Origin of the sequence: Corallococcus sp. AB032C (assembly GCF_003668935.1) — a bacterium.
Taxonomy (GTDB): Bacteria; Myxococcota; Myxococcia; order Myxococcales; family Myxococcaceae; genus Corallococcus; species Corallococcus exiguus.
This window is the reverse complement of the sequence record NZ_RAWP01000028.1, coordinates 1-55,807: the sequence shown is the minus strand read 5'-3', so window position 1 is coordinate 55,807 and position 55,807 is coordinate 1. Positions and strand designations below refer to the sequence as shown.

The following is a 55,807-nucleotide window of genomic DNA, read 5'->3' as shown; positions in this document are numbered from 1 at the left end:
CCACTCTCGGGCGATACGCATCGCGACAATTCACCCGGTCGTTCGTCCAACCCACACGGTGAAGCCTGTCATCGCGGACACAATGCCTCGCTGAAGGTGTTCGCGGGGCCGCGGGATGTCCTGTGCAGGACTAGGTTCCCAGCGGTGCGTCCCCTTGCCCTTCTTCCCAGACCCGGACGTGCGCGCCGGGCGGTGCTCCTGTGCGCGGGAGTGCTCACGGGCGGAGTGTTCGGGCTGGCCTGGTGGGTGGACCGCTTTGGCCGTCACGAGCGTGTGACGGACGCGGACGTGCTGGTGGTGCTGGGCGCGCGGGTGTTGCCGGACGGTGTGCCGTCCGGCGCGCTGGTGGCGCGCATGGAGCACGCGGTGGCGCTGTACCGCCGGGGCGTGGCGCCGTGGCTGCTGTTGTCCGGAGGCGTGGGCGCCCATCCGCCGTCCGAGGCGCGGGTGATGCGCGAGCTGGCGGTGGCGGCGGGCGTGCCCGCGTCCGCGTGCGTGCTGGAGGAGGACAGCCACTCCACGGAAGCCAACGCGCGGTTCAGCACGCGCGTGCTGCGCGAGCGGGGTGCGCGCCGGGTGGTGGTGGTCTCCGACCCGTATCACCTGCTGCGCGCGAGGCAGTGCTTCCGGCGCGAGGGCCTGGAGGTGGCCACGAGCCCCGCCCCCATCGCCGGGCGGATGCGCGCGTGGGACCGGGCGTACTGGACGGTGCGGGAGGCGTTCGCGCTGCTCCTGCACCCGCGCCTCTTGTGGGCGCGGGCGCCGGGCGGGCGCTGAGGCCTTCAGGTCCCCGACGCGGTGTCCGGCGTGGGCGCGGGCGCGGGTGCGTCCATCTTGCTGAGCACCTTCTCCAGGACGCGGAAGAGGGCCTGGCGGTCGTCAGGGTCGAGCATGCCCATCACCACGCCCATCGCGCGGTGCATGGAGCGGTCGAGCTTGGCGAAGGTCTGCTTGCCCTTGTCGGTGAGGCGGCAGCGCACGATGCGCCGGTCGGTGTCCCCGCGTTCGCGGACGAGGTGGCCTTCGCGCTCCAGGCGGTCCACGACGCCCGTGACGGTCTTTTCGGTGACGCCCAGTCGCTTGGCCAGCTCGCCCATGGTGAGCGAGTCGTCCAGGCCCAGCCACAGCAGGGCATGCACCTGGGGCGGCGTGAACTGGAGCTGCTCGCAGGTGCTGGCGATGGGATCACGGAGTGAACGGCGACGGCCCAGCGAGAACATCAACTCCTGCATCCGGTCGACGTCCTTCGAGAGCGCTTCATCCTCTTTATGGATATTCCGTGACACAGAGTATTCATTAGCGGCGGGGTGCCTGCGGGTCAACTTGTAGGCTCAAGACTGCGTCCGGCGCGGGGCCGGGGGTGGGAGGAGCGGACGATGCGGCGTGCGTGGTGGGGGTTGCTGCTGGTGTGGGTGACGGTGTCGTCGGCGCGGGCGGAGGAGGTGCTGGTGTTCGCGGCGGCGAGCACGACGGACGCGCTCGAGGCGCTGGCGCCCGCGTTCCAGCAGGCGTCGGGGCACCGGGTGCGGTTCGCCTTCGGGGCGTCCAGCGACCTGGCACGTCAGGTGGTCGCGGGGGCCCCAGCGGATGCGTTCCTCTCCGCCGACGAGGCCAAGATGGACGGCGTCGACCGGGCAGGGCTCGTGCAGGCGGGCTCGCGGGTGGACCTGCTGTCCAACCGGCTGGTGGTGGTGGTGCCGGTGAAGTCGTCGGTGAAGGTCGCCGGACCGGCGGACCTGAAGGGGCTCAAGCGGGTGGTGCTGGCGGAGCCGGCGGCGGTGCCGGCGGGCGTGTACGCGAAGGCGTGGCTGACGAAGGCGGGCGTGTGGGCGGACGTGGCGCCGCGCGTGGTGCCTGTGGTGGATGTACGGGCCGCGCTGGCGGCGGTGGAGGCGGGGAGGGCGGACGCGGGCGTGGTGTACGCGACGGACGCGGCGGGCTCGAAGAAGGTCCGGGTGGTGTTCACGGTGCCTGAGGGAGATGCGCCGCGCATCGTGTATCCGGCGGCGGCGCTGACGCAGGGCAAGGCGCCGGAAGGCGGGCTCGCGTTCGTGCGCTTCCTCCAGACGGAAGGAGCGCGGAAGGAGTTCCGCAGGCTGGGCTTCCTGGACGCGAGCGCGGCGAAGGCCGCGCCGGACGCGGGAGTGACGGGCACGGCGCCGGATGCAGGTGGGCTCCAGAACGGCCCGTCCGGGACTCGCGGCGGGATGCCGGATGCGAGCAAGGGGCACTCCTCGCCGTGATGGACGAGGGACTGACAGGGCTGGTGCTATTCACGGTGGTGGTGGCGGCCCTGTCCACGGTGCTCATCCTGGTGCCGGGCGTGGCGGCGGCGTACGCGCTCGCGCGCTGGAAGGGCCCGGGGCGCGGCGTGGTGGAGACGCTGCTGGCCCTGCCGCTGGTGCTGCCTCCGACGGCGGTGGGACTGGTGCTGCTGGAGTTGCTCGCGCGGGACTCGGTGCTGGGACGGATGCTGGATGCGCTGGGCGTGGAGGTGGTGTTCACGCCAAAGGCGGTGGTGCTGGCCAGCGCCGTGATGGCGTTCCCGCTGCTGGTGCGCTCCGCGCGCGCGGGCTTCGAGGAGGTGGATCCGCGGCTGGTGGCCGTGGCGCGCACGTTGGGGGACACGCGCACGCGCGCCTTCTTCCGGGTGACGTTGCCGCTGGCATGGCGCGGAGTGCTCACCGGCGCGCTGCTCGCGTTCTCAAGGGCGCTGGGAGAATTCGGCGCGACGGTGCTGGTGGCGGGCAACATCCCGGGAAGCACGCAGACGTTGTCCCTCGCCATCTTCCAGCGCACGCAGGTGGGGCAGGACGCGGAGGCGCTGAGGCTCGCGGGCGTCTCCGTGGTGCTCGCGTTCGGAGCCATGTACGTGACGGAGTTCGTAACGCGGCGGCGCGGGGCCCGGGGGCTCGCGTGAGTCACGGACCTGCACGGTCGGCGATGCACGCCATCCGGTCCTGTGGATCCAGGCCAGCGGCTTCGAGAAACCGCGTGCCCGCGAAGGATGGACGGGTCGTCACGTGGGCAGGGGGCGAGCGCCCGTGATGGAGCTGTCCCTGCGTTTGCCCCTGGCGCGCTTCACGCTGGAGGTCGAAGCGCGCTTCACGTCCGCGTCGGTGGCGGTGCTGGGGCGCTCGGGCTCCGGGAAGACGTCCCTGCTGGAGGTGCTCGCGGGCTTGCGACGGGGAGCCACGGGAAGCGTCGTGGTCGATGACAGCGTGCTCCTCGACACAGCCGCGCGTGTGGACGTGCCGCCTGAAGCGCGCCGCATGGGCTACGTGCCGCAGGACGCATTGCTCTTCCCTCACCTCAACGCCGGACAGAACGTGCGCTTCGGTGTGCGGACCGGACGGTCGTCACGCGTGGACGAAGCCGTGCACCTGTTGGAACTGGAGCCGCTGCTGCACCGCTATCCGGTGACGCTGTCCGGAGGAGAGAAGCAGCGGGTGGCCCTGGCACGGGCGCTGGCCACGGACCCGGCGCTGCTGCTGCTGGATGAACCCCTGGCCGCGCTGGACGTGGCGTTGAAGGAGCGCGTGCTGCCATATCTGCTCCGCGTGCGCGACGAAGCCCGGGTCCCCCTGCTCTACGTCACGCATCAGCTTGGCGAAGCCAGGGCCCTGGCCCGCGAGGCGCTGCTGTTGGACGGTGGCGCGGTGAAAGCCGTGGGCCCCGCGGACACGGTGCTGGGCACGGTGGCGCGAGGCCTGCTCACCGGTGAGCCCGAGGAGAACATCCTCGAAGGCACACTGGAACATCCCGAGTCCGGAGGCACGCGGCTGCGCGTCACGGAAGGACTGTCCCTCTGGGTACCGGACGCTCCGGAGCTGCCCCACGGCACCCGTGCTGCCTATGCCGTGCCCGCCGAGGACATCCTCTTGTCCACCGGACCGTTGACCGGAGTCTCCGCGCGCAACGTTCTCGAAGGCACGGTGACGAAGTTGGAGGACGCGGGGGCAGGAGAGTGCGCGACCCACGTGGACGTTACGGGCGTGCACTGGGTGGTCCGTCTCACGCATGCCGCCGTGCGAGAACTCCACATCGCACCGGGCCTGCGCGTGTACCTCGCGGTGAAGTCCTCCGCCTGCCGTCGCCTGGCGGGCCGGGCTCCCTGAACAGTGGGCCACCGGCTCGTTGAAGAGTCCAGAGACCCGAAAGGCCTCCGCCAGGATACGTGTCCCGTGGAGCCCGACGTGTAGCCGAACCCATGCAATCGCGCTGACAGCAAGGCGGAGCCACCGACAGAGGCCGCCCGCCGGGCGCGTTGCCTCAAAACCTGTCCGACAGTCGGACAGGTTTGGGAGGCAAGAGGCCCGAACCCTCGAACGTGTCCGACTGTCGGACTGGTTTGCACCGCTCGGGGCCGGAGGGCGTGCCCTCCCAGCAGGCGACGCGGACGGTCTGCATCACGCGTCCATGTCAGACCCCTGTGGTTGGATGGCGATGCTGGAACGAGGAGAGGGGATGGGGATGGGACGGGGCGGGCTCGTGGCTGATGTGGAGGCGCGAATCGAGCGCGATATCGCGTTGGGGCGGTTGCACCCGAGCGGGCAATTCGCTTCCGAAGCGGAGCTGGCACGTCGCTATGAGGTGTGCCGGGGTACCATCCGTGAGGCGCTGCGGCGGCTGGCGGCGCGGGGCCTGGTGGTGCAGCGCCCCGGGCGCAAGACGCGCGCGGTGGCGCTGGATGAGTCGCTGACGCTGGAGAACCTGGGCCTGGCGCTGCATGACGCGCGCTCGCCGGAAGCCCGGTGGCTCCTGGAGGGCTACTTCAGCCTCAAGCGGCAGGTCCTGGTGGAACTCCTGGTCGACTGCTGCGCGAGAGCCTCCGAGTTGGACCTGAACCGGCTGACGGACCTCTGCTTCAAGTTACAGGACGTGGCGCGCTGGGAGTCGGGGGCCTGGTGCGCGCAGGTGGAGTTCGAGTTGCTGCGACTGGCGGCCCGGGTGGCGGAGCGTCCCGGACATGTGCTCCTCGTTCAGTCCTTGCAGCGGGCCTTCCTGGGCGGCGCGGCCCAGCTGCTGCCCCTCTTGGGCGGAGATGCGCTGCGCCAGTGGGCCTGGTGCGCGATGGGAGCCCTGCACGAGCGCGACGTACGAACGCTTCAGCACGAACTGCCGGCGCTGATGAAGGCTTGCGACGAGCGCGTGCTGAATGCCTTCGCGTCCGTCATCCAGGAGCCGGCCTCTTCCGAAGCCGCGTGCTCTCAAGAACCCCTACACAGTGCTCCCGCATCAGCCCCCGCGCCGTGCGGCGCGCTGCAGACACGGCCTGACGTGGAGGAGTGGGGCCCAGGCCACCCCATGCCAGCCTTGGAGATGACCGGGGCACTGCTGTCTCCAACCGTCCCAGAGCTCGTTCCCAACGAGCTCGAGGGTGATGGCACGGAGGCGGATGCGCAGGCAGCGGCCTCGGGAGGCCTGTCCGACTGTCGGACAGGTTCGAGTGCCTCGGCTCCGGAAGAGGGATTCCAGCCTGCGGCTCCACACGACGAATCCCGCGGACAGCCCTGTGTGACGATGCGCAAGGAGGGCGGACCCATTTGTGACACCGAGGGCCGCCTGGGCCGGTGGGTTGCGCGACTCTGGCGCTTCATCGTCCAGGCCGGGACCCCCTGCTTCGTGAGCGGCGCACCGGGGTGCTGGGGGCGTTGACGAACGGCTGGCTCAGTCCCCGCGCGCTTCCGCTTCGAACCGCCGGTGGGAGGACTCCATCCGCTCCAGCGCATCCAGGAGGCTGCGCTCGATGTCCTCGCGCTGGGCCTGCACCAGGTCTTCCGGAAACCCCATGCGCTCCAGCAGGTTCAGCTGCATGTAGAACTCCTCGCACTGCCGGTGGCCACTCTTGCCATCCAGGTACTCGCCTGCCCGCAGGAGGAAGTCGCCCCAGGAGATGGACCCGTCACGGTGGCGAAGGAACAGGCTCGCCAGGTGGTCCGCGTCCTCGACGTCCCGCTCCTCGACGGTGGCCAGCTGCGCAATGCCCGGCATGTCGAGGAGCAACCCGTGCGCCCTGTCGGTCCCGGGCACTGTGCACAGCTCCAGCAACCAGAGTGGCGGCTCATCCAACTTCATCACCCACGCATCCGCCCAGGCGATGAGCTGCTTGAGCCCGACGAGCCCCGTCCTCACCATCACCGCGATCCGCGCGACGGCGACCGGGTCGAACGGGGTGCCATCCCTCACCGCTTCGCTCCCGTCTTCTTCGCCCCGCTGCGTCCCGCCGGCTTCGCGTGGTAGCCCTCCACGCGCATGCCCAGTTCATGGACCACGGACATCGCCGTGTCCTGCGGGATGCGCGTGTCCTTCAGCTTGTTGCGCGCGGGGTCCAGCACCAGGCCCGTGGCCCCGGAGAAGTCCGTCCGGGTCAGCGTGCAGCCGCGGAAGTTGCTGCCGGTGAGGTCCGCGCCGGTGAAGTCCGCGTCCGTCAGGTCCATGTCGAAGAAGTTCGCCTCCCGCGCCACGCAGCGCACGAAGGACGTCTGGCGCAGGCTCAGCCCCACGAACGAGCTGTAGGGCATGGCGCACTCCTCGAAGTTCGCCTCCGGGTTCGCCGCCACGCCCGTCCAGTCGATGCCCATCAGCTTCGAGCCCTCGAAGCGCACGTCCCGCAACCGGATGGCGTTGAAGTTCGCGCGCGTCAGGTTGCAGCCCTGGAACACGCACGCCTCCAGCAGCGACTCCTTCCACCGGCTCTCCTGCAGCTCGCAGTTCACGAAGGTGCACCGGTAGAACTCCTTGTCACCCAGGTCGACGTGCTGGAGGTCCAACCCTTCGAACGTCTCCTTCTCGAACGAGTCCTCCTGCTGGAGTCGCTTCACCACCGCGCTGTCGTCCTGGGCCATGGCGGCCTTATACCGGCCCGCCGTCACGCGTGCGCGGTGTGCAGCGTCCGCTCCTCCGCTCCCCCCAACGCGAAGGCCCCGGCGGCCGTGACAGCGCACCGGGCCCTCCACGGCCTTCACGCTACTTGGCCACCAGCACCAGCACGCCGCGGCCGCACACGCCGTAGCTCGTGGCCTCGCCGCCAATCAGCTGCGCGCTGCCCGGGTTGAGCACCACCTGGTTCGCGCCCTCGGCCCACGAGCAGGTGTCCGTCACGCGGTACCACTGCTTGCCCGTGCCCGGCCACGGCAGCAGGAAGTTCACGTTGGCGGACCAGCCGTTGTACGCGACGTAGATGGCGTTCACCGCCGTCTCACCGAACTCCGTCGCGTCGATGCGGTAGGCCAGCGCATGCTGGGTCGCGTCGTTGAAGTACGCCGCGTCCGGCACGAAGCCGTCCGGCTTGAACCAGCGGTGCTGCTCCATCACGTTCGAGTTGTTGTCGTTCGTCTTGTAGAACTCCGCCGGGCGCAGCGCGGGGTGCGCCTTGCGGAACGCGATGAGGTTCTGGGTGAACGTGCGGAAGTTGGACTGGTCCGTGCTCCACGCGTAGTCCAGCCAGTTCTTGTTCGAGTCCAGGTTGTACACGTTGTTGTTGCAGTACTGCGTGCGCAGGAACTCGTCGCCGCCCGTCAGCATGGGCACGCCCGCGCTCAGCATCAGGAACGCCAGTCCGTTGCGCGCCGCCTGCCGCTGGAGCACCGCGCTGCCGCCCTGGTCCCAGCTGTGGTTGCTGTCCTCGCCACCGTCGGACGGGCCGTAGGGCCACGCTTGGGTGTTGTTCTTGCTGTTGCACGAGTACAGGTCCTTCAGGGTGAGGCCGTCGTGGGCCACCATGAAGTTCACGGACGCCGCCGGCTTGCGGCCGTCATCCGAGTACAGGTCCGACGAGCCCGCGAAGCGAGTGGCCAGCTGCGACGGCGTCACGCTCTCCACGCCCATCTGGTTCTGGTCCTTGCGGAAGGTGTCGCGGAACGCGCCGTTCCACTCCCGCCACTTCGCCGGGAAGTTGCCCACCTGGTACGAGTTGCCACCAATGGCCCACGGCTCCGCGATGAAGTCCGTGCCCGCGCCGCCCGCCTCCGGACGCGGGTCCAGCTGCGTGGTGATTTGATTGAGCGCCGTGTTCGCGTTGTCGCGGTTGAACTCGTAGCCGCTGTGCGTGTCCGTCTCGTGCTCGTAGATGTTGCCCAGCACCGATGCCAGGTCGAACCGGAAGCCGTCCACGCCCAGCGTGTCCTTCCAGTACGACAGCGAATGCAGGATGACGTTGCGAGCCGTGGGATTGAACGTGTTGAAGTTGCCGCCCACGCCCGTGTTGTCCCAGTTGAACTGCATGTCCTTCGTCAGGCTGTAGTACGTGGGGTTGTCCAGGCCCCGGTACGACATGACGTTGTACGTGCTGGGGTTGCCGCTGATCCACCCGCCGCCTTCGCCGGTGTGGTTGTAGACCACGTCCACCAGCACCTTGATGCCGGCGTCGTGGAACGCCTTCACCATGGTCTTGAACTCGCGCGTGGGGCCGCCCGGCGTCTGGTCGCACGCGTAGCGGCGGTCCGGCGCGAAGTAGCTGAGATTCATGTAACCCCAGTAGTTGTCGCCCGCGGTGCTCGCGACCGCGTCGTTGTTGCCGTTGTCCGTCTCGTGCAGCGGCAGGAACTCCACCGCCGTCACGCCCAGCGCCGCCAACTGCGCGGCCTTCTGGCCCGCCGTCTTGTAGGTGCCCAGGCAGGCGGCATCCAGCCCGGAGCCGGTGTCCTGCTTCGTCAGGCCGCGCAGGTGCACCTCATAGACGACGTCGTCCTTGAAGGCGCGCGTGGGCTTGGTGCCGGTGGCCGTGGTGTCCGGTGCGAGCACGATGCCCTTGGGCGCGAACGGACCGCTGTCCTTGTAGCGGTGCAACGGACCGGACGCGAACACCGTGGCGTCCGCGTTGCTGGGGTTCACCGGGTCGTGCGACAGCTCCAGCGCGTACGGGTCCCACAGGAGCTTGTTCGGGTTGAAGCGGTTGCCCGCGGAGTCCACGTCCGCGACGAAGCCCAACGCGCTGTTGGTCGTCGTGTTCCAGGTGGAGACGTACGTCCAGTTGGGGCCCCACGCGCGGTAGCCGTAATAGACGGTGCCGGTGACGCCGTAGCTGTTCTTCAGCGTGGCGACGGAGACGGACTTGGACCAGACCTTGGTCGTCGCGTTCTGCGTCATCACGTACGTCGCGGCCGGACTCGCGCCCTGGGCCGTCTTGTAGATCCACAGCTCGATGCGCGTGGCGCGCGACGAGTAGATGTTGAAGTTGATGTTGGCCTGCGTGGCGTCGTACTTCGCGCCCAGCGTCCAGGTGAGCAGCTCCTGCTCGCGCTGCGCGGTGTCCTCCACGGCGGGCGCGGCGGGGGCGGGGACTTCGGCGGGTGTTTCCGGGGAGGCGCAGGAGACCAGCGCCGAGGCGAAGCCCACGGCGACAAGGGGATGCCACCGCGTGAGCCAGGGGCTCCGGCGGTGACGACGGGGAGGGGTCATCATGGATGTGGCTCCAGACGCGGCAAGCGAGGGTCACGACCGCTGCAAGGCCACCGGGCCCGCGACTACCCGGGGCCCGTCCGGTTCACCACCCCACCGAAGGTGAAGTCAACCGCACGTCCCCCCACCCGTGCCCCCCGGCACACCCGAGTGCTACGTAGGATATGACCCGGCGCGTCAAGGCTGTGACATCCCTGTTTCATAAGGGATGTCACACGCCAGGGAATCCGCTCAGGGCGCGGGGACGCAGGTCTTGCTGGCCCCACACACCAGGTCGAGGGCGCAGTCCTCGTTGCCCACGCACTTCGTGCCCTGGGGGCAGTCGTAGCCGCTGCCGCCGTTCATCCCGCTCACCTTGAAGTTGTTGTTGGCGACCTTCTCCGTCATCGCCTGGTTGCCGATGGAGCCCTTCAGCTTGTGGGTGACGTTCACGGTGATGGAGTTGGTGACGACCGACGCCTCGATTTCGAACGGCTCCTCCACCGCGTTGATGGCGTCCCGGATGACCAGGGCAATCTGCGTCGCGGGAGTGCCGTTCGCCACGGCCACCCGCTGATTGGCGGCGTTCTTGAGCTTGTTGTCGCGGTCGATCTCGAAGGTGACCGGCGTGTTGATGCCATCGCTGAGGGTGAACGTCTCCTCGTCGACCAGGTTCGCGCTGGTCGTCGCCGTGATGGTGCCCGTCGCCGCCTGGAGCGTCTGCACCTTGCAGTTGGCGCTGCAGGAGCCGCAGGTGAGGGTGTTGCCGTCGTCGCAGGCCTCGTTGGTCGCGTCCTTCACGCCGTCGCCGCAGACGTTGCCCTCGAGCGAGAGGACCGTCTGGCAGTCGTTGCTGCACCGCTTGCAGCTCGCCGTGCCGTACTGGCAGGAGGACTCCGTGTCGGTGTTGCCGTCGTCGCAGGCCTCGTGAGCCGGGTCCAGCACGCCGTCGCCGCAGACGTTGCCCGTGACGGAGACCAGTTCCTTGCAGTCGCCGCGGCACACCTTGCAGTTCGCCTGACCGTAGGGGCACGAGGACTCCGTCTGCGTGTTGCCGTCGTCGCAGACCTCGTTCGAGGCGCTGGGGTCCTGCTTGCCGTCGCCGCAGACGTTGCCCTGGAGCGTCAGGAGCGTCTGGCAGTCGTTGCTGCACCGCTGGCAGTTGGCCACGCCGTAGGGGCAGAAGGTCTCCGTCTGCGTGTTGCCGTCGTCACAGACCTCGTGGGCCAGGTCCGCCACGCCGTCGCCGCAGACGTTTCCCTTCACCGCCAGCACCTGCTTGCAGTCGCCGCTGCATGTCTGGCAGTTGGCCACGCCGTAGGGGCAGGAGGTCTCCGTCTGCGTGTTGCCGTCGTCGCAGGCCTCGTTCGTGGCGTCCTTCACGTTGTCGCCGCAGACGTTGCCCTGGAGCGAGAGGGCCTGCTGGCAGTCACCGCTGCACTTCTGGCAGCTCGCCTGGCCGTAGTCGCACGCGACCTCCGTCTTGGTGTTGCCGTCGTCGCAGGCCTCGTGGTCCGGGTCCTTCGCGTTGTCGCCGCAGATGTTTCCCGTGCGCGACAGGCTCTCCTTGCAGTCGAAGCGGCACACCTTGCAGGTGGCGGTGCCGTAGGGGCAGGCGTCCTCGGTCTCGGTGTTGCCGTCGTCACAGGCCTCGTTCGTGGCGTCCTTCACGTTGTCGCCGCAGACGTTGCCCTGGAGATTGAGCGCCGTCTTGCAGTCGCCGCTGCACGCCTGGCAGGTGGCGGTGCCGTAGTCGCACGCGGTCTCCGTGCGGGTGTTGCCGTCGTCGCAGGACTCCGGGCGGTCCGGCCCGTTGACGTTGACCACGCTGTCGCCGCAGATGTTCGGCTTGCAGGTGCCCAGGCAGTCGTCGTCGTCGCGCGTGTTGCCGTCGTCGCACTGCTCCTTCGCCGCCGTGTTGGTGACGCCGTCGCCGCAGGCCACGGGGGTGCAGTCCACGTCGCAGATGGCGGAGTTCGGCCCGTCGTCGCACTGCTCACCCGCGGCGGTGTTGAGGTACCGGTCGCCGCAGGCCGCGGGCGTGCAGTCCGCGTTGCACGTGCGGGAGTTGCCCGCCGTGTCGCACAGTTCGCCGCGCGTGATGTTGGTGAAGCCGTCGCCGCAGAAGGCGATGGTGCAGTCCGCGTCACAGGCGGGGCTGTTGACGGGGCCGGGGTTGTCGCACTGCTCGCCGGAGGACGTGTTCACCACGCCGTCGCCGCAGGCGCGCAGCGTGCAGTTGGCGTTGCAATAGGCGGACTCGCCCTTGTCGTCGCACGCCTCGCCCGCGGTCCGGTTGACGATGCCGTCACCGCAGACGCGCACGGTGCAGTTGAGGTTGCAGGTGGCGGACTCGCCCTTGTCGTCGCACTGCTCCTCGCCGTCGCGGACGCCGTTGCCGCAGCCTTCCGCGGACCGGCAGTCCGCGCTGCAACCGTCCTCGCTGACGTTGTTGCCGTCGTCGCAGATTTCACCCTTGATGACGTCGAGGACGCCGTTGCCGCACGTCTCGTTGGACTTGCAGTCGGAGCTGCACCCGTCGCCGTTGATGTTGTTGCCGTCGTCGCACTTCTCACCCTTGGCGACGTCCACGTAGCCGTTGCCGCAGCTCTCCTGGGAGCGGCAGTCCTCGCTGCACCCGTCGCCGCTGACAGTGTTGCCGTCGTCGCACTTCTCACCCTTCGTGGGGTCGGTGTAGCCGTTGCCGCACGTCTCGTTGGACAGGCAGTCCGCGCTGCAGCCGTCGCCGCTGGCGTTGTTGCCGTCGTCGCACTTCTCGCCCACGGCCGTGTCCGTGACGCCGTTGCCGCACAGTTCGTTGGACTTGCAGTCCGCGCTGCAGCCGTCGCCGTCCCGGGTGTTGCCGTCGTCGCACTTCTCCTTCGTGACCTGGTCCACGACGCCGTTGCCGCATGTCTCGGTGGACTTGCAGTCGCGGCTACAGCCGTCGCCATCCACGATGTTGCCGTCGTCACACTGCTCGTGGTCCTGGACGACGCCGTCGCCACATTCCGTGGAGATGCAGGTGGCCTGGTTCGCGGCGCACTTCAGGCCGTCCGGACACACCAGCCCGGCGGGGCAGTCCACCGTGGTGGCCTGGAAGCAGGAGGAGAGCAGCAGGAGCGGCGCGGCCAGGAGAAGCAGGGCGCGCGCCATGGAAGAGGGGGAGACGCGTGTCATGCGAGGACCTTTAGAAACGGAACGTGGCCACGGCACCGCCCGAACCCGCGCCGAGGAGCGGCGTGACCTGCACGGTCGCCGCCTCCTGGCCCGGTTCGATGCGGTACGGCTTGGGTTGATTGAGGACGGCGAGCACCGCGCCGGTGACGATGACGGCTCCGCCCACGGCGTACCCGGCGATGGCGCCGGTCTGCATCAGGTTGCCCTGCGAGCGCTCGTCGGCGACGGCGGCGGGCGGTACGCAGCCCCCGCATTCGGTGATGCCGGACTCGAAGGCTCGGAAGTGGTCGCGGGACTGGAGGTGCAGGAAGGTGCTGCCTCCCGCCACGGCCACGCCCGCGCCCATCACCAGCCAGGGCATCGCGGCGGACCAGCGGCGCTTGTAGCGGATGAGATCGTCGGACGTGAAGAGCTTCAAATCCAGCGCCGTCGTCTCACCGGGCAGCAGCGTGCGGCTCTGGTCGCTGGGCACGAAGCCCGCCATCGTCGCGGAGATGCTGTGCGCGCCGGGGCGCACCAGCCCCTCGTAGCGGCCGGGGGCCACGAACAGCGTCTGGCCGTCCATGGTCACCGTGGCGCCGGGCGTGGCGCAGGTGATGTCCACTCGCGCCAGCTGCTTCTCCACCAGCGTCTTGTAGTTGCGGGCGTACTCGTACTTCTCCTTCTCCAGCGGCGCCGGTCCGAAGCGCAGCGCCGCCACCAGGTGCTCGTGCACCTCCACCGGCTGGTCCAGGTTCATCAGCGCCAGCGCGAGGTTGTAGTGGATGGCCGGATGGTCCCAGCGCGCCAGCGCCTGGCGGTACTTCTCCACCGCCTGCACGAAGATGGACTCCTTCAAGAGCACGTTGCCTTCGCCGAACAGCGCGAGCGACGTGTCCTGGTCCGTCTTGGAGATGCCCTTCGCCCAGGGGCGCTCATCCGCGCCGGGCTGCGAGCCCTCCAGCGTGCTGCTGGCCTGCTCCTGCTGGGACTCCACGGCCTTCGGCGTGGGCGGCGGGGGCATGGGAAGGGACTCGGAGAGGGGCGCGTCCGAGGGGGCCGGCGTGGCCTCGGCGGCGGTGGGCTTGCGCCGCCGCTTCGAGGAACCCGTGCCGGACACCTTCGCCGTGCCGGAGGTCTTGCCCGTGGCCTTCTTCTGGGTGTTCGCCGTCTTCGGCGCCCCCGCCTTCTTCGTGCCCCGGGACGTCTTCGTGGTGCCTGTCCGTGGCGCCGGCTCCTGCGCCAGCGCGGGCACTGACTCCAGCGCCAGCAGCACCGACAACACGAACGCGGACCTGCTCATCACCCTGTTCAAGATGCTTCTCACTTCAGGACCTCGATGACCGGACTGCCGAGCTGGGATTGCAGACGGGAGACGCGCTCCTTCTCCCGCTTGAGCAACGTGGAGAGTTCTTCCGCCGCGCGGAGGGCGTCCTCGCGGGCGTCGCGCGCGGAGTCCGCGCTCTCCTCGGCGCGCTTCTTGGCGAACCGGGCGCGCAGCTGCGCTTCCTGGGCCCGCTTCAGCGCGGACACCAGTTCGTCGTTCTTGCTGAGCAGCTCCTGGTTGGTCAGCGCCACCTGCTCGTTGGCCGACTCCGCCGCCTGCTGCGCCTTCTGGCGCTCCAGTTCCTTGGCCTGCACTTCGGCCAGCCGCTGCTTGGCCTCGACTTCCGCGCTGCGGGCCGTGGACTCGGCGGCGCGCGCGATGATCTCCGCCGCCTGGGCCCCCTGGGCCTGCTTCTCGGCCTCCTGCTGCGCGTTGCGGATGACGACGAGCGCCACCACCGCCGCGATGACCAGGAGCCCCAGGAACGTCACGCTGCCGATGAGCAGCACCTGCTTCAGCCGGCGCCCCTTCTTCGCCTGCGCGAACACCGCCGTGAGGAAGTCCTGCTGCAACTGGGGCAGCTCTCCCCGGTAACGCCGCTGGAAGCGCTGGGCCTCTTCCACCAGCTCACCGCGCCACAGCAGGTGCGCGTCGAAGTTCTTGCCCTGCCACTGCCGGGCCGCGTTGCGCAGCTGCTCCAGGAACGCGGAGTCCTCCTGGCCCTCGTCCAGCCAGCGCCGCAGCGTGGGCCAGCTGTGCAGGAGCGACTCGTGGACGATTTCGACCGTGGCGCCCGTGGCGCCGCCGCCGGTCTGCACCACCAGCAGGCGCGCCTGCACCAGGTGGTCGATGAGGCGCTGCATCTCCCCCGTGTCCTTCGTCAGCTCGCGCAGCTCGTCCAGGGACACGATGGCGCGCGTGCGCTCCGGGGTGACGAGCCGCAGGAAGAGCGCGCGCACCAGCGTGCGCTCCTGCGTGGACAGGCTCTCCAGCACGCTGTCCGCGTGGCTGGCCAGCGCGCCAGCGATGCCGCCCATGGCCTGGTAGGCGCTCTCCGTGAGCAGCCGGTTGGTGACGTCGCGCGCCTCCCACAATTGGGTGGCCGCGAACTGCAACAGGGGCAGCGCGCCCTGGGATGCGTCCAGGTGCTCCAGCATGCTGGACACCATGGCGGGGCTCTCGAACTGGTAGCCCGCGCGCTCCGCGGGCTGCACCAACGCGTCCTTCAGGCCTTCGCGGGCGGGCGCGGTGAGGAAGAAGAGCCCCTGGCTGAGCTCCGCCATGAAGCGCTCGTCTTCCGGCACGCGGTCCAGGAAGTCCGAGCGGATGGAGAGGATGACGCGGATGGGCGTGGTCGCGTCGTCCGCGATGCCGGACAGGCACGCGGTGAAGGCCATGCGGTCCTGGACGTCCGGCACCAGCGTGTAGAGCTCCTCGAACTGATCGATGAAGAGGAGGATGCGCCGCTTCTCTCGGCGCGCGCGGCTGCGCAGCACGTTGCCCACGTAGCCGGGCTCCGCGCGCAGCCGCTCCACCACCCGCTGCTGCTCCTGCAGGTCGTCCTCGATGGTGGTGGACGAGCTCATCAGCGGCGCGACGATGCTGGCCAGCGCCGACAGCGGGCTTCGTCCGGGGCGGATGACCAGCGCCTCCCACGGCGTGCCGGACCGCTTGAGCACGGGCACCAGGCCCGCGCGCACGAACGACGACTTGCCCGTGCCGGACGGGCCCACCACGGCCAGGAGCGGCCGGTCGTTGATGCGGTTCACCAGCGCTGCGATTTCACGGGTGCGGCCGAAGAAGCGGTCCGCGTCCGCCTCCTGGAAGGAGCTGAGGCCCGCGTACGGGCTCTCGTCCACGCGCAGCTCGCGGCTCATGCGGCCGGGGAGGAAGGGCTCCAGCGCGCGCAGCAGCGAGGCCGCGTCCGGGTAGCGGTCCTCCTTGCGCTTGAGCAGGCAGCGGTCCACGACGGCCGCCAGCTCCTGCGGCACGTCCGGCGCCATGGTCCTGAGCAGCGGCATGGGCTCATCCAGCATGCCCGTGACCATCAGCTGCGGACCGCGCAGCGGATCCAATGGGTGCTTGCCGGCGAGCATGCGGAACAACATCAACCCCACGGCCCAGATGTCCGTGCGGTTGTCCACGGCGACTCCGATGCCCCACTGCTCCGGGGACATGAAGGCCATGGTGCCCATGATGGCGCCCTTGCGGGTGAGGTTGGACACGTCCTCGCCCATGCCCTCCACCGAGTGCAGCCGCGGCTGGGCCTGGGGGCCGCCCGCGGGCGCCTCCACGGGCTCGTCGCCCTGGAGCACCTTGGCGATGCCGAAGTCGAGCACCTTGATGGCGCCCGAGTCCGTCACCACGATGTTCTCCGGCTTGAGGTCGCGGTGGACGATGCCCTGCTCATGGGCGCACTCCAGCGCCCGCACCACCGGCACCATCAGCTCCACCGCGCGCGCGGGCGGCAGGCGCTGGGTGCCCAGCACCTTCGTCAGCGGCTTGCCCTGCAGGTACTCCAGCACCATGAACGGGCCGCCGGGGAACTCGCCGACCTCGTAGATGATGACGATGTTCTCGTGGCTGCACCGCGCCGTGGCCCGCGCCTCCAGGATGAAGCGCCGGGTGATGTCGGCGTCCTCGCTGTGCAGGAACTTGATGGCCACCCGGCGTCCCAGCCGCACGTCGCGCGCCAGGAACACCGTGCCCATGCCGCCGGAGCCCAGCTCGCGGATGAGCTCGTAGTGCTGCAGGCGCATGCCCGGGCGCAGCGCGTGGCCCTGGATGGAGGGGCTGGTGTTGTTGCCGGTGTCACCGGTGTCACCCGTGCCCGGACGCGACGGCCCGTCCCACGTGGACGAGGACCCCGTGTTGGAACGCGCCGGTGGCTCCACGGGCGCGGGAGCGGCTCCAAAGAGCGACTCCACGTCCGCGGCCTGCGTCCGGTCCGCGAGGTCCGAGGACACACCCGTCACGCCTACCGCGGGGGGACTCAGCCGCGCGGCACCTGCTTCGTTCTTCATCATGTCCGGCCACTTTTCCCGCGACGCATTCACAGCCATGGCGCGACCCGGACACCTCCGCCCGGTGCATCCATGCGCTGGCTACAGCCCCCCGGCCCTGCCACCACGGGCCGAAATCATACACGGACACTGAATCGCGGACACTTCACGCCCCTCCGTCAGAGGCGTGTCTGTTTTGACCTTGGGGGGCAGGAAGGCAGACGGGCGCAGGTTTCAACGCCATGTGACATCCACTCGCACACGCGCGCGGAGAGTCATTGCGTCGCCGCGACACGAAGTGCGTCAGCCGAGGGCACGTTCCATAACGCAGGGACTGTTCCTGTGACGCGAGCGGTCAGTATCTGGAATCACCAGAGTGAAAGAAGACGGCTTCCAGTAAAAATCCAATCAATCTGTTTTCCTTGATTGAAACAAGGAATCCATGGTTATTTGGATTCCCATGGTCCCTTCCACTCCGACCCAGACGCCCGCATCCGGTCCTTCGCGAGCACGGGGCGTCCCCTGGGGATGGGCGGGTGCGGGCCTGGTGGCCGTGTTGGCGGCCGTGGGGTTGGTGTGGCGTGGCGGTGACGACGCCCAGGCGCCGGTGGCGATGGCGGCCCCCGTCAAAGCCACACAGTCCGGGAGCTCGCACGGCGGGGGTGGGGGCGGGGGAGCGGCGGCGGCTGGCGTGGAGGAGGCGGAGGCCGCGGAGCGCCGCTTCTCGGACCAGACGTGCTTCCCGGAGCTGGCGCGCTTCAACGACGGCGTGACGCTGGAGACGTTCCGCGACTGGGCCGCGCCGCTGCTCGCGTCGAAGGATCCGCTCGTCCGCGACTACCTGAAGTCGAAGCTCGCGGAGCTGATTGGCGACGACGCGAAGAAGGCGGGGCAGGTGGTGGACTGGGCCCGGGACGCGCAGGGCGCGGCGTTCCAGGTGCTGCTGTCCGGGCTGCGTGAGTCGGACGCGGTGCAGAAGCCGCAGGTCGCCGCGCGGCTGCTGGAGGCGGGGTTGGACAAGGGGCTGCCCATCGAGCGGCGCGCGGGCATGCTCTCCGCGCTCGACACGCAGAAGCACCTGACGCCGGACGCGATGGACCGGATGGCGGACTTCGCACGCGACCCGGCGTCCACCGAGGCGGGCTGGGCCGCCACGCGCACGCTGGGCCGCGTGATGGCTCGCGAGTCGGAGAACCTGGGCGACGCGTCGCCGTACCTCGACCGGCTCATCACCATCGCGACGGACGCGCCGGACGAGCAGATCCGCCACCTGGCGCAGACGGCGCCGCTGCACAACTCACCTGTGCTGGACGCGAAGGCCACGGCCCGCTTCGAGCGCATCCTGCGCAGCGAGGGCAACGAGGACGGGCGAGACGCGGCGGCGCAGGTGTTGGCCATGTCCTCCGACAAGGAGAACGTGCTGAAGACGTTCACGGACGCCTTCCAGCGCGAGCAGTCGGTGTGCGTGCGCTGGGCGCTGTTCCGCTTCTCCGCGCGCGTCGCGGGCCGGGACGCCCTGCCGGTGATGGCGAACATGGCGACCGTGGATCCGCGCTTCCAGCCGCTCTACGGCATCTTCGAGACGCTCTACGCCCAGGGCAACGTCGACTTCATCCGCGTCTGGAACGAGCTGCCGGACCAGAACCCCTTCGGCTGCATGGACCGCCACAATTAGGAGCCCCCGGCATGCCCCGCTACCTCCAAGGTCTTCGCGCGCTCGGGGGCCTGACGCTGATGCTCGCGTCCCCGGTCGTCACCGCGCAGTCCACGCCCTCCGCCGCGAAGCCCGTGCTGCAGGGAGAGAGCTGTTCGGTCCGTGGGTTGATGGATCAGCTCCGCCAGGGGATGGGCTCCAGCTCCAAGGCCTACCGCGACTACCTCCAGGCCGTGCTGCGCGAGGCCGCCGTGTCGCTGCCCTCTGGCGAACTGCACGCGGCGTTCGAGCGGGAGACGGACCCGGTGATGGTGGAGCAGCTGGCCGCGGCGCTGGTGGCGCGCAGCGAGCGCGAGGCGGAGAAGGACGCCATCCAGACCGTGGCCCGCCGCGCGCTGGAGGACCGTGACCCGTCCGTCCGCGCCGCCACCGTCCGCGCCATGCGCCGCACCGGCGCGCTGGAGAAGACGGGGGACATGTACGAGCGGCTCATGCGCGACGGCTCGCCGGAGGTCCGCATGGAGGCGGCGAAGAACCTCATCGAGGACAACGAGCACGTCTATTCCGCCCATCACGGCCCGGCCACGGACATGGCGGTGAACGCGGCGACGGCGTCCACGGATCCGAAGGTGACGGCGAAGATCCTGGAGTCCCTGGACACGCGCAAGATGGGGCCGGAGGCGGGGCAGAAGCTGCTCGGGATGCTGGGCCACGAGAGCGCGGACGTGCGGCGCTCGGCGGCGCTCGCACTGGGCAGCGTGCCGGCGGCGCAGATGGCGCCCGCGCGCGAGGCGCTGGTGGGCATGTACCGGGGCGAGCGGGACACGGGAGTGCGCAAGGCGCTGGTGCAGGGCATCGCGGAGCTGGGCTTCGCGGACGCCGTGCCGGAGCTGCGCAAGCTGCGGAGCGTGGACCCCGGCATGGCGCCGGAGATCGACGCGTGGATCCGCGCCCTGGAATCAGGCGTTCAGGAGTGGGGCCTGCTCTTGAGAGAGAAGCAGCGGCAGCAACAGGTCCGTTGAGCGGCACCTCATGGGGCCGGACCCGCCGGCCCGAAAGGAACACCCCCGATGCGTCACATGAAGAAGAAGGCCTTCGCGGCCATCCTGGCCCTCGCGGTTCCCTCGGTCGCGGCTGCGTACTCGTACACCGTGAAGTCGCCCTTCCCGGGCACCGTCACGGCGACGACGAACTACTCCAGCGGCACGTTCCACGGCGCGGTGGACATCTCCAGCGGTCGTTGCAACTACTGGGGCGTGGAGACGGGCGTGGTGGCGTCCCTGTCCTGGAACGTGACCATCCGCACCTCTGGCGTCTATTGCAACGGCACGGGCAGCGGCACGCAGAACGAGGCGAAGCACGCCTTTTCCAACGGCAAGACGTTCCGCCTGTGGCACTTCATCAAGACGTCGGACTCGTTCGACCGTACGTGCAACCGCTGCCAGGTGGGCAACGAGGGCGGTACGGGCAACGCCACGGGTGCCCACGTCCATATGCAGTATGACCAGTCCGGCAGCAACCTGACCGGCTGGTACTCCGGCTACACCACCAAGGGTGAGGCCGTGGACCGCGCGGAGACCATCGGCGTGCTGCAGTAGTTCCGAGGTGACTGCCGGAGGCGGAGCGTCGTGAGGCGCTCCGGCTCCGGTGGGGTCATCGCGGCATGGATGCAGGCACCGGAACCGGAGCGTGTTCCACGCGCGCGGAGGCCGCGATGCAGAGCTGTGCGGCCCAGTACAGCAGCATGACGGCGTAACCCAGGCCTGGCAGGGGCGTGACGAAGAGCCGGATGGAGAGCAGCCCATCGCTGGCGGAGAACAGCAGCGCGCCCAGGAGTGCCAGCCATTGCTCGTGCCGGGGAAGCTCCGGAGCGCTCATCATGGCCGCCGCGCGCCAGCCCATGGTGCAGATGACGGCGACGTAGGCTGTTACCGGTGGCGCCATCCCGCCCAGCCCCGGCCACAGCGCCACGGTGGCGCCCACCGCCAGCAGCAAGAAGGGCAGGGCACGAAGCAGGGCCAGGCGCCGCGTCACGGAGACGAACGCGGCGGTGTAGCCCACGTGGGCCAGCAGGAATGCGCCCAGGCCCGGCAGGAACAGGTCCGGGCTCACCTCCAACAGCACATCGCCAAGCAGCGACAGCGCCAGCCCGGCGAAGATGAACCGCGCATAGCGCCCCCGCGCGGGCCACAGCCACAGGAGCAGGCACACCATGGGCAGCGCCTTGGTGACGAGCCGCGCCTCCCGCGGCCCCACGTCCATGGCGAAGAGGAAGCCCACCGCGCCCGCGAGGCTCGCCGCCGCCAGGAGCTTCGTCCCACCCGTCCACGACTCGCGCATGGGGCGGCACCTTAATCCTTTGCATCAACGACATGGGACGGGACTCAGGTGAGTGCGCTCCATGTCTCCAGGGCTCGCGGACAGGTCAAGAAAGACTCGATTGCGTGAAGAATGTTTCCAGTAATTCCTTCCATCGCGCAGCCCCGCTGAAGCATACGGACGTCCAGCGGCCCGGGCTGAAGTATTGCCAGCCGGCCGCTGTTCCAATTCAAAGGGAGAATTTCATGCGTCTGCCATTCGCAGGTTCGCTTGTGTTCGCCGCGTTGATCAGCTGTTCCCCGCCACCACTGGAAGAAAGTGGGCCGGCTCCCGCGAACTCGCGTGCGGGTCTGACTTCACCGCAGCCTCAATTGCTTGCGTCCGCAACCAACGCGCCCTCGGACGGACTGGCCTATGTGACCCTCACCGTCACGCCGCGCGACGTGAACGGTGAGCCCCTGGGGACGGGGCTTCACGTGGAAGTCCTGAGCAGTGATGGGTCGGTCACGCTGGGCGGCACGGGGACCTCCGCCTGCACCGTGAACACGCCGGGTGCGACGTGCCTCACGGCGGTGGACTCCGGCGCGGGGAGCTACGTCGTCACCGCGCGCAGCGCCACGCCGCTGACCGTGCCCACCACGTTCTCCGCCACCGTCACGGACGGCAGCGGCACGACCACGCTGCCGGACACGGCCTCCGTCACGTTCGACTCGGCGCTGTTCAATGGCAGCGCGGGCACCACCATCACCACTGGCACCGTCACCGTCACCTCCAGCAACGCGGGCGGCCGGAACCTCTACATCACCGGCGGCACCGTCACGTTCGACGCCAGCACGGTGGGCCAGACCTTCGGCGACGTCTTCATCACGGGCGGCACCGTGACGCACCTCCAGGCCACCAACGCCGCCATGTTCAAGCTGGACGTGCTCATGGGCTCCTGGAACCTGCTGGGTGGTGCGATCAACACCACCAACAAGGGCTACGGCATGACCTGCTTCGCCAATGGCTCCTGCAGCGGCAACGGCCTGGTCAGCTTCAGCCCCAATGGCGTGCCGTCGGCATCGCTCGCGGGCACCAGCAAGTTGTACGGCGCCAGCCACGGCGGCATGGGCTCCGGCAACTACCGCATGAACATCTCGCAGGCGAACAACAACCAGGCGGGCAACGCGGGGACGACCTACGGCGACTACCGCGACCCGAAGTTCCCCGGCGCCACCAATGACACGTACTCGGGCACCCACGGAGGTGGCGTGGTGCGCATCACGTCCACCGGGCCCTGCGTGCTGGGTGGTTCGGCCACTGTCGCGGCGTCGGCGTCGTTCAATGCGGCGGGTGGCTCCATCAACCTCCGCTGTGGTGCCATCGTCTCCACGGGCTGGACGGGAACCCTCATCGCGGACGGCGGCCAGGGCGCGGGGAACTCCTCCATCCCGCTGGGCGCGGGCGGTGGTGGCCGCATCGCCCTGGTCAGCACCGGTGATGCCGCGACGATGACGGGCGCGGTGAGCTACCCGCCCGTGAACCTCACTGCCCGGGTCCACGCTTTCGGCGGCGCTCCGGCCAACTCCAGCTACGTGGTGGGCGCCGGTGGCGCGGGCACCATCTTCCTGAAGCACAGCGGGCTGACCTACGGCGACCTCATCATCGCGAACAACTCGCCCGCGCATTACCAGAACGAGGGCACCACCCGGCTCCCCGCGCTGGCCGGCACCGTCACGGCGAACGTCACCGCGGGCGCTACCTCCATCCCCGTCTCCGTCGCCAGCACCATGTTCAACGCGACCTACTACGAGAACGCGGGTGCGCCGCTGAACTTCAACCCCGCGCTCACCCAGGTCACGACCCCGTCGTCCTCTGCCATCTACAACGGCGTGTTCGCGGGCGGCTGGCTGCGGCCGGACATCACCGCCGCGGGCGGTGCGCTGCTGGAACCGTCCAACCTGGTGAGCGTCACCACCAACGCAGTGGGCACCCTGACGACGAGCGCCGTGCCCGCCGGCGTCGCGTCCGGCGCGTTCTTCCGCAGCGTGGATGTGCTGGACCACCTGGACGTGCTCGGCAACGCCATCCTGGAGACCAACGGCGACATCCACGTCGTGTCCGGCAACACGACGAACTCCGGCGCGCCCACGATGACCGTGTATGGACTGGTGCTCTTCGACACGACAAGCGGCAGGACGGGCCGCATCGAGTACGCGGCCGGCGCGGTGAACGTCGTGCAGTCCACGCAGGCCATGCCGCCCCTTGGAGGCGGGACGCTTGTCGCGGACAACGTGACGGTGTCCGCGGGCTCGGTGACCGTGCCCGCCATCATCGCGTCCGGTGACGTGACCTTGAGCGGCGGCACGCTGGTCACCAACTCGCTCCAGGCGGCGCGCTACGCGCAGAGCGCGGGCACCCTCAAGCACTACCTGCCGCTGTTCAAGACGTCGCCGGCCGCCGCGCAGGTGTCCAGCCTCCAGATGACGCTCGCGGAGACCTTCAGCCTCACGGGCGGCGCGGTCGACGTCGCGGGCCTGGGCTACCCGGCGGCGATGGATGCCCAGGGCGCGCCGCAGACCCTGTGGGGCTTTGGCGCGACGGGGCCCTCATCCGCGACTGGATCGTCGGGTGGTTACGGCGCGGGGCATGGTGGTGTCGGTGGTGGCTACACGGCCGGCGCGGTTCGCGGCATGGTCTACGACGACTACCGAGACCCCCGGTATCCGGGCGGAGCGGGGACGACGGTCGGTGCCTCGCCGTCGTACCTGGGCTTCCGGAGTCCTGGCGGTGGTGTCTTCCGGCTCAATGCCACTGGCGTCTGCACGCTGGGCGGGACCTCCCTCATCAAGGCGGGCGCGGTGACCACGGGCGCCCAGTACGGCGCGGCGGGTGGCTCCATCTCCCTGCGCTGCGGTGGCTTCGACACCACGGGTTGGAACGGCACCCTCACCGCCAACGGAGCGAATGCCTACAACTCCACCTCGGTCGGCTCCACGCGCGCGGGCGGTGGCGGGCGCATCGCGATGGTGAGCACGGGGGATGCTTCCAGCTTCGTGGGGGCCATTGGCTATCCGTACCCCTCGACCAGCGCGCAGCTCCAGGCGCGTGGCGGCACGGGCATCAACGCCACGTACACCGACGGTGGCGCGGGCACGGTGTTCCTCAAGCACAGCGGCGTGGCGTACGGCCAGTTGATCATCAACAACAACAACCAGACGCACTACGCCACGGGCGGCTACACCCCGTTCGTCTCCATCGCGGGCACGGTCAGCAGCGCGGCCAACGCCGGTGACACCTCGCTCAGCGTCAACATCACCAGCACGCCGCTCCACAACTCGGCCGCCTTCAACCAGCTGCTCGCTGGCATGTGGCTGCGGCCTGACACCAGCGTGAACAGTGGCACGCTGCCCGCGGACAACCTGGTCACGGTCGCTGGAAACACCTTCGTCAGCACCACGCAGTCGCAGCTGACGACGTCGCCCCTCCTGGCCCCGGTGGCCGCGGGCGCGAGCTTCAAGAGCGCCGACCTCTTCGACGTCTACAACGTCGTGGGTGGGGCCATCACCCAGACGAACGGCGACCTGTACGTCGTTCCGTAGCCCGGTCCATCCGGCCCGCCGCGCGACAGGGGCGGCGGGCCGGGGATGTACGTTTAGCTCGGCTTAATTCAATTCGGGTGCGGCTCCGCGTGACTTGGGGAAACGACGTTTTCATCCCGAGGCCGCTTCCAATGATTCAGTTCTCGCGCTTCCTGCCCATGGCCGTCCCTCCTCGCCCCGAGCCCCAGTCCGCTCCGGCTGGAAGGGGGCAACCGGCGCCCCAGCCCGCGCCCCCGTGTGCAGCCGTTCGGGTCGACGTCCACGTTCGACTCCACGCCCGCGCCCGCGAGCAACTTGCACACGGAGCGGTTGGGAGACGGCAGCGCCAACTGCCTGGAGAAGGCGGTGGGTCTGGCGCGGCCAGGGGACTCCATCGTCCTCATGCGTGACGCGAGCGACGGCGTGGGCCACGCCCTGGTGCGCAGGCCGGACGGCTCCGTGGCCTGGGTGAAGGCGTCCCTGGTCGCTGATGCGGAAGCCCCTCCTCCGCCCCCGCCGGACGCCGCGACGTCTCCCTAACCCGGCGGCGGAGCCCCCAGCGCCACCGCGCCGCGACCCCGACGCTGCTCGCGGACCCACTGCTTGGAGGAGTGGAGCGTGCGCAGCACCCCCCTCAGCGAGGGCTGCTGGCTGGCCATGAGCAGCAGGTAGCTCCACACGGAGCTGCCCCGGCGGTTCAGCAGCGAATGGGCGAACTGGGTCGCGTCCTGGTCCACGTAGCTGGGGACGCTCTCGAACCACTCGGAGCTGCTGCGCGCCGCCAGCTGGATGGCCAGCAGGGAGGCGCGCCGCTCCCCGTCATACGCCTCCAGCGCGGTGGGCACGTCCGGCTGCGTTCGCAGCTGCCGCGCCAGCCCGATGGCGTCCTGCATGGCCAGCTTCGTCCCGGAGCCGATGGAGAAGTGCGTGGTGTGCGCGGCGTCCCCCATGAGCACCACGTTGTCGTGGTACCAGCGCTCGTTGGTGATGCGCTTGAAGTTGAGCCACGGCGCCCGGCCCATGCCCTTCAGCTGGTTGAACAGCGACTTGCCCTGGAGCCGGCTCTGGAAGATGCCCTCCAGCTTCCGGAGCGTCTCATCCGGTCCCAGCGCGTCGAAGCCCAACGCCTTCCAGGTCGACTCCTGGCACTCCACGATGCAGGTGCTGGTCTCGCTGTTGAAGCGGTAGCCGTGGAACCAGAGCCAGCCGGCGGGCGTCTCCTCGAAGGCGAAGGTGAAGGCGTCGAACACCTTGTCGGTGCCCAGCCAGATGTACTTGTTGCGTCCCTCCTCCACGTGCGTCTGGAAGTGATGGGCGTGGCGCTGGCGCAGCCGGCTGTTGACGCCGTCACAGGCGACGACGAGGTCCGCGTCCATGAACGCGGAGAGGTCCGTGACGTCGTGCTCGAAACGGACGTCCACGCCCAGCCCCCTCGCCCGGCGGATGAGGATGTCCAGCAGCCGGTCCCGTCCCAGCGCGAAGCCATAACCGCCAATGTGCGTCGCGTACCGGCCTCGCAGGTGCACCTCCTGCGTGTCCCAGCGCGCCGCGGCCTGGGCAATTCTCTGCGCGCTCACCGGGTCGTTGCGGAAGAGGTCGTCCAGCAGGTCATCCCAGAACACGACGCCCCAGCCATACGTCATGCCCGGTGGGTTGCGCTCGACGACGGTGACGTCGTGCTTCGGGTTGGACAGCTTCGCCAGGATCGAGAAATAGAGCCCGGCAGGGCCTCCGCCAACACAGACCATCTTCATCGAATCCCCCCAGCGCGCGAACGGCCCGGATGCTACCGGCCTGTCAGGGAAAACGACGCTGGTCGGAAGCGCTGTCTGTCGTTGCTGGCAGGACAGAAGGGCCAGGGGCGATTCAGGAGCGGACGGAGCGCGGCCTGTCAGGGCATCGCCGCCCGGGCTCAGTGCCCGCGCACCGCGAAGATGGGGTGGGCGAGCTCCCGGGGGAAGTAATTGATGGTCCCGAACTCGTCCCCCAGCTGGTCTCCGCCCACGGCCAGGGGATTGCCGTAGATGTTGCTCAGCATGTTCGCGTCCCGCGAAACCCTCGTCAGCAGCGGGAGGTAGGGATGCTCCTCCTTGTAGACCGCAACGCACAGGTCCTCGTCATAGCGGCGGATGTAATTGATGATCCACAGCCGGTTCATCCGCAAGGAGTAGACGGCATTGCGCCGCGGGTAGCCCGCGTCTTCGTGGGACGTGAACTCAGCGATGTCCGGTTCGATGAGGTGCGCGTCGTGGCTCTTGTCCGCTTCGATGTTGCTTGGGTATTCCTTCAGGTGGAAGAGGAACAGGATGTCCGGCTGGGTTCCGGAGACGTCGTAGACCAGGTGGCAGTGGAAGAGGTCCGCGCGGCTGAAGGTGACGGCGCACTTCGTCCAGAGATGATTCCCGTTCTCCGCCCCAGCCTTCACCGCCTGGAAGAGGCTGACCACGAACGCTTCGATCTTCGGTTGTTTGAACAGGCGCCACTCGGTGCCGACCTTCGCGCCCCACTTGGAGATGTGATTCGCGACGGTCCTCTGCTGGCTGTCCTTCTGCCGGAGCCCCGCGGGGTTGCGCTGGGCGGGGCTGCGATTGCCATCCGCCTCCTGGTCCAGCGCGTTGTCGGTGACGACCGTGCTGTGCGCCCCTCCCGCGAGCAGCGCGCAGACCGCGCCGACGTTCGCGTTGCTCAGGGCGGCCGTCAGCTCCGCGGGCGGCTTCGGTGGCGTCACCACGTGGACGTAGGCGCTGCTCGTGGACTGCTGCTTCAACAACCGGACGGTGGCTTCCTCGGCCATGGTGTGTCTTCCCTGAAAGGTGAAACGCGCATCATACTCCGAGTGAAGAGGATTTCCGGCCCGCGCGGCGGCGTCTCGCGCCCACGGACCCCGGGGGCAGGTGGAGGTGCTCGTCCAGGAACGCGAGGAAGGCCGCGAGCCGGCGGCCCGGTTCGCGCCCGGCGGTGTGGACCGCGTGCAGGTCGATGTCCGGCAGCGTGAAGCGGTCCAGCGCGGACACCAGGTGGCCGGAGGCGAGCAGGGCCTCCACGTCCCAGGTGGACTTGAGGACGACGCCCGCGCCCGCCAGGGCCCAGTCCTTCAGCACGCCGCCGTCGTTGGCGGTCCGGTCCCCGGACACGCGCACGTGGAAGACGCGGCCGTCCTCATCGCGGAACGCCCAGCTCGTCTGCGGCGCGCCCGGACGCGCGAGCACCAGGCAGTTGTGGCGCGTCAGGTCCGCGGGCTTGCGAGGCGGCGGGTTGCGGGCCCAGTACGCGGGCGCCGCGCACACCACGCGCCGGCCGGAGACGATGCGCCGCGCCGTCAGCCGCGAATCCGCCAGCGGCCCGAAGCGCAGCGCCACGTCGATGCCCTCCTCGATGAGGTCCAGCACCCCGTCACTCAGCACCAGCTCCACGCGCACCCCCGGGTGAAGCCGGAGGAACGCGTCCACCAGCGGGGCCACCCGCGCGCGGCCGAAGTCGTTGGTGGCGGTGACGCGCAGGAGGCCGGTGAGGGGACCCTCGCGCCCGCCCACGCCCGCCTCGCTCTCCGCCAGGTCGGTCAGGATGCGCTGACAGTCCGCGCGGTAGCCCTCGCCCTCGGGTGTCAGCGACAGCCGCCGCGTGGACCGGGCGAGCAGCCGCACCCCCAGCCGTGCCTCCAGCCGCTGGAGTCCCAGCGTCACCGTGGAAGGCGCCACGCCCCGGGCGCGCGCGACGGCGGACAAGCTGCCCCGCCGGGCGATGTCGAGAAACAGCTCCATCTCGTCGAAGCGATCCATTGTTCGAAACTATCGAATGCTGGTTTGCGCGGCGTGGCCATTGTTTCGGAGGCTCGCGGACCGCATACCCAGGAGCCTTCAGTCGTACTCCTCTTTTCCCGGGACACCCCATGCGCATCGAACTCACTGGAAGGACTGCCCTCGTCACCGGCTCCACGGCCGGAATCGGCCTGGCCACGGCGAAGGGGCTGGCGGCGGCGGGCGCCACGGTCATCGTCAACGGCCGCACGCAGGCGGCGGTGGACCGGGCCATCGCGGCGGTGCGCGAGGCGGCCCCGGGCGCCACGGTGAAGGGCTTCGCGGGCGACCTGAGCACGGCGGAGGCCACCACGGCGCTCGTCGCGGCGCACCCCCACTGCGACATCCTCATCAACAACCTGGGCATCTTCGGACCGAAGGACTTCTTCGACGTGACCGATGAGGACTGGAGCCACTTCTTCGAGGCGAACGTGCTGTCCGGCGTGCGGCTGTCGCGCGCGTACCTGCCGGGGATGCAGAAGCAGGGCTGGGGCCGCGTGGTGTTCGTCTCGTCCGAGTCCGCGCTGAACATCCCCACGGAGATGATCCACTACGGCGTCACCAAGACGGCGCAGCTGTCCGTCGCGCGCGGCCTGGCCAAGCGCATGGCGGGGACGGGCGTCACGGTCAACTCCGTGCTGCCGGGGCCCACCCTCTCCGAGGGTGTCCGCACGATGTTCCGCGAGGAGCACGAGAAGTCGGGCCGGTCCTTCGAGGACCTCGCCGTGGACTTCATCCAGGCGAACCGGCCCAGCTCCATCCTCCGCCGCCCGTCCAGCGTGGAGGAGGTGGCGAACATGATTGTCTACGTCGCGTCACCCCAGGCCTCCGCCACCACCGGCGCCGCGCTGCGGGTCGACGGGGGCGTGGTGGACTCCATCGCCTGAGCGCGACGAAAAAGGGACCCTCCGGTCGCGGAGCCGGCGGTGGGGCGTCGCGTGTGCAACAGTGCGGGCAGCCGGTGGGGTTCAGGGACGGGCAGCTCTGGCGATAGTCCATCGCATCCCGCCCTGCGGCTGATTATTCCTGGGGACTCGACTCCCCGGGTGGGACCCTCAGGACTTCATGCCCAGTATGACCCGTCACGATTCCGCGCCATCCCCTTCGTTGAGCGCGGTGGGACGCGCGCTTCCACCGCACTACGCCAGCCAGGAGCAGCTCATCGCGGCGCTGCGCGACCTGTGGGCGACGAAGCACTTCAACCTGGAGCGGCTGGAGGACCTGCACCGCAACGTGCAGGTGGGCGGCCGGCACCTGGCGCTGCCGCTGGAGGAGTACCCGGCGCTCGCGACGTTCCAGCAGCGCAACGACGCGTGGATCCGCGTGGCCACGGAGCTGTCGGAGAAGGTGGCGCGCGAGGCGCTGTCGCGCGCGGGGCTCACACCGAAGGACGTGGACCACGTCTTCTTCGTCACGGTGACGGGCATCGCCACGCCCAGCGTGGACGCGCGGCTGGTCAACCGGATGGGCCTGCGCGAGGACGTGAAGCGCACGCCCATCTTCGGCCTGGGCTGCGTGGCGGGCGCGGCGGGCCTGGCGCGAGCGTCTGACTACCTGCGCGCGTTCCCGAAGCAGACGGCGCTGCTCATCGCCACGGAGCTGTGCTCGCTCACGCTCCAGCGCGAGGACCTGTCCATCCCCAACATCATCGCCTCCGGCCTCTTCGGGGACGGCGCGGCGTGCGTGGTGCTGCGGGGCGCGGAGGCCGAGGCCAAGGGCCCGCGCGTGGTGGGGTCGCGGTCGGTGTTCTACCCGGACACCGAGCGGGTGATGGGCTGGGACGTGGTGGACACGGGCTTCAAGGTGGTGCTTTCCGCGAAGGTCCCACAGCTGGTGAATGAGCACATCCGGGGCAACGTGGATGGCTTCCTGGCGGAGCACGGGCTGACCCGCAAGGACGTGAAGCACTGGGTGGCGCACACCGGCGGCCCCAAGGTGCTGGAGGGCTTCGAGTCCGCGCTGGAGCTGGAGCCCGGCGCGCTGGAGCGTTCGTGGAAGTCGCTCCGGCAGGTGGGAAACCTCTCCAGCGCGTCGGTGCTCTTCGTGCTGGGTGAGACGCTGGAAGAAGCGGACGCGGTGCCGGGCGACTGGGGCGTGGTGATGGCCATGGGTCCGGGCTTCTGCGCGGAGATGGTGCTGGTGCGATGGTGACCGGAACGCAGGCGTTGTTCGCGGGCTTCATGGTGCTGCTCGTCGCGGAGCGGCTGTTGGAGTTGGTGCTCTCCAAGCGCAACGCGGCGCGGGCCTTCGAGCGGGGCGGGGTGGAGACGGGGCAGGGGCACTACCGGTTCATGGTCGTGTTCCACACGCTGTTCCTCGTCGCGTGCGTCGCGGAGGTGTTTGGACTCCAGCGTCCCTTCTGGGGCGTGTGGAGCTGGGCGGCGCTGGCGGGCGCGGCGGTGGCGCAGGGGCTGCGGTACTGGGCCATCGGGACGCTGGGCGACCGGTGGAACTCGCGCATCATCGTGGTGCCGGGGCTGGCGCCGGTGACGGGCGGGCCGTACCGGTTCCTGCGTCATCCGAACTACGTGGCGGTGGTGTTGGAGCTGTTCTGCGTGCCGCTCATCCACGGGGCGTGGGTGACGGCGGTCGTGTTCACGGTGGGCAACGCGGCGCTGCTCTACGTGCGCATTCGCGCGGAGGAGGCGGCGCTCGGGGCGGTGTACTCCGAGGCCTTCGCCGACCGTCCCCGCTTCATTCCGGAGGTTCGCCGTGGCTGACATCATGATGGAGGCGGTGGCGGAGATCCGCCGCATCGCCCGGGAGGAGCTGGAGTTCGAGGGCGCGGTGGAGCCCGCGCACGACCTCTTGCGGGACCTGCACCTGGACAGCCTGGGGCTGACGGTGCTGGCGGTGGGCCTGGAGAACCGCTTCCGGGTGCTGCTGTCGGAGGAGGACGCGCAGGGCGTGCGGACGGTGGAGGACCTGGCGCGGCTGGTGGCGGCGCGGGTCGAGGCCGCGAAGCCGGACGTGGGAGCGCACCCGTGAAGGGGCCGCCCCTGCCGGCGCTGAAGCACGCCACGGTGAACGCGATGCTGAAGGCGACGTCGCACACGTCGCTGGGGCTGGTGTTCGTGGACGCCGCCGAGCACGAGACGTCCCTGCCGTGGGCCCAGGTCTACCGGCGGGCGAAGCGCGCGGCGGCGGGGCTGGCGCGGCTGGGCGTGCGTCCGGGAGACCGGGTGGCGTTGCTGTTGCCCACGTCGCCCGCGTTCATGGATGCGTACTTCGGCGCGCTGCTGGCGGGCGCGGTGCCGGTGCCGCTGTATCCGCCAGTGCGGCTGGGGCGGCTGGACGAGTACCACCGCTCGACGGCGCGCATGCTCCAGCTGACGGGCGCGGTGGTGGTGCTGACGGACACGCGCGTGCGGCTGCTATTGGGCCCGAGCATGGCGCTGGCTCGGCCGAAGCTGGGCTGTCACACGGTGGACGCGGTGATGCACGGCGACGAGGACCTGGAGGTGGAGGTGGGGCCCGACGCGCTGGGGCTCATCCAGTTCTCTTCTGGCTCGACGGTGGAGCCGAAGCCCGTGGCGCTGACGCACGCAGCGCTGGTGGCGCAGGTGGCGGCGCTGGAGGCGGCGATGCCGGTGGCTCCGGGCGTGACGCCGGTGGGCGTGAGCTGGTTGCCGCTGTACCACGACATGGGGCTCATCGGCTGTGTGCTCGCGGCGCTGTACTACCCGGGCAGCCTGGTGCTGATACCGCCGGAGACGTTCCTGGTGAAGCCGGCGCTGTGGCTGCGCGCGCTGTCGAGGCATCGGGGCTTCGTGTCGCCCGCGCCGAACTTCGCCTATGGATTGTGTTTGAAGCGGGTGAAGGACGCGGACCTGCAGGGAGTGGACCTGTCCGGGTGGCTGCACGCGCTCAACGGCGCGGAGCCGGTGTCCGCGGACACGCTGCGCCGCTTCGGGGAGCGGTTCGAGAAGTGGGGCTTCTCCGCGCGGGCGCTGCGGCCGGTGTATGGCTTGTCGGAGGCGTCGCTGGCGGTGACGTTCCCACCTGCGGGCCGGGGGCCGCGCGAGCTGGGCGTGGATTCGGACGTGCTGGCGCGCGAAGGGCAGGCGCGTGACGGGGCGCGCACGTTGGTGAGCGTGGGCGCGCCGGTGGCGGGCTTCGAGGTGGAGGTGCGCGGCGAGGATGGCACGGTGTTGCCGGAGCGCCAGGTGGGTCGCGTGTTCACGAAGGGGCCGTCAGTGATGCGCGGCTACTTCGAGGACGCGGAGGCGACGGCGCGGGCGATGGTGGGGGAGGGCTGGCTGGACACAGGAGACCTGGGCTTCTGCGTGGACGGGGAGCTGTACCTGACGGGCCGCGCGAAGGACCTGGTGATCATCCGGGGCGCGAACCACGCGCCGCAGGCCTTCGAGGATCCACTGCTCAAGGTGGACGGCGTGCGCACGGGCTGCGCGGTGGCGCTGGGCTTCACGCCCGAGGGCGGCGAGGACGAAGCGTTGCTCATCCTGGCCGAGCGCGCGGAGCGGGGCGCGGACGTGGCGTCGGTGGAGGCGGACATCCGAGCGGCGGTGGTGGAGGCGACGGGCGTGCAGCCACACACGGTGCGTCTGTTGGAGCCGGGGACGCTGCCGCGCACGTCCAGCGGCAAGCTGCGCAGGAGCGAGGCGCTGCGGCGCTATCTGGCCGGAGAGCTGACGGCGCCGAAGAAGGTGGGCGCGGTGGGGCTCGCGGTGGAGATGGCGAAGAGCGCTCTGGCGATGGTGCGCGCGGAGCACGACTCGTGAGCGTTGCGGTGCTCGCGTGACCGCCTCGGTGCGTGGGGTGCGGAACGCTCGGAGCGGGGCAGGGCGCGTTGAGGTGCTCCGCGTAGCTCCTGTGGTGCGCGAGGCACGGCATCCTCTGATGCCGCGCGGGACTTGTTCTGGCTTGCCACACCCTGCGACCCAACGAGGTCCAAGCACGTGAAGCAGCACGACGTGGTCGTGGTGGGCGGAGGCCCGGCCGGTCTCGCGGTGGCCATCACGGCGGCACGGCGCGGGCTGGACACGGTGGTGCTGGAGCGCGCGTCCACGCCCGTGGACAAGGCGTGCGGTGAAGGCCTGATGCCCTCCGGCCTCGCGGCGCTGGAGCGGTTGGGAGCGCTCGCGCATCTGGACCGGAGCGACAGCTCGCCCTTCGTGGGCATCCGCTACGTGCAGGAGGACGGCAGCACGGCGGAGGGAAAGCTGCCCGCGCCTGGAGGACTGGGAGTCCGCAGGCTGGCCCTGTCCCATGCGCTGGCGACCCGTGCGCGCGAGGTGGGCGTCGACCTGCGCGAGCACACGCATGTCGTGTCGCACGTGCGCACGCCGGACGGGGTGACGCTGGAGACGCCCGTGGGCCGCGTGTCCGCGCGCTTCCTGGTCGCGGCGGACGGCTTGAACTCACCGCTGCGCAAGGCCGAGGACCTGGACGTGGAGCAGGACGTGCCCCGGCGCTACGGACTGCGGCGCCACTTCCGGCGCGTGCCGTGGACACCCTACGTGGAGGTGCACTTCGCCTCCGGCGTCGAGGCGTACGTGACGCCCGCGGGAGCGGAGCGCGTGGGCATCGCGTTCCTCTGGGAGGACGGCACGGTGCCGGGCCGCGTGGGTTTCGACTCGATGCTGGAGCGCTTCCCTCGCTTGGCGGAGAAGCTCACCGGCGCGGAGCCGGACTCCCAGCCACGCGGTGCCGGACCCCTGGCCCGCGTGGCTCGCACGCGCATCGCGGATCGCTTCGCCCTCGTCGGTGATGCCGCCGGCTACGTGGACGCGCTGACAGGCGAAGGACTCACGCTCGCCTTCGCCTGCGCGGAGTCCCTGGGCGCGCTGCTCCCGGACGCACTGGCGAAGGGCGCGGGCCGCGACACGTTGCTGCCCTACGAGCACACCTTCCAGCAGGTGTTCCGAAAGTACGCCTGGACCACGCACGGCCTGTTGATGCTCGCGCGCCGCCCGCGCCTGCGGGGGCCCGTGGTGCGCCTGCTGAGCCGAGCCCCCTGGCTCTTCGAGCGCATCCTCGCCGCCGTGGTGAGCTGACCCGGAAAGCCCGGACCCCCCAGCACCCGGACACGGATCCGCACGGCCTGGCCCTTGTTCCACCGCCGCGCGCCGGGGACACTCGTCCCCATGGCACCTGGCCCCGTGGCTTCGCGTCCCTGGTTCGCGTTCTCCCTCGACCTGGCTCCGGCCGCGGCGAGCCGGCATCTGCACGGCCTGCCCCCCGTGCCCGACTTCCCCGAGGGCGAGCTCGCCGAGGCCCTGGACGTGGACGTCGTCTACGACGTGCACGTGCCCAACTGGGCCGGCCGGGTCGCACGCTTGGTGGATGCCCCCGGACACCGGCTGTCCGGGCGCCTGCGCACCGTCGCCACCGAGTCCTGGCCCGTCCTCGCCCGCCTGGAGACCGCGCTCGCCCTGGCCACCGAGGAGCGCCCGCTGAAGGTGCGCACCGCCTCCGGCACCGTGGTGGACGCCCACGCCTTCACCCCCGCCGAGCGCAACGCCTCCACGCAGGGGCCCGTCAGCGAGGCCTTCCTGATCACCCTCGCCGTCGCCGCCGAGCGCGCCCGGCTGCCTGCCGCCGTCGTCGAAAAACTCCAGGCCGAAGCCCGCATCGTCCACGCCGTCCAGCACGCCCGGCCCGACGGACACCGCCCTCCGCCCCCCTCGAAGTCCGGCATTAAGTGACAGCCGGGTCCAGCCGGACCGAAAAACGCCCTGCCTGCTGAGAAAAAGGGCGGAGTGACGCAACCGGGTGCCGCGTCACTCCGACGATGAAGAACAGGGGCCCTCCCCGATCGTCACCCCCGCCGGCCCCGAGGACGTTCACCGCATGTCGCTGCGAATCCCGACGGGAGTCTCCACCCCGCGCCCCACGCCCGCGAACGCGGCTGTCCCCACCGCCGCGCCCGCGAACACCGCGGTGCCCGCTGGGGCGGATGCTCCCGTCAGCGCGCCCGCGTCGAATGTCGTGGCGCCCACGGGGGGGAGCTGGAAGCGCTCCGCCACCAAGGAGGTGGCCATCTCCGACCTCCAGCAGAAGTTCGGCTGGACGGACGAAAGCTGGCAGGGGCGCCTGCTGCACGCGGCGGACGAGGGCGTTGACGGAAGCCGGGCCTCGAATGGCCAGGTGTCCGCGGCGGAGCTGGAGTCGTACCTCTCCGCGCCCACGGACGCGCAGTTCCTCACGTCCACGGCCATCCAGCAGCAGCGCGCGGCGCTCGACGCGAAGCTTCAGGGGGGCGCGCAGTCCGCGAAGGTGGACAGCTTCGACAGCCCCTGGCAGCAGTCCGTGGCGAAGCGCGCGGACCTCCTGGGCGGCAACGGCGACGGAGAGCTCTCCGCGGACGAGCTGACGGCCTACATCAACGCGTCCAAGGCGAACCAGGCCAAGGGCACGGGCACGGCCGCGAACACGCAGTGGGTGCCGGATCAGCAGATGGCCACCTTCCAGAGCCGCGTGGCGGAAGTGGCCGGCGAGGTGGATCCGCTCCAGGGCGTGGGCTCGAGCGGCGCGACGCCCGGCCTGAACCTGGTGAAGGAGTACTCGCGCACGCTGATGGACACGGACAAGAACGTGCCCACGTTCGTGAGCTACATGCTGTCCGCGGCGGACGTGAAGGAGACGCCCGCGGACGTCAGCCGGCTCAACAGCACCTTCGTGCGCGACCCGGAGCTGAAGCAGGGTGGCGTGGTGGACTCCGACTACAACAACACCGGTTTCGACCGGGGGCACATGAAGCCGGCCGAGGACTCGCCCACGCAGGCGGCGATGAACGAGAGCCACTACATGACCAACATCGCGCCCCAGCACGGCAACCACAACCAGCAGGTGTGGCGCACGCTGGAGCGCGGTGTGTCCGAGATGATCAAGGAGACTGGCGGCAAGGCCTACATCGTCACGGGCAACCTGTACCTGGACGACAAGGGCAAGCCGCTGCCGCCCGAGTCCCTCCAGACGACGGGCTCGAAGGCCGACCGGCAGATCGCGGTCCCCACGCACAACTTCAAGACGGTGCTCCTGGAGCTGCCCAACGGCAACCTGTCGATGTTCGCGTACATGGTGCCGAACGCGAAGGAGGGCCCGTCCAAGAAGGAGGACATCCTCCCGCTGCTCCAGCAGTCGCGCGTGCCGGTGGACCAGATTGAAGGCCTGCTGGGCCAGGACCTCTACGCGCAGCTGCCCAAGAGCGTGCAGTCCAAGCTGGAGAAGGACACGTCCGCCGCGGGCGTCTTCCAGCAGCAGAGCCTCTACGAGTCCGCCACCCTGCTGCGCGCCCCCTGAGCCTCTGTCGGGGGCCGCACACGCTGGACAGAGGGAACAGGGAAGGCTCAGCGCCGCACGCGGTACCGGAGCCACACGATGCCGGAGTCGTGGCGCTCCACGTGGGTGAGCTCCAGCGCGGCGCCCGCGCCGGTGGAACCCTGGGGCCGGTCGAAGAGGGTCGGCGTGCCGGGCAGGCCGTCGGCGGTGGGGTGCACGAGGAGGCTCACCTCGTCGATGAGGCCCGCGGCGAGCAATGAGCCGTTGATGCCGCCACCGCCCTCCAGCAGCACGGTCTTGATGCCGAAGGTGTCTCCGAGCTTCTCCAGCACGGGGGCGAAGTCGATGTCCTGCTTGCCGCCGAAGACATAGGAGACGCCGCGCTCGCGCAGGTGGGCGAGGTGCGTGTCGGGGACGGACTCCGTGAGCACGACGACGAGGTGATCATCGTCGATGGCGCCGGACTCCCAGTTCAGCTTGCCGTGGGCATCCAGGGCGATGGCATGGGACTCCGCGTCCTTGCGAGCGACGAAGTCCGTGCGGGGCAGGGGAGATGCGGGAGCGGGCTTGGACACGTCCCCTTCCACGGCGAAGTCCTCCATGGTGATGCGGCCGCACATCCAGGCGTCCGCGTCGAAGGAGTCGGCGGTGCGCTCGTATTCACCGCGCATCGACGCCGGGTCGGGCCAGTGCTTGACGACGATGCGCCCGTCGATGGACGAGATCATGTGGCAGATGACATGGGGCTTCATCGGGTGGCTCCGGAGCACGGCCCGCCTTCAGGTGGCGGGCGGCGGAGCGCGGATGGTTCCCGAGGCACCACGGTCTGTCGAACCGATTCCGCGTCGGTCCGTTCACAATCCCGCGAGCCGCTACTGCGTCGCGCCGGGAGCGTCGGAGGTCTCGGCAGTGGAGGACTCCTCCTCCGCCTTGGGCGCTTCGAGGGGCTCAGGTTCCACCTTGCCCACCCGGATGATCACCGGGCCGGATCCTGTGGGCTGGGTCGAGAGCCGGCTTCTTGTTGGAGGCGGACCAATTCCCACGTAGGAGCAGCCGACCAGGGCGAACAGCGGAACAGCGGCGATCAGTCGGCGCATGAGACGGAAACCCCCGGGACAGGATGGAACGCACGCGCATCCAAGCGGACGTCCTGGTGGGAAGTCCAGCCACGGTGGTGTTCAGCCGGTGGCCGTCGTCCGGGTGAACTCCATCACCCAGTTGGTCTCCCAGGTCTCTCCGTCGAAGGAGAAGGCCTGTTCCCACCGGGCCCGGTCGTTGCCCAGGCGGGTCCAGTGGAACACGACCTGGACCGGTCGGCCTCCTTCGGTGTCCTCGCCATAGAAACGGCCGTGGTCTCCAGTGAAGCCTCCGTGCACGGGGGGCTGGAGCACCGCGTGGCGACTGTCGATCCAGTGGATGGACCAGCGGCGCTCCCGTGCGTCGAACAGGCGCAGGGCCATGCCGGAGAAGCCCCGCTCGAAGACGGTCTCCTCGACGTTGGACAGGCCGCCCAGGTGGGGCTGGCAGCGCATCCGGGACGTGAACACGTCCCAGTCGTCGCTGCCTGTCAGCCGTTGTTTGAGCTTCCGGTTCACGCACGTCCATTCGCCCATGAGGAAGTCGAAGTCGTGCACGTCGCCCGTGGGCAAGGGAGGAAGAGGCTTCATGGAGCGGATCCTTTCAGCGCAGCTCGGAGCGCGCGGTGGGGGATAACGTCAGGTGTTCGAGCGGCGCGCTCAGCCACGGTTGGAGTGGCTCCGCCCAGCCCTTCGCCGCGGATCGGCGGCGCGCATCCGGGAACACGGTGAGCCAGGCGAAGACGTGCTCGCCCGTGCGCACGGGCAGGGCAGGGAAGGTGTTCTCCGCGGGCTCGGTCTGGAACAGGGCTTTCGGCGTGGCGCCCAGCTCCGTGAGCACCGGGCGCACGTGCTGTTCGAAGCAGGTCAGGAATGCTTCATCGGCGGGAGCCTTCAAGTAGCAGAGCGTCACCTCCACCCGGGAGTCCGGACGTGCGTCCGCGCCCGGTGGCGGTCGGGGCGTGCCTGGATGCTTGAGGCCCGTGTCTGGCCGCACCGGCCGCAGGAGGAGGACATTGTCGGAGTCCTGCATGGTCACGTTCGCGGCGTTGCGGTGCTCCTTCCACACCGGGCCGCCGTAGAACGCGCTCAGGGCCTCGCGCCGTGAGGCCATGTCGCGGAAGCCTCGAAGCCACACGAACCGGTCTGGACGGTCCTCGTCACGGAACTGACCGACGAGGTGCATGCCCGTGGCTTCCTGCGACTCGATGAAGGCCCGGTCGAAGAGCGAGATGAGGACATCCCGCTGACCGGGATGCAGCGTGTACTGGCGCAATTCGAGGACCGAGCAGCAGGGAGACGGGGACGGCATCGGGGCTTCTTGCCAGGAAACTGGTAGGGTCATGAAGACCACTTCCGACAGAATCGGCCATACCAGTTGAAGACCTCCACCGGCGTCGCGTCATCGCTCCTTCTACGGCTCGATTCGCGAAGTCCCACGCCGCTCCATGAGCAGCTCTTCGAGGGCATCCGTGCGCGCATCCTCACGGGGGCGCTGGCACCCGGGCTGCGGCTTCCCTCTTCCCGTCAGCTCGCCACCGAGCTGGATGTGGCCCGCAGCACCGTCCTCCAGGCGATGGACGCGCTCACTGCGGAGGGCTACCTCGTGGCCCAGGCGGGCTCCTGTACGCGCGTCGCACCCGAGCTGCCCATCCTCTCCGGAGACCGGAGCCGTGAACCCGGGCTCCCTGCTGCCGCACGTGTCTCAATCTCTGGGAGGGGGCCTCGGCTTGCTGCCTCCGCACGGGCGCTGAAGTCCACGCCTGTGGGTGCTCCGCGCCTGGGGGCCGCGCCTCGCGCTTTCCGGCCCGGTGTGCCCGCGTTGGACCTGTTCCCCACCGCGCTCTGGGCACGCACGGTGTCTCGCGTTCATGTTCGCGCGAGCACGGGGTTGCTGGACGGGGGTGACCCCTCGGGCCAGGCGCCGCTGCGCGAAGCCATCGCCACCCACGTGTCCGTGTCGCGGGGCGTGCGCTGCTCCTCGGAGCAGGTCTTCATCACGGCGGGCACCCAGCAGGCCTTCGATGAGGTCCTCCGGCTCGCGCTGAACCCGGGGGACTCCGTCTGGGTGGAGGACCCTGGCTATCCCGGTGCCCGTCGCGCCGTGCTCGCCGCTGGAGGACGTCCGGTGCCCATCCCCGTGGATGGGGACGGACTCGACGTGGGCGCGGGCCTGGCTCGCGCACCTCGGGCTCGGGTCGCGCTGGTGGCGCCTTCGCACCAATACCCATTGGGCGTCACGCTGAGCCTGGCGCGGCGGATGGCGCTGCTCCAGTGGGCCGAACGCACCCGCTCGCTGATCATCGAGGACGACTACGACAGCGAGTTCCGTCACCGCGGCCGTCCCTTCACCGCGCTCCAGGGCCTCGATGACGCCGGCTGCGTGGTCTACGTGGGCACGTTCAGCAAATCGATGTTCCCCGGCCTGCGCCTGGGCTTCCTCGTCGTGCCGCCCTCGCTCGTGGACGTCTTCTCCGTCGCGCGCGCCGCCGCGTCCGCCCCCGCCTCCACTCTGGAGCAGGCCGCGCTCGCCGTGTTCCTCGCGGAGGGCCACTTCGCCCGTCACCTGCGCCGCATGCGCGCGGCCTACCGCGAGCGCGGTGAAGCCCTGCTCGAAGCCCTGCACGCCGACTGCTCGGGCGTCCTCATGCCCCGTCCCTGTGACACCGGCATGCAGGTGTGCGCGTCCCTTGCCGCGCCGCTGTCCGACCTGCGCGTCCGCGACGAGGCCGCGCGCCTGGGCGTGGAGGTCGCGGCCCTGTCCGACTACTTCCTCGGCCGACGTCGCGAGTCCGGCCTCATCTTTGGCTTCGGCGGCGTGCGCCCGGACGACATGCGCGCTGGGACACGGACCCTGGCCCGGGCAGTCGAAGCCGCGCGCCTCCGCCCTCCTCAACTGAAAGGACGCACCCGATGAGCGACTCCCTCCCCGTGAAGCTGACCGTCACCCACCGCTTCAAGGACTCCGCAGAGCGCGTCTTCAATGCCTGGCTCCATCCCGTGAAGGCCCGCTGCTGGCTCTTCGTCACGGCGCCGGAGCGGCCGCTGGTGCGCGCGGAAATCAATGCGCGGGTGGGCGGCCGGTTCTGCTTCACGGACCTGCGCGATGGCGAAGCGGTGGAGCACATGGGCGAGTACCTGGAGGTCGACCGGCCGCGCCGGCTGGTGTTCACCTTCGCGGTGCCGAAGTACTCGCCGGACTACGACCGGGTGACGGTGGACATCGTTCCCGATGGGGAGGACTGCGTCCTCACCCTGACCCACGAGATGGGCCCGGACGGTGAGAGGTGGAAGGACAGCACCGAGAAGGGTTGGTCCAAGATGCTGGGTGCGCTGGAACACTGGCTGGTGTGGGCCCCGGCCACCGTCCAGTCGCCCTGACATCCCTTCCCGGGCGCGAGCCGTCTACGATGGCGTCATGACCTGGCGTCCCCTCCTCCTCTCGCTGGTGCTGCTGTCCGCATGCGGGCAGCGACGAAGCGACCCCGCGCGCGTGGCGGAGGACCTGATGCGCCCCGCGCCCCTGGGAGCCTTCGCCGCGGGCACGCCTCCCGTCTCCACGGAAGACTGCACGGTGCGCACGGCGAAGCAGTGCTTCGACCAGGCGCTCACGCTGCTGGCCACGAACGCGCAAGGCCCGGAGCGGCTGCGCGCGGTATCCCTGATGGGCAAGGCCTGTGACGGACAGGTGAAGGACGCCTGCTCCTGGCTGTCCCAGCACGTGAAGGAGCCCCGGCGCGTGCGCGGTGGCCCGCCGGACGACCCGGTGTTCCAGGAGGCCTTCGAGCACTGGCGCGAAGGCCGCAAGCACCACGTGCGCGTGACGTGCCGGTTGGTGCAGGGCGGCGTGCCCCAGCAATGCGAGGTGCGGGAAGCGACGTTGCCCCCGGACCTGTTGGCGCAGGCACTCACCCGCATCCAGGCTTCGCGCTACGCGCTGCCCACACTCGACGGAGAGCCCTTCGAATGCGACTGGACCATCGTCATCAAGTGACGCGGCTGTGGCCCGTGCTGGCCCTGTCGCTGTTCACCGGCTGCTTCGCCGGCACCGTGCACCGGGGTCCGGTGACGGACCACTTCGACGGCGAGTCGTTCCAGAACATCGGCGACGCGCCGAAGCTGTCCCCGCTCACGCTGATATCCGCCGTGATGGAGGAGCGGCGCGGCCCCTGGCGCGACTACGCGGAGGAGCCCGCCGGCCCGAAGCCACCGGAGCGCGTGGGCCCGGGAGCGCTGCGCGTGACGTTCATCAACCACGCCACGGTGCTGCTCCAGGCGGACGGGGTGAACGTGCTGACGGACCCCATCTATTCGGAGCGGGCGAGCCCCGTGTCCTTCGTGGGCCCCAAGCGCGTGAGGCCTCCGGGCATCCGCTTCGAGGACCTTCCGCCCATCGACGTCGTGGTGGTGAGCCACAACCACTACGACCACATGGACCTGCCCACGCTGCGACAGTTGGAGGCCGCGCACCATCCGCTCTTCCTCGTGGGCCTGGGCAACCGCGAGCTGCTCATGGACGAGGGCTTCCAGCACGTGGAGGAGCTGGACTGGTGGCAGTCCGCGAAGAGCGGCCCCCCGGGGTTGAAGGTGTGGGCGGTGCCCGCGCAGCACCGGTCGAACCGGGGGCTGACGGACCAGGAGGAGACGCTGTGGGCTGGCTACGTGTGGGAGACGTCCGGTGGCCCGGTGCTCTTCGCGGGTGACACGGGGCTGGGGCCGCACTTCGACCGCGTCGCGGAGCGCTTCGGGCCCATGCGCCTGTCGGTGTTGCCCATCGGCGCGTTCCGGCCGCGCGTCCTGCATCCCGTGCATATGGGACCGGAGGACGCGCTGAAGGCGCACCACGTGCTGCGCTCGGGCACGTCCGTGGCGATGCACTACGGCACCTTCCCCATGGCGTGGGACGGCCAGGACGAAGCGAAGTACCTGCTGTTGCGGCTCCTGCTGAAGGAGGAGGTGCGGCCGCGCTTCTGGGCGCTCGGCTTCGGCGAGGGCCGGGACGTGCCGCCGCTGGCGCCGGGAAATGACGGGCGTGCCGATACCGGACGCTGACGGCGTGGTGCCGCCGGAGGTGGACGCGAAGGAGAAGATGGACCGGGCGCGCGCGTGCATCCGCGCGGGCGAGGTGGAAGAGGCGATTCCGCTCTGCGACGAGGTGTACCGGCGCTTCACGCTGTCGAAGGTGCCGGCGCTCCAGCTGCAGGTGGCGAGGGCGCTGGGGCACCGGGGCGCGGCCATCGCGGAGAAGGGGATGTTCCACGAGGCGCTGGTCCACTTCGACGAGGTGGAGCGCCGCTTCTGGAGTCCGCGCAGGCCGGAGCTCTGGGAGGGCGTGGCGTTGGGGGATGCTGTACCGGGCCCGTGTGCTCCTGGACATGGACCGGGAGGACATGGGCTGCAACTGGCTGGAGCGGATGCAGAGCCGCTTCAAGGCGTTCGCGCAGCGGCCCGGCGAGGACACGGACCCGAGGATGCGCGCCCTGGTGTCCACCGCGCTCATGGGACGGGCCCTCGTGTTGCTCCGGGAAGAGTTCCTCCCGGAGGCGCTGTCCGCGATCGACGCCATCCTCGAACACGCGGGCCCGAACCCGGGACGGCGTCTGATGGAGCCCGTGAACTTCGCGAAGTTCCACCGCGAGTTCGTCGAACGTGAGCTGCAACTCGAGCGCGAGCGGGCCGCGCGCAGGCCGAAGCCGCGTTAGCCCGGAGGCGGAAGGGACTTCCAGAGCCAGCCCAGCCGCAGGTCCCGCTCCTCGAAGGGCGGGGCTCGGATGAGGTCATCGGACTCGCCGTAGACGCCCACCTCTACCCAGAGCCCGTCCCGCAGCTCGCTCACGGTGAGCGTGCGCGCGTCCAGATCCACGAACCACAGGTGCTTGATGCCGATGCGTGCGTAGAACGGCCGCTTGATGCGCGTGTCGTAGGCCCGCGTGGTCGGTGACAGGATTTCGCACGCCCAGTCGGGAACATCCGTCCACTGTCCCTGGGGCATCAGGGGCACCCGCTCGCGCCGCCAGCCCGCGAGGTCCGGGATGAACTCCGGAGAGCCACCTACCCGGATGCCAGGCTCGGACATGATCCACCATCCGCTCGGCATCTCCTCGCCACCCAGCTGGAATGAATCATCCAGCTCGCGGTGGAGCCTGTATTCGAAATGGCCGTGCGCGGCACGCGGCCGCGCATGCGTGTACAACGTTCCGTCGATGATCTCGCCCACCACGCCCTCGGGCAAGGTCTCGATGTCAGCGAGGGTCGCCGGACCCCCGAGTGGTTTCGCGCCATAGACCATGCCCGAAGTGTGGAGTTAGCAGCGCGGTCTGACAAGCGGGCCGGGCGGGCGCTCAAGACGCATCGGTCACCGGCCACCACTCGCCGAGCCGCAGCTCGATGGCATCGAACGGTGCCGCGCGGATGATGTCGTCCTCTCCGTACACGCCCACCTCCACCCAACGTCCGTCGCGCAGCTCGCTCACGGTGAGCGTGCGTGCCTCCAGGTCGATGAACCAGAGATGCTGGATGCCGATGTGCGCATAGAACGGCCGCTTGATGCGCGTGTCGTAGGCCCGAGTGGAAGGTGACAGGATTTCGCAGGCCCAGTCCGGGACGACCTTGCACCTTCCACCGGGCAGCACGGGCATCCGCTCGCGCCGCCACCCAGCGAGGTCCGGATTGAACTCCGGCGCTCCCTCCACCTGGATGCCCGGCTCCGCCAGCACCCACCAACCGCCTGGACCGTTCTGGCCGCGCTGGAAGGGGCCTCGCAGGCCATCAATCAGCGCACCCACCAGGTCCATGTGCCCGGCCCGGGGCCGCGCATGCGTATACAGCGTCCCATCGATGATCTCGCCCACCACGCCCTCGGGCAGGGCCTCGATGTCAGCGAGGGTCGCCGGACCCCCGAGTGGTTTCGCGCCATAGGCCATGCCTGGAGTGTGGAGTTACCTCCACCGTCTGACAAGCCGGCGCCGGGACCGTCAGTCCGGCTGCGCGATGATCAACGTCTGCAATGGCAGATGCCGGATGGGCCGCGTGCTCTGTACCTTGAAACCCGCGTCATCCAGGAAGCCCTCGACCTCCGCGGGCGTGTAGGACGCCGCTCCGGACGTGAGGAAGTAGTGCAACCCGATGAGCGGCGCGGACGTGCCCTCGGTGTCCCGCTCCTCGCGCAGGTACTCCAGCACCGCCAGCGTTCCCCGGGACACCATGGCCCCTCGCACGCGCCGCAGGAGCGCCACGTTCTGCGCGGGCGTCAGGTGGTGCATCACCTGGAACAGCAGCGCGCCGTCATACGGCCCGCCCAGCTCCGCGGTCAGCACGTCCCCTTCCTTGTGCGTCACCCGGTGCGACAGCCCCGCCTGGGCGATGATGTCCCGCCCCACGCGCACGCTGCCCTCCAGGTCCACCACCGTGGCCTTCAGCCCCCGGTGCATCCGGCACAGCTCCGCCGCGTACCAGCCATGCGCGCCGCCCAGGTCCAGCAGGTGCCTCGCGCCCCGGGGCAGGGGAATGGCCGCCGCCACCTCCGGCGAGGCCAGCCGCGCCAGCTGGTACATGGCCTGGATGTAGTCGCGCCAACGCGGGTCGTCCGGAGCGAACTGGTGGATGTCCACCGACTGCCCGCTCTTCACCGCGTTCTCCAGCTGCCCCCACCAGTCCCACTGCGCGTAGTTGAACTCCAGGAACGCCGTGATGGCCTGCGGCGAGCGCGGGTCCAACCACCGCCGCGCCCGGGGCGCCAGCCGGAAGCGGCCCCGGCTCAGCTCCACCACCTCGCAGGCGATGAGCGCTTCCAGGAGCGCACGCATGCCCTCCGTGCTCGTCTTGAGCCGCGCCGCCAACGCCTCCGCCGTCGCCGCGCCGTCCGCCAGCGCCGCGTAGACGCCCAGCCGGGCCCCGGCCATCAGCGTCCGCGACGCCATCATCCCGAAGAAGGCGTGCGCCAGGGGCTGGGGCGCCAGGTTGAGGAAGTCCGCCACCCGCTCCAGGAGGTTGCTTGCCTTCAGGCCCAGCCGCATCGCGCGTCGCTCCTTGGGGTGGGGGCCTGCCGGCTACCGGCGGCGCCGCGAGCCTGCCACGGCGGCCACGCCCAGCACCATCAGCGCCGCCTGCGGGCCCAGCAGACAGCCCTGCGTCTCCGCCTGACGGATGCCGGTGTACTTGCACTTGCCCGTGTTGCAGCTGAAGCGCGGCGCGCAGTCGCTGGTGCTGCGGCAGTCCGTGGGCACGCGGCCGGTGTTGTCGTCCCCTTCCGGCGAGTTCGGATCGTCCGGCTGACCCGCGTCCTGCTGCGGGCCCTCCTGGGCCAACGCCACCAGGGGTGAGAACAGGAGGAGTCCGGCCAGGAGCGCTGCCGGGGGGATGCGGGCGAGAAGGGAGGACATGAGGCGGGCGACACCCTAACGCCCCAGCGGGGCGCTTGCATCCATCGTCTGAAGCGGGCGGCCTTCCGGGGTTCCCTGGAAACGCTGGCCGCCCGGGCGTCCGAATCTGCTACGGTCCCCCCGCGATGGCGCCTCGAATCCTCGTCGTGGACGACAACCAGGAGCTCCTCTCCCTCCTCACGCAGCTGTTCGAGGACGCCGGGTATGAGGTGGTGGGCGCCAGCCGTGGCAAGCAGGCCATCGAGGCCGCCCGCGCCCAGCCCCCCGGCTGTGCTGTCTTGGACATCCTGTTGCCGGACATGATGGGCTACCACCTGGCGGACACGCTGCGGAAGGACAACCCCCAGCTGCCGCTGCTCTTCATCACCGGCGTCTTCAAGGGCGGCAAGCACGCCACCGAAGCGCGCCAGAAGTACCAGGCCGCCGGCTACTTCGAGAAACCCTTCGAGGCCCAGAAGCTGCTGGAGGCCGTGGCCAAGGTCCTGCCCGCGGAGAAGAAGGTCCCCGCCGCCTCCATGGCCGACGCCTTCGAGGTGGAGCTGGACATCGACGTGGAGGAGGAGGGCCCGCAGGACGCCATGGAGCTGACCGGCCGCATCAAGGTCACCGGCGGCGGCAACCTCACGGCCGAAATCCGCGGCGCCAACCTCACCGCCACGCCCATGCAGAAGGTGTCCACCACCCAGGTGCGGCCCCCCACGCCGGGCCGCCCGCCGGATCCGCTGCCGGTGGGCGCGGGCGCTCCGGGCAGCCGCCGGGGCGAGCTGAAGGACAACCTGCCCTCGCTGCTCACCGCCTTCTACCTGTCGCGCGAGACGGGCGAGCTGGGCGTGCAGCGCGGCAAGGTGAAGAAGGTCGTCTACTTCGAGAACGGCACCCCGGTGTTCGCGCTCTCCAACCTGCTGGCGGACCGCTTCGGGCAGTTCCTGGTGCGCGTGGGGAAGATCAAACCCGAGCAGCTCCAGGACGCATCCGCCGTCGCCGCGCAGAGCCACCGGCGCACCGGTGACGTGCTGGTGGAGCGCGCCCTGCTCAAGGACACGGAGCGGCTGTACTACGTGGGCCAGCAGGTGAAGGCCATCATCTACTCGCTCTTCTCCTGGGAGGAGGGCACGTACGTGATGAGCTTCAAGGAGAAGGCCTCCGCGGAGTCCATCAAGCTGGACGTGCACCCGGCGAACCTCATCGTCCGGGGCATCAAGAAGCTCTACAAGCCGGAGCGCCTGCGCCGCCTGCTCCAGCCCGAGGACCGGCTCATCCCCGCCGTCGCCCCCGCCTACGGCCTCAACGAGGTCGAGCTGGAGCGCTGGGAGGCGGAGCTGCTGCCGAAGATCGACGGCAACCGCGTGGTGGCGGAGCTGCTCGCGTTCGCCAACCGGCCGGAGCACGTCGTCTACGGCTTCCTGGTGTCGATGATGGCGCTGGGCATCCTGGACAAGCGCTCGTAGCGCTGCCGGTGCCTGGAAGCGGGCCTGGGTGCCTCAGGGCCCGCGGTGTGCCGTGCGGCGCTTCAGACGAGCCGCGAGCCGATCCAGAACAGGCCCAGCGCTCCGGAGCCCAGCGCCACGCCGCGCTGGATCCACAGGCTGATGCGCGCGTTGGCGCGCGACAGGCCTTCCGCGAACAGCAGGCCCACCGCGCCCATGCCGATGAGGATGCCCAGCGCGAAGCCGGGCAGGTACGTCCACGCGGACAGGCTCATGCTGCCGCCCACCAGCAGCGGGGGCAGCGCGATGAGCAGCGACCGCACGCCGCTCACGGCCATGAAGGCGCCCGCGGCGGTGCTCACGGTGTGCACGTGCTCGTGCGGCTCGCGGTCGTGGCCGGGCAGGTGCGGGTGGCCGTGGTCCAGGCTGTGCGGGAAGATCAGGGCGGTGACGGCCAGCGCCACCAGCACCGCGCCGCCGAACACCTCCGCCCACCGCTCGAAGGTCTCCGACAGGCCCACGCCCGCGAAGAGACACACCGCCGCGATGCCGCCCAGCATGGCCGCGTGGCCCAGGGCGAAGCGCAGCGCCGTCATGATGGCGACACGGCGCCGGCCGCCACCCAGGGTGCCGAGCGTGGCCATGGCGGCGCAGTGGTCCGGCCCCAGGGCGTGGAGCAGGCCTTGAGTCAGGCCGAGCAGGAAGGCGAGCAGGATGGGAGCCACGACGGCGCACCCTAGCCGTGGTTTAACCCTGTGGCCAGCAGGAGGACGTCCCACACCATGCGCATTGCCCATCCCCGAACTTCCGCCGCGCTGCTGCTCGCGGGTCTGCTCGCGCTGTCGGGCTGCTCCACCGACCCAGGTCCGGAGCAGCTGAAGCAGGCCGAGGCGCGCTACCAGGAGTTGATCAACAAGAACCTCGGCGCCCAGGACCCGGCGTGGGCGGAGGTCGCCGCCCAGTTCGAGGCCGTCCCCAAGGACTCCAAGGTCCGCCCGGAGGCCGACAAGCGCCTGGCCGCGCTGAAGGCCGCCCAGGAGAAGATTCCACCGCGCCCCCTGGCCCGGCCCGGTGCGACGGGCAAGGGCGCCAGCGACGTGGAGGCCAAGCGCGCCGCGTGTGAATCGCTCGCGAAGAAGATGGGCGAGGCCAACACGGACGCGACGCGCAGCGTGCTGCGCAAGGTGCTGGAGAGCTGCCAGGCGGAGCTGGTCCGGCTGGAGGCCCACGACCACCCGCCGGGCGAAGAGGTCCATGCGCCGGACGAGGGCGCGCGCTGAAGTCCCTGACGCGCGCGGAGTTGAGAAGCCCTCGGGGTCTGGGTATGGAGCCGACACATGCCCATGCCCCAAGCAGGTGACAAGGCCCCCGGCTTCTCGCTCCCCGACCAGAGCGGCGCCACCGTCTCCCTCTCGCAGTTCAAGGGACGGCACGTCGTCCTCTACTTCTATCCGAAGGACGCGACCCCCGGCTGCACCACGGAGGCGTGCGACTTTCGCGACGAGCACTCCGCGCTGGTGAAGGCCGGAGCGGTGGTGCTGGGCGTGTCGCCGGACAGCGTCGCGTCCCACCAGAAGTTCGCCACGAAACAGGGGCTGCCGTTCTCGCTCCTGGCGGATCCGGACCACGCGCTGGCGGACGCGTACGGCGTGTGGGGGGAGAAGTCCCTCTATGGCCGCAAGTTCATGGGCCTCATCCGCGCGACCTTCCTCATCGGCCCGGACGCGAAGGTCGTCCGCGTGTGGCCCAAGGTGAAGGTGGCCGGCCACGTCGCGGAGGTCCTGGCCACGCTCCAGGGCGGAGCGTCCTCCGACGCGGCTTCGGCCCCGAAGGCTCCGGTGAAGGCTCCGGCGGCGAAGAAGGCCCCAGCGGCGAAGAAGGCTCCGGCGGAGGCGAAGCCGGCGACTGTCAAGAAACCGGCGGCGAAGAAGGCCCCAGCGGCGAAGCCGGCCCGGAAGGGCGCGCGCGCCTGAAGCGGGGCGGGCGCCGGTGCACTCCTGGCGGGACAGGGAGACCGGGACCGTGTATGCCTGCGCTCGTGGCTGGCTCCTCTCCTTCCGGGCGGGGCTGGCCGTTCACGATGAAGCCCTGTCGGCCCTTGGGCCGGACAGCGGGCGGCCGGCGGGGCCTGCCCTCGGGTGGATGCCCGGTGGTAGGCGAGGTCGGCATGACCATTCCTCGGGGATGGCGGAGACGACGAACATGCGCGAGCGAGGCATTCAGCGGTGGATGGGAGCGGCGGCGCTGACGGCGGGCGTGCTCTTGGGCACGGCCTGTGGCGGGCTGCCGGAGACGGGTGGCAAGCAGCCGGATGAGCCGCGGGGCAATGCCTTCGCGCAGCGTGGGACGCAGCCGGAGGCCGTCTACAACGTGGCCGAGCAGCAGGGGCACGAGAACCCCGCCGACGCGCACCACGGTGACGCGACCGCGAAGCTGCCCGCCCACGTGCTGACGGTGGACCGGGGCTACAACTCCACCATCGAGAAGATCGGCTCCAGCATCGACCCGCGCACGCCGGCGAAGTCGGGCAAGTCCAACAACTCCAAGTGGGACGACGCGGGCGGCATGATGGCGCACCGCTACGGCCTGTTCGGCGGGGCGACCTACTCGCCCGCGGCCGAAGGGCTGGGCGGCTGGCACGTCTCCACCGCGAACGAGCTCACGCGCGGCTTCGAGGCGCCGTACTCCTACGTCAGCCCGCCCGTCTACCTGCACGACCGGTAGTTGGACGGAGGTCCCAGGGCGCTCGCCGGCCAGCGTGCCAACGGGCGTCCGTCCTCCAGCCCCGCCACTCCCGGTGGGGCGCTGGGGTGGTCACTCCTTCTGTCGAGGCCGTGATGGCTTCCGGGAGGAGCAGGCCATGCACTCAAGAACGCTTCATCACTGGACGCTGGTGGCGGTGTGCGCCGCGACGGCCGCGCTGGTCGGCCCTGGCTGCAACCGTGACAAGCCCACGATGCCGCGCGCGGGGAGTCGCTACCAGGGCGTCGCCAACACGCAGCAGCCCGCGCCGCCGGGAACGGGTGGCTCGGGCGCGAGCACGTCCACGGACGCGAAGTGGTCGGCCGCCGCCGGAGCCCACCAGCTCCAGCAGAACCAGATTGGCGCCCCCGGTTTCACCACGCCCCAGGAGCCGGTGCCCGGAGACCGGGGCGGGGCGGACCGCTTCCAGGGCCCCATGGGGCAGGGCTCCGAGCTGGGCTCCAGGCACGCCACCCACTAACGCGATGCGAGCATGACCTCCGTGGGGTCCTTGCCGGTAAAGGCACTGGCGAGGCCCTGCGCCAGCGAGCGGTGCTCCGCGTCGCCCAGCGTGGCGAGCCGGTCCTCGGCGGGGTGCGCGAAGCGGGCGGCGAGCGCGTCCAGGCGCCGGTGCGCTTCGGTGATGCGCTCGCGCGGGACGCGGCCGGACTCCACCGCCTTCACCAGCGCTTCGATGGCGGTGCGCTGCACGTCCGCCTGGTGGCACACGAGGAACAGGTCCACGCCCGCGAGCGTGCCCTGCACCGCGGCCTCCGCCACGGAGTAGTGGTCCGCGATGGCCTTCATCTCCAGGTCGTCGCTGACGACCACGCCATCGAAGCCCAGCTCCTTGCGCAGCAGGTCGTTCAGCGCGCGGTGGCTCATGGTCGCCGGCACGCCCTGCTCCAGCGCGTCGAACAGCACGTGCGCCGTCATCAGCGACGCGAGCCCCGCCTTCGCGAAGGCCTGGAACGGCACCAGCTCCACGCGGCGCAGGCGCTCCAGGTCGTGCGGCAGCTTCGGCAGCGTGAGGTGGCTGTCCGTCGTCGTGTCGCCGTGACCGGGGAAGTGCTTTCCACAGGACGCCACGCCGCCGGCCTCCAGGCCCTTCGCGAGCGCCACGCCCAGCCGGCCCACCTCCACCGGATCGCGGCTGAAGCTGCGGTCGCCAATCACGGGGTTGGCCGGGTTGGTGTCCACGTCGAGCACCGGAGCGAAGTCCCAGTCGAAGCCCACGGCGCGCAGCTCGTGCGCGAGCAGCCGGCCCACGCGCTCGGCCAGGGCTTCGTCGCCGCGCTGTCCCAGCTCGCGCATGGGAGGCAGGGCGGTGAAGGGCTCACCGCGAAGGCGCGCCACCCGGCCACCCTCCTGGTCCACGGAGAGGATGAAGGGCCGGCCCGCGCGCGTCTTGATGTCACGGCACAGCGCCGCGGTCTCCGCCGCGGTGCCCACGTTGCGCTTGAAGAGGATGGCGCCGTAGATGCCATCGTCCATCAGCGCCGCGAAGTCGGCGTCGATGCGGGTGCCAGGGAAGCCCACCATGAAGAGGCGGGCGCAGTCGCGATAGAGGGCGGAAGCAGGGCTCACGGCCGCGCAGTGTGGCAGAGCCCGCCGCCCATGGGGCAGTGGATGCGTTCACCGAGCGTCGGCTGCCTGTCAGGGCGCGGAGCGGCCGGGGCTACTTCCGGAGCAGCGTGCCCTCGAAGAAGAACGCCAGGCACGCGGCCAGGATGAGCCACGTCCACAGCGGCACCGCGGGCTTGTCCGCGTCCCCCGTGGAGGCCTTCACCGTGTCCTCGCCGAAGTAGGCCGTCAGCGTGTCCTGCGGCACACGCGTCAGGTCGCTCTCCGCCGGGTCCAGCGTGGCGGCGAAGTCCAGCGCGGCCACGGGCTTCCCGTCCGAGCCCAGCACCGCGTGCACGCCCGGCTCCACCGTGGGCCCCGCCACGAACGACCCGTCCGGCTGCGCCTTCACCGGCAGCTCGCTGCCGTCCGGCGCGCGCACGCCCGCCACCTTCTGCGTGCCCTCCGGGCGCAGCGTCACGGTCTCGCCCACGCGTACGCGCACCTCCTCGCGCTCCTCCAGCGAGCCCGTGAGGTACGCGGCGAAGCGCTGCATCAGCGGCAGGAAGCTCGTGCGGATGGCGAAGTCGCTCCAGTCGCGGTCCACCGTGCTGGTGAACAGCGCCACGCGCCCCTTGCCCCGGCGCGCCACCGCCACCGCGGGCGCTCCGTCCTCGTACGTGGCCAGCACCTGGCTGGTGCCCGGCGCGGACGGGCTGTCCGCCTCCAACAGCATGTACTTGTAGAAGCGCGCCCCGATGAGCCCCTCCTCCGCGCGGCCCGTGAAGGGCGCGAACAGCGGATGGTCCACCTTCACCTGCGCCAGCTTCGCCGTCTTCGTCTCCGCGTCCGGGTCCTCGCGCTCGGCGCTCGTGCGCACCAGGCGCAGGGGGCGCGGCAGGAGCGTGCCCAGCCGCTGGTTGTACGCCTCCGGGTTCACGTGGTCGCCCACGCTCACGAAGAGGCCGCCGCCGTTCTCCACGAAGGCCGTCAGCTTCTGGGCTTCCTCCGCCGACGGCGCCGTCGTGTTGAGCAGCAGCACCAGGTCATACGCGCTGAAGTCCTCGCGCAGCCCCACCTCCGCGTCGCGCACCGCCACGTCCACCGGCGAGCCCGGCGACGTGAGCGCCGCGTCCACGAAGAAGGCCTCGTCCCGGTAGCGCGTCGCGTGCGGCGAGCCGTTCACCACCAGCGCCTTCAACCCGCGCGGCACCGGCAGCACGAAGGACCGCCGGTCATCCTCCGCCAGCGAGTCCGGCGCGAGCGTCACCTGGCCCACCACCGTGCCGCCCTGCGGGAAGCGCACCGTCAGCGTCTTCTGCGTCGTGCCGCCCGCGGGCACGTCCACGAAGCCCTTGGCCAGCGTGGACTCGCCCACGCGCACCGCGGCCTCCAGGTCCTTGGCCGCCTTCGCGCCGAAGTTCCGCACCGTGAAGGTGAACTGGTACGCGCGCGGCCCCGCCTGCAGCGCGGGCTCCACCCGCAGGTCCACCAGCGCGTGGTTGTCCAGCGCCTCGCGCCCGGACGCCACGTCTCGCAGCACGACCTCCGGCTTCACCATCGCGCCCGTGGGCCCCTTCACCGTGGGCGGCGGCGCTTCCAACCGGAAGCCGGACACCGTCATGTCGGAGACCACCACCAGGCGCTTGCCCGGCATCGGGTTCTCCTCCAGCGACCGCGCGGCCATGTCCAGGCAGCGCGACAGGTCCGCCGTGCCGTAGGTGGGCTTCGCCTCGTCCACCAGCGCTCGCAGCCGTGCCCGGTCGAAGCCCGGCGGCTGGGGCGCTTCCGGGGACGCCGTGCACACCATCACCGTCGCGGGCTCCTCCGGCAGCAGGTCCTTGAGCGCGTCGCGCGCCTCATCGCGGCCCTTCTCGAAGTTCGACGTGCCGTCCGACCAGCGCATGGACAGCGATGCGTCCAGGATGACCGCCGTGGCCGCAGGGCCGCGCGTCACCGTGGCCGCCTGCGCGTCGCGGGTGAGCTCCGGCCGCGCCAGCGCGATGGGAATCGCCAGCAGGATGAGCGTGCGCAGCGCGTACAGGAGCAGCCGCTTCAGCTTGAGCCGGCTCGCCGTACGCTTCTGGCTGCGCAGCACGAACGCGAGCGGCCCGAACGGATGCGCCCTCGGCCGGCGCCGGTCGAACAGGTGCACCAGCACGGGGATGAGCGCACCCAGCGCGCCCAAGAGGAACCACGGGTTGCCGAACGTCACCGGCGCCTCCCTCGGCGTCCCAGGAAGCGCAGCAGCACCTCATCCAGCCGCTCGTCGGTGCGTACCAATTCGTAGTCCACGTCGGCCTCGGCGCACTTCGCCTTCACGTCCGCGAGGAACGCGCCGAACTCCTCCAGGTAGCTCTGCTTGATTTCACGCGGGTTCACCTCGATGCGGCCCTCGCCCTCCATGTCCAGGAAGAGCGTGGGGTCGTCGAAGGGGAACGTCAGCTCCGCCGGGTCCACCAGGTGGAACACCGCCACGTCGTTCTTGCGCTGCCGCAGGGCCAGGATGCGCTTGAGCGCCTCCTGCCGTTCATCCAGCAGGTCCGACAGCACGATGACCGTGGAGCGCCGGGGCAGCACCTCCGCGAGGTGATCCGCCGCGCTGCCCAGGTCCGTGGGGCCCTTGGCCTCCGTGTGCTCCAGCGCGTCCAGCAGCACGTTGAGGTGTCCGGCGGAGGCGCGGGGCGGCACGTCCTTGAACGCGCCGCCCACCATGACGGCCAGGCCCGCCGCGTCCTGCTGGCGCACGAGCAGGTAGCTGAGCGCGCCCGCGAGCGTCTTGGCCACCTCCAGCTTGGACATCGCGCCGCTCTGGTAGCCCATGGACGCGGACGCATCCACGACCATCACCGAGCGCAGGTTCGTCTCGTGCTCGAAGCGCTTGACGTAGTACTTGTCGAACTTGCCGTAGGCCTTCCAGTCCAGGTGGCGCAGCTCGTCGCCGGGGGCGTACTCCTTGTGTTCGGCGAACTCCACGCTCTGGCCCTGATGGGGGCTCTTGTGGAGGCCGGACAGCACGCCCTCCATCACGGCGCGGGCGCGCAGCTTCACGCCCTGGAGGCGGGACAGCGTCTGGGCGTCGAGCAGCGACATGGGGTGGAAGCGCCTAGCCCTTCACCACCGTGAGGAGCTGGTCGATGAGCTTCACGGACGTGATGCCTTCGCTCTCCGCGGTGAAGTTGGGCAGCACGCGGTGGCGCAGCACGGGCCTCGCCAGCGCCCGCACGTCCTCCACCGTGGCCACGAAGCGGCCGTTGAGGATGGCGCGCGCCTTGGCCGCGAGCACCAGGTACTGGCTCGCGCGAGGGCCCGCGCCCCAGGACACGTTCTTCGCCACGAAGTCCGGCGCGCCCGCTTCCTTGGGACGCGTGTGGCGCACCAGCTCCACCGCGTAGCGCACCACGTGGTCCGGCACCGGCACGCGGCGCACCAGCTCCTGGAGGGCCAGGATGCGCTCGGGGGAGAGAATCTTCTCCAGCTTCGGCGGCGCGCCGGCGGTGGTGCTCTTGACGATCTGCACCTCCTCCTCGGCGGTGGGGTAGCCCACGTCCACCAGGAACATGAAGCGGTCCAGCTGCGCTTCGGGGAGGGGATAGGTGCCCTCCTGCTCGATGGGGTTCTGCGTCGCGAAGACGAGGAAGGGCAGCTCCAGCGGGTACGTGCGGCCGCCGGCGGTGATGCGGTACTCCTGCATGGCCTGGAGGAGCGCGGCCTGCGTCTTGGGCGGCGTGCGGTTCACCTCGTCCGCGAGGATGATGTTCGCGAACAGCGGGCCCTGCATGAAGCGGAACGAACGGCGGCCCGTGGTCTTGTCCTCTTCCAGGATGTCCGTGCCGGTGATGTCCGACGGCATCAGGTCTGGCGTGAACTGGATGCGGTTGAAGGACAGGTTGAGCACGTCCGCCAGCGTGGAGATGAGCAGCGTCTTCGCCAGGCCGGGCACGCCCACGAAGAGGCAGTGGCCGCGGCTGAAGAGCGAAATCAGCAGGTGCTCCACCACGTCCCGCTGGCCGACGACGCGCTTTTCAATCTGCTCGACGATGGCGTTGCGGGCCTGGACGCCATCCTCGACAAGACGGACGGCGTGATGGTGGCCCGAGGCGACCTGGGCGTGGAGATTCCCCCGGAAGAAGTGCCCGCCGTCCAGAAGGACATCATCCGGCGCTCCAACCTGC

At 70.1% G+C, this 55,807-nt stretch carries 51 protein-coding genes and 1 pseudogene; 29 read left to right on the top strand and 23 right to left on the bottom strand.

Annotation, left to right across the window (positions count from 1 at the left end; translation table 11 throughout):
* Positions 1–144 precede the first annotated feature (144 nt).
* On the top strand, positions 145–777 hold the full coding sequence (locus D7X99_RS14955) for a YdcF family protein (protein WP_121778403.1): 633 nt from the start codon (positions 145–147) through the stop codon (positions 775–777).
* Positions 778–782: 5 nt separating this feature from the next.
* Here D7X99_RS14955 and D7X99_RS14950 read toward each other — a convergent pair whose 3' ends face one another.
* On the bottom strand, positions 783–1,232 hold the full coding sequence (locus D7X99_RS14950; protein ID WP_211484572.1) for a MarR family winged helix-turn-helix transcriptional regulator: 450 nt from the start codon (positions 1,230–1,232) through the stop codon (positions 783–785).
* Positions 1,233–1,376: 144 nt separating this feature from the next.
* On the opposite strand from D7X99_RS14950, the gene modA reads away from it, so the two are divergent.
* The 4 genes from modA to D7X99_RS14930 all read left to right on the top strand — a co-directional run bounded on the left by modA (position 1,377) and on the right by D7X99_RS14930 (position 5,658).
* Positions 1,377–2,243, top strand: a complete 867-nt coding sequence (modA, locus tag D7X99_RS14945) for a molybdate ABC transporter substrate-binding protein (protein ID WP_233613391.1) — start codon at positions 1,377–1,379, stop codon at positions 2,241–2,243.
* Complete coding sequence (gene modB / locus D7X99_RS14940) at positions 2,243–2,920, top strand: molybdate ABC transporter permease subunit (protein WP_121778401.1); 678 nt, start codon at positions 2,243–2,245, stop codon at positions 2,918–2,920. Before modA ends, modB begins: the two co-directional genes overlap by 1 nt.
* Before the next feature lie 103 nt (positions 2,921–3,023).
* A complete protein-coding gene (modC, locus tag D7X99_RS14935) occupies positions 3,024–4,118 on the top strand; it encodes a molybdenum ABC transporter ATP-binding protein (RefSeq protein ID WP_233613390.1) in 1,095 nt (364 codons plus the stop codon).
* Between the two features lie 349 nt (positions 4,119–4,467).
* Entirely contained in the window at positions 4,468–5,658 is a 1,191-nt protein-coding gene (locus D7X99_RS14930) for a FadR/GntR family transcriptional regulator (RefSeq protein ID WP_121778399.1), read from the top strand.
* A 12-nt stretch (positions 5,659–5,670) separates the two neighbouring features.
* Here D7X99_RS14930 and D7X99_RS14925 read toward each other — a convergent pair whose 3' ends face one another.
* The 6 genes from D7X99_RS14925 to D7X99_RS14900 form a co-directional block, all read right to left on the bottom strand.
* On the bottom strand, positions 5,671–6,189 hold the full coding sequence (locus tag D7X99_RS14925) for a hypothetical protein (protein ID WP_121778398.1): 519 nt from the start codon (positions 6,187–6,189) through the stop codon (positions 5,671–5,673).
* Positions 6,186–6,848 carry a pentapeptide repeat-containing protein gene (locus D7X99_RS14920; protein ID WP_121778433.1) on the bottom strand — a complete coding sequence of 221 codons (663 nt, stop codon included), beginning with the start codon at positions 6,846–6,848 and terminating at the stop codon, positions 6,186–6,188. Before D7X99_RS14920 ends, D7X99_RS14925 begins: the two co-directional genes overlap by 4 nt.
* A 121-nt stretch (positions 6,849–6,969) precedes the next feature.
* Positions 6,970–9,405, bottom strand: coding sequence for an isoamylase (locus D7X99_RS14915; protein WP_121778397.1), 2,436 nt, complete (start codon positions 9,403–9,405; stop codon positions 6,970–6,972).
* 228 nt (positions 9,406–9,633) lie between these two features.
* Positions 9,634–12,561 (bottom strand): DUF4215 domain-containing protein, encoded by a 2,928-nt coding sequence (locus D7X99_RS14910; RefSeq protein WP_121778396.1) that lies wholly within the window; start codon positions 12,559–12,561, stop codon positions 9,634–9,636.
* 10 nt (positions 12,562–12,571) lie between these two features.
* Positions 12,572–13,843 carry a hypothetical protein gene (locus tag D7X99_RS14905; RefSeq protein ID WP_121778395.1) on the bottom strand — a complete coding sequence of 424 codons (1,272 nt, stop codon included), beginning with the start codon at positions 13,841–13,843 and terminating at the stop codon, positions 12,572–12,574.
* A 20-nt stretch (positions 13,844–13,863) separates the two neighbouring features.
* On the bottom strand, positions 13,864–16,893 hold the full coding sequence (locus D7X99_RS14900; RefSeq protein ID WP_233613388.1) for a serine/threonine protein kinase: 3,030 nt from the start codon (positions 16,891–16,893) through the stop codon (positions 13,864–13,866).
* A gap of 436 nt (positions 16,894–17,329) precedes the next feature.
* Between D7X99_RS14900 and D7X99_RS14895 the strand changes: the two genes are divergently transcribed.
* From D7X99_RS14895 to D7X99_RS14885, 3 genes are read left to right on the top strand one after another with little or no spacing between them, the layout of a single operon-like run.
* A complete protein-coding gene (locus D7X99_RS14895; protein WP_121778393.1) occupies positions 17,330–18,544 on the top strand; it encodes a hypothetical protein in 1,215 nt (404 codons plus the stop codon).
* 11 nt (positions 18,545–18,555) lie between these two features.
* Entirely contained in the window at positions 18,556–19,545 is a 990-nt protein-coding gene (locus tag D7X99_RS14890) for a HEAT repeat domain-containing protein (RefSeq protein ID WP_121778392.1), read from the top strand.
* A 48-nt stretch (positions 19,546–19,593) separates the two neighbouring features.
* Positions 19,594–20,121: a hypothetical protein gene (locus D7X99_RS14885; protein WP_120575892.1), complete on the top strand. Its 528-nt coding sequence runs from the start codon at positions 19,594–19,596 to the stop codon at positions 20,119–20,121.
* 55 nt (positions 20,122–20,176) lie between these two features.
* On the opposite strand, the gene D7X99_RS14880 is transcribed toward D7X99_RS14885, so the two are convergent.
* A complete protein-coding gene (locus tag D7X99_RS14880) occupies positions 20,177–20,863 on the bottom strand; it encodes a lysoplasmalogenase (protein WP_121778391.1) in 687 nt (228 codons plus the stop codon).
* Positions 20,864–21,258: 395 nt separating this feature from the next.
* On the opposite strand from D7X99_RS14880, the gene D7X99_RS14875 reads away from it, so the two are divergent.
* Both D7X99_RS14875 and D7X99_RS14870 read left to right on the top strand, forming a co-directional pair.
* On the top strand, positions 21,259–24,423 hold the full coding sequence (locus D7X99_RS14875; protein ID WP_158627011.1) for a hypothetical protein: 3,165 nt from the start codon (positions 21,259–21,261) through the stop codon (positions 24,421–24,423).
* Positions 24,424–24,660: 237 nt separating this feature from the next.
* Positions 24,661–24,942, top strand: coding sequence for a hypothetical protein (locus D7X99_RS14870; protein WP_121778389.1), 282 nt, complete (start codon positions 24,661–24,663; stop codon positions 24,940–24,942).
* Here D7X99_RS14870 and D7X99_RS14865 read toward each other — a convergent pair.
* The 3 genes from D7X99_RS14865 to D7X99_RS14855 all read right to left on the bottom strand — a co-directional run bounded on the left by D7X99_RS14865 (position 24,939) and on the right by D7X99_RS14855 (position 28,181).
* A complete protein-coding gene (locus D7X99_RS14865) occupies positions 24,939–26,156 on the bottom strand; it encodes an FAD-dependent monooxygenase (protein ID WP_121778388.1) in 1,218 nt (405 codons plus the stop codon). The two genes, D7X99_RS14870 and D7X99_RS14865, sit on opposite strands and share 4 nt — an antisense overlap.
* A 158-nt stretch (positions 26,157–26,314) precedes the next feature.
* The gene (locus tag D7X99_RS14860) at positions 26,315–27,196 is read right to left on the bottom strand and encodes a hypothetical protein (protein ID WP_121778387.1); all 882 of its coding nucleotides are present in this window, start codon (positions 27,194–27,196) and stop codon (positions 26,315–26,317) included.
* Between the two features lie 31 nt (positions 27,197–27,227).
* Entirely contained in the window at positions 27,228–28,181 is a 954-nt protein-coding gene (locus tag D7X99_RS14855; RefSeq protein ID WP_121778386.1) for a LysR family transcriptional regulator, read from the bottom strand.
* A gap of 110 nt (positions 28,182–28,291) precedes the next feature.
* Between D7X99_RS14855 and D7X99_RS14850 the strand changes: the two genes are divergently transcribed.
* The 8 genes from D7X99_RS14850 to D7X99_RS14815 all read left to right on the top strand — a co-directional run bounded on the left by D7X99_RS14850 (position 28,292) and on the right by D7X99_RS14815 (position 36,464).
* Positions 28,292–29,086 (top strand): SDR family NAD(P)-dependent oxidoreductase, encoded by a 795-nt coding sequence (locus D7X99_RS14850; RefSeq protein WP_121778385.1) that lies wholly within the window; start codon positions 28,292–28,294, stop codon positions 29,084–29,086.
* Positions 29,087–29,264: 178 nt separating this feature from the next.
* Complete coding sequence (locus D7X99_RS14845) at positions 29,265–30,350, top strand: type III polyketide synthase (RefSeq protein ID WP_171805256.1); 1,086 nt, start codon at positions 29,265–29,267, stop codon at positions 30,348–30,350.
* Positions 30,344–30,919: an isoprenylcysteine carboxyl methyltransferase family protein gene (locus tag D7X99_RS14840; RefSeq protein ID WP_121778383.1), complete on the top strand. Its 576-nt coding sequence runs from the start codon at positions 30,344–30,346 to the stop codon at positions 30,917–30,919. The genes D7X99_RS14845 and D7X99_RS14840 overlap by 7 nt, the downstream gene beginning before the upstream one ends.
* On the top strand, positions 30,912–31,187 hold the full coding sequence (locus tag D7X99_RS14835) for an acyl carrier protein (RefSeq protein WP_121778382.1): 276 nt from the start codon (positions 30,912–30,914) through the stop codon (positions 31,185–31,187). Before D7X99_RS14840 ends, D7X99_RS14835 begins: the two co-directional genes overlap by 8 nt.
* Positions 31,184–32,941: a fatty acyl-AMP ligase gene (locus D7X99_RS14830; protein ID WP_121778381.1), complete on the top strand. Its 1,758-nt coding sequence runs from the start codon at positions 31,184–31,186 to the stop codon at positions 32,939–32,941. The genes D7X99_RS14835 and D7X99_RS14830 overlap by 4 nt, the downstream gene beginning before the upstream one ends.
* A gap of 177 nt (positions 32,942–33,118) precedes the next feature.
* Positions 33,119–34,216, top strand: a complete 1,098-nt coding sequence (locus D7X99_RS14825) for an NAD(P)/FAD-dependent oxidoreductase (RefSeq protein ID WP_121778380.1) — start codon at positions 33,119–33,121, stop codon at positions 34,214–34,216.
* 90 nt (positions 34,217–34,306) lie between these two features.
* Entirely contained in the window at positions 34,307–34,867 is a 561-nt protein-coding gene (locus D7X99_RS14820; protein WP_121778379.1) for a gamma-glutamylcyclotransferase, read from the top strand.
* A gap of 145 nt (positions 34,868–35,012) precedes the next feature.
* Positions 35,013–36,464 (top strand): DNA/RNA non-specific endonuclease, encoded by a 1,452-nt coding sequence (locus D7X99_RS14815; protein ID WP_121778378.1) that lies wholly within the window; start codon positions 35,013–35,015, stop codon positions 36,462–36,464.
* Positions 36,465–36,511: 47 nt separating this feature from the next.
* Here D7X99_RS14815 and D7X99_RS14810 read toward each other — a convergent pair whose 3' ends face one another.
* From D7X99_RS14810 to D7X99_RS14800, 3 genes are all read right to left on the bottom strand, one after another.
* The gene (locus D7X99_RS14810; RefSeq protein WP_121778377.1) at positions 36,512–37,195 is read right to left on the bottom strand and encodes a dihydrofolate reductase family protein; all 684 of its coding nucleotides are present in this window, start codon (positions 37,193–37,195) and stop codon (positions 36,512–36,514) included.
* Between the two features lie 426 nt (positions 37,196–37,621).
* Positions 37,622–38,110 (bottom strand): hypothetical protein, encoded by a 489-nt coding sequence (locus D7X99_RS14805; protein WP_121778376.1) that lies wholly within the window; start codon positions 38,108–38,110, stop codon positions 37,622–37,624.
* A 13-nt stretch (positions 38,111–38,123) separates the two neighbouring features.
* Complete coding sequence (locus D7X99_RS14800) at positions 38,124–38,831, bottom strand: NIPSNAP family protein (RefSeq protein WP_121778375.1); 708 nt, start codon at positions 38,829–38,831, stop codon at positions 38,124–38,126.
* Positions 38,832–38,897: 66 nt separating this feature from the next.
* Between D7X99_RS14800 and D7X99_RS14795 the strand changes: the two genes are divergently transcribed.
* The 5 genes from D7X99_RS14795 (at position 38,898) to D7X99_RS14775 (ending at position 43,221) form a co-directional block, all read left to right on the top strand.
* Positions 38,898–40,436 (top strand): PLP-dependent aminotransferase family protein, encoded by a 1,539-nt coding sequence (locus tag D7X99_RS14795; protein ID WP_121778374.1) that lies wholly within the window; start codon positions 38,898–38,900, stop codon positions 40,434–40,436.
* Entirely contained in the window at positions 40,433–40,900 is a 468-nt protein-coding gene (locus D7X99_RS14790) for an SRPBCC domain-containing protein (RefSeq protein ID WP_121778373.1), read from the top strand. The genes D7X99_RS14795 and D7X99_RS14790 overlap by 4 nt, the downstream gene beginning before the upstream one ends.
* 37 nt (positions 40,901–40,937) lie before the next feature.
* Entirely contained in the window at positions 40,938–41,513 is a 576-nt protein-coding gene (locus D7X99_RS14785) for a hypothetical protein (protein ID WP_121778372.1), read from the top strand.
* On the top strand, positions 41,486–42,571 hold the full coding sequence (locus tag D7X99_RS14780; protein ID WP_121778371.1) for an MBL fold metallo-hydrolase: 1,086 nt from the start codon (positions 41,486–41,488) through the stop codon (positions 42,569–42,571). Before D7X99_RS14785 ends, D7X99_RS14780 begins: the two co-directional genes overlap by 28 nt.
* Before the next feature lie 293 nt (positions 42,572–42,864).
* Positions 42,865–43,221: a hypothetical protein gene (locus D7X99_RS14775; RefSeq protein ID WP_121778370.1), complete on the top strand. Its 357-nt coding sequence runs from the start codon at positions 42,865–42,867 to the stop codon at positions 43,219–43,221.
* Here the strand turns inward: D7X99_RS14775 and D7X99_RS14770 are convergent.
* The 4 genes from D7X99_RS14770 to D7X99_RS14755 form a co-directional block, all read right to left on the bottom strand.
* Positions 43,218–43,751 (bottom strand): Uma2 family endonuclease, encoded by a 534-nt coding sequence (locus tag D7X99_RS14770; RefSeq protein WP_283244699.1) that lies wholly within the window; start codon positions 43,749–43,751, stop codon positions 43,218–43,220. The two genes, D7X99_RS14775 and D7X99_RS14770, sit on opposite strands and share 4 nt — an antisense overlap.
* 109 nt (positions 43,752–43,860) lie before the next feature.
* Complete coding sequence (locus tag D7X99_RS14765; RefSeq protein WP_121778368.1) at positions 43,861–44,442, bottom strand: Uma2 family endonuclease; 582 nt, start codon at positions 44,440–44,442, stop codon at positions 43,861–43,863.
* 51 nt (positions 44,443–44,493) lie between these two features.
* A complete protein-coding gene (locus D7X99_RS14760; protein ID WP_120580083.1) occupies positions 44,494–45,534 on the bottom strand; it encodes a class I SAM-dependent methyltransferase in 1,041 nt (346 codons plus the stop codon).
* Between the two features lie 33 nt (positions 45,535–45,567).
* The gene (locus D7X99_RS14755; protein ID WP_120580084.1) at positions 45,568–45,900 is read right to left on the bottom strand and encodes an MXAN_6627.5 family MYXO-CTERM protein; all 333 of its coding nucleotides are present in this window, start codon (positions 45,898–45,900) and stop codon (positions 45,568–45,570) included.
* Between the two features lie 125 nt (positions 45,901–46,025).
* On the opposite strand from D7X99_RS14755, the gene D7X99_RS14750 reads away from it, so the two are divergent.
* Positions 46,026–47,348 carry a response regulator gene (locus D7X99_RS14750; protein ID WP_120580085.1) on the top strand — a complete coding sequence of 441 codons (1,323 nt, stop codon included), beginning with the start codon at positions 46,026–46,028 and terminating at the stop codon, positions 47,346–47,348.
* Positions 47,349–47,410: 62 nt separating this feature from the next.
* Here the strand turns inward: D7X99_RS14750 and D7X99_RS14745 are convergent, their stop codons facing one another.
* Entirely contained in the window at positions 47,411–48,052 is a 642-nt protein-coding gene (locus tag D7X99_RS14745; RefSeq protein ID WP_120580086.1) for a hypothetical protein, read from the bottom strand.
* 57 nt (positions 48,053–48,109) lie between these two features.
* On the opposite strand from D7X99_RS14745, the gene D7X99_RS14740 reads away from it, so the two are divergent.
* From D7X99_RS14740 to D7X99_RS14725, 4 genes are all read left to right on the top strand, one after another.
* Positions 48,110–48,607 carry a hypothetical protein gene (locus D7X99_RS14740; RefSeq protein ID WP_121778367.1) on the top strand — a complete coding sequence of 166 codons (498 nt, stop codon included), beginning with the start codon at positions 48,110–48,112 and terminating at the stop codon, positions 48,605–48,607.
* Positions 48,608–48,664: 57 nt separating this feature from the next.
* Positions 48,665–49,300, top strand: a complete 636-nt coding sequence (gene bcp / locus D7X99_RS14735) for a thioredoxin-dependent thiol peroxidase (RefSeq protein ID WP_121778366.1) — start codon at positions 48,665–48,667, stop codon at positions 49,298–49,300.
* A gap of 229 nt (positions 49,301–49,529) precedes the next feature.
* Entirely contained in the window at positions 49,530–50,051 is a 522-nt protein-coding gene (locus D7X99_RS14730; protein ID WP_147476155.1) for a hypothetical protein, read from the top strand.
* A gap of 136 nt (positions 50,052–50,187) precedes the next feature.
* Positions 50,188–50,550: a hypothetical protein gene (locus tag D7X99_RS14725; RefSeq protein WP_121778364.1), complete on the top strand. Its 363-nt coding sequence runs from the start codon at positions 50,188–50,190 to the stop codon at positions 50,548–50,550.
* Here the strand turns inward: D7X99_RS14725 and nagZ are convergent.
* From nagZ to D7X99_RS14705, 4 genes are all read right to left on the bottom strand, one after another.
* Complete coding sequence (nagZ, locus tag D7X99_RS14720; protein WP_121778363.1) at positions 50,547–51,656, bottom strand: beta-N-acetylhexosaminidase; 1,110 nt, start codon at positions 51,654–51,656, stop codon at positions 50,547–50,549. The two genes, D7X99_RS14725 and nagZ, sit on opposite strands and share 4 nt — an antisense overlap.
* A gap of 91 nt (positions 51,657–51,747) precedes the next feature.
* Positions 51,748–53,847, bottom strand: coding sequence for a BatA domain-containing protein (locus tag D7X99_RS14715; protein ID WP_121778362.1), 2,100 nt, complete (start codon positions 53,845–53,847; stop codon positions 51,748–51,750).
* Entirely contained in the window at positions 53,844–54,725 is an 882-nt protein-coding gene (locus D7X99_RS14710; protein WP_120580093.1) for a DUF58 domain-containing protein, read from the bottom strand. The genes D7X99_RS14715 and D7X99_RS14710 overlap by 4 nt, the downstream gene beginning before the upstream one ends.
* 13 nt (positions 54,726–54,738) lie before the next feature.
* Positions 54,739–55,674, bottom strand: coding sequence for an AAA family ATPase (locus tag D7X99_RS14705; protein WP_368667765.1), 936 nt, complete (start codon positions 55,672–55,674; stop codon positions 54,739–54,741).
* Here D7X99_RS14705 and D7X99_RS43695 point away from each other — a divergent pair.
* Positions 55,672–55,807: pseudogene (locus tag D7X99_RS43695) on the top strand (pyruvate kinase); the annotation flags it as partial. The gene D7X99_RS14705 and the pseudogene D7X99_RS43695 overlap by 3 nt on opposite strands.

What these genes read in the sequence shown, in the direction of transcription:
- D7X99_RS14905 (WP_121778395.1), bottom strand. Translation starts at nt 13,843, where the DNA reads ATGAGCAGGTCCGCGTTCGTGTTGTCGGTGCTGCTGGCGCTGGAGTCA.
- D7X99_RS14865 (WP_121778388.1), bottom strand. Translation starts at nt 26,156, where the DNA reads ATGAAGATGGTCTGTGTTGGCGGAGGCCCTGCCGGGCTCTATTTCTCG.
- D7X99_RS14730 (WP_147476155.1), top strand. Translation starts at nt 49,530, where the DNA reads ATGCGCGAGCGAGGCATTCAGCGGTGGATGGGAGCGGCGGCGCTGACG.
- D7X99_RS14880 (WP_121778391.1), bottom strand. Translation starts at nt 20,863, where the DNA reads ATGCGCGAGTCGTGGACGGGTGGGACGAAGCTCCTGGCGGCGGCGAGC.
- D7X99_RS14725 (WP_121778364.1), top strand. Translation starts at nt 50,188, where the DNA reads ATGCACTCAAGAACGCTTCATCACTGGACGCTGGTGGCGGTGTGCGCC.
- modA (WP_233613391.1), top strand. Translation starts at nt 1,377, where the DNA reads ATGCGGCGTGCGTGGTGGGGGTTGCTGCTGGTGTGGGTGACGGTGTCG.
- D7X99_RS14900 (WP_233613388.1), bottom strand. Translation starts at nt 16,893, where the DNA reads ATGATGAAGAACGAAGCAGGTGCCGCGCGGCTGAGTCCCCCCGCGGTA.
- D7X99_RS14860 (WP_121778387.1), bottom strand. Translation starts at nt 27,196, where the DNA reads ATGGCCGAGGAAGCCACCGTCCGGTTGTTGAAGCAGCAGTCCACGAGC.
- D7X99_RS14750 (WP_120580085.1), top strand. Translation starts at nt 46,026, where the DNA reads ATGGCGCCTCGAATCCTCGTCGTGGACGACAACCAGGAGCTCCTCTCC.
- D7X99_RS14815 (WP_121778378.1), top strand. Translation starts at nt 35,013, where the DNA reads ATGTCGCTGCGAATCCCGACGGGAGTCTCCACCCCGCGCCCCACGCCC.
- D7X99_RS14850 (WP_121778385.1), top strand. Translation starts at nt 28,292, where the DNA reads ATGCGCATCGAACTCACTGGAAGGACTGCCCTCGTCACCGGCTCCACG.
- D7X99_RS14855 (WP_121778386.1), bottom strand. Translation starts at nt 28,181, where the DNA reads ATGGATCGCTTCGACGAGATGGAGCTGTTTCTCGACATCGCCCGGCGG.
- D7X99_RS14910 (WP_121778396.1), bottom strand. Translation starts at nt 12,561, where the DNA reads ATGACACGCGTCTCCCCCTCTTCCATGGCGCGCGCCCTGCTTCTCCTG.
- D7X99_RS14845 (WP_171805256.1), top strand. Translation starts at nt 29,265, where the DNA reads ATGCCCAGTATGACCCGTCACGATTCCGCGCCATCCCCTTCGTTGAGC.
- modB (WP_121778401.1), top strand. Translation starts at nt 2,243, where the DNA reads ATGGACGAGGGACTGACAGGGCTGGTGCTATTCACGGTGGTGGTGGCG.
- D7X99_RS14765 (WP_121778368.1), bottom strand. Translation starts at nt 44,442, where the DNA reads ATGGCCTATGGCGCGAAACCACTCGGGGGTCCGGCGACCCTCGCTGAC.
- D7X99_RS14820 (WP_121778379.1), top strand. Translation starts at nt 34,307, where the DNA reads ATGGCACCTGGCCCCGTGGCTTCGCGTCCCTGGTTCGCGTTCTCCCTC.
- D7X99_RS14915 (WP_121778397.1), bottom strand. Translation starts at nt 9,405, where the DNA reads ATGATGACCCCTCCCCGTCGTCACCGCCGGAGCCCCTGGCTCACGCGG.
- D7X99_RS14785 (WP_121778372.1), top strand. Translation starts at nt 40,938, where the DNA reads ATGACCTGGCGTCCCCTCCTCCTCTCGCTGGTGCTGCTGTCCGCATGC.
- D7X99_RS14810 (WP_121778377.1), bottom strand. Translation starts at nt 37,195, where the DNA reads ATGAAGCCCCATGTCATCTGCCACATGATCTCGTCCATCGACGGGCGC.
- D7X99_RS14740 (WP_121778367.1), top strand. Translation starts at nt 48,110, where the DNA reads ATGCGCATTGCCCATCCCCGAACTTCCGCCGCGCTGCTGCTCGCGGGT.
- D7X99_RS14780 (WP_121778371.1), top strand. Translation starts at nt 41,486, where the DNA reads ATGCGACTGGACCATCGTCATCAAGTGACGCGGCTGTGGCCCGTGCTG.
- D7X99_RS14890 (WP_121778392.1), top strand. Translation starts at nt 18,556, where the DNA reads ATGCCCCGCTACCTCCAAGGTCTTCGCGCGCTCGGGGGCCTGACGCTG.
- D7X99_RS14920 (WP_121778433.1), bottom strand. Translation starts at nt 6,848, where the DNA reads ATGGCCCAGGACGACAGCGCGGTGGTGAAGCGACTCCAGCAGGAGGAC.
- bcp (WP_121778366.1), top strand. Translation starts at nt 48,665, where the DNA reads ATGCCCATGCCCCAAGCAGGTGACAAGGCCCCCGGCTTCTCGCTCCCC.
- D7X99_RS14800 (WP_121778375.1), bottom strand. Translation starts at nt 38,831, where the DNA reads ATGCCGTCCCCGTCTCCCTGCTGCTCGGTCCTCGAATTGCGCCAGTAC.
- D7X99_RS14710 (WP_120580093.1), bottom strand. Translation starts at nt 54,725, where the DNA reads ATGTCGCTGCTCGACGCCCAGACGCTGTCCCGCCTCCAGGGCGTGAAG.
- D7X99_RS14840 (WP_121778383.1), top strand. Translation starts at nt 30,344, where the DNA reads ATGGTGACCGGAACGCAGGCGTTGTTCGCGGGCTTCATGGTGCTGCTC.
- D7X99_RS14790 (WP_121778373.1), top strand. Translation starts at nt 40,433, where the DNA reads ATGAGCGACTCCCTCCCCGTGAAGCTGACCGTCACCCACCGCTTCAAG.
- D7X99_RS14950 (WP_211484572.1), bottom strand. Translation starts at nt 1,232, where the DNA reads ATGCAGGAGTTGATGTTCTCGCTGGGCCGTCGCCGTTCACTCCGTGAT.
- D7X99_RS14895 (WP_121778393.1), top strand. Translation starts at nt 17,330, where the DNA reads ATGGTCCCTTCCACTCCGACCCAGACGCCCGCATCCGGTCCTTCGCGA.
- D7X99_RS14760 (WP_120580083.1), bottom strand. Translation starts at nt 45,534, where the DNA reads ATGCGGCTGGGCCTGAAGGCAAGCAACCTCCTGGAGCGGGTGGCGGAC.
- D7X99_RS14885 (WP_120575892.1), top strand. Translation starts at nt 19,594, where the DNA reads ATGCGTCACATGAAGAAGAAGGCCTTCGCGGCCATCCTGGCCCTCGCG.
- D7X99_RS14930 (WP_121778399.1), top strand. Translation starts at nt 4,468, where the DNA reads ATGGGGATGGGACGGGGCGGGCTCGTGGCTGATGTGGAGGCGCGAATC.
- D7X99_RS14755 (WP_120580084.1), bottom strand. Translation starts at nt 45,900, where the DNA reads ATGTCCTCCCTTCTCGCCCGCATCCCCCCGGCAGCGCTCCTGGCCGGA.
- D7X99_RS14805 (WP_121778376.1), bottom strand. Translation starts at nt 38,110, where the DNA reads ATGAAGCCTCTTCCTCCCTTGCCCACGGGCGACGTGCACGACTTCGAC.
- D7X99_RS14775 (WP_121778370.1), top strand. Translation starts at nt 42,865, where the DNA reads ATGCTGTACCGGGCCCGTGTGCTCCTGGACATGGACCGGGAGGACATG.